Origin of the sequence: Lysinibacillus sp. PWR01 (assembly GCF_043359455.1) — a bacterium.
Lineage (GTDB): Bacteria > Bacillota > Bacilli > Bacillales_A > Planococcaceae > Lysinibacillus > Lysinibacillus fusiformis_F.
On sequence record NZ_JBHERJ010000005.1, the window covers coordinates 1 to 57671 of the forward strand.

A 57671-nucleotide genomic window follows, 5' to 3' on the forward strand; every position below is an offset into this window, starting at 1 on the left:
AAAGTACTGTTCTCATTTTTGGAGAACAGTACTTTTTAATTAGGCAGCTCTTACTTTCTTCATCATGTGCACAATGATTGTGATGGAAAAAGCAATCACTAAAAAAAGGAAGAATAAATAATGTGGAATATGAATATTGAAAACACTCACTAACATTTTCAAGCCGATGACACCTATAATAATGAAGGCCGTTGCTTCAAGCTCTGGAATTTTTTCGATGATGATTAAAAAAACACCTGCAATGGTCCTCATCATTAATATCCCTAGCATCCCTCCAATTAAAAGCACCCATACTTGATCTGATACCGCAAAGGCAGCGAAGATGGAGTCAATTGAAAAAGCAATATCCATGAGCTCAACAGAAATGACCGTTGCCCAAAAGGTGCCAAAAAGACGCACCATCCATCCCGACCTCTTTACCTCCTTCACACTATCCTCATTCCCTATTTGGAGGAAATGAGCCACACAGAGCCACCCCAAATATAAAGCACCTAATACTTTAATAAACCAAAATTCTACAAGATAAACACCTATGCCAATAAATAAAAATCTAAAAAAATAGGCACCTAGCATACCGTACATTAATGCCCTTTTTCGTTGTTTATCTGGTAAATGTTTCACTAGTACCGCTAATACCAGTGCATTATCTGCCGACAGCAATCCTTCTATAATAATTAATGAGGATATTAGTCCCCAGGATACAGGGTCCATTAATACTTCTTGCCACATCGCCCAATCGAAAAATTTCCAATATGTAGATAAAATCCCTTGAATGATGTCCACTACTTACCCTCCTACTTGTCCTAACCTAATCTAGTATATGCTTGGCCATTATTGTTATGAGAGTTTTATTTTTTGGATTTGATTCAACAGAGTTTAAATGATTTTCTTCACTTAAAATGTACTATTTCGAGGTCTGACACATCGCTTTTTTTACAAAAAAATAGGCTATATCAAGATAAAACGCTTACATCTCCAAATAGACACGGAAAATTTAGAATTTACTAAAAATTACTCCCAAAAAGCAAATAAAGTGTGCTATCATAGATAAATGTTTTAAACGTATAACGGAGGATGAATACTATGGAAGTTGCTGATACTAGAACCGTGCAAGTGGAGAATGTCCTGATTGCACATCATTTTTTAAAAGATGTAGTTGTGCACACACCACTACAAAAAAACGATTATTTATCCGAGAAATACGGAGCTAATATTTATATTAAACGCGAAGATTTACAGCATGTACGCTCATTCAAGCTTCGTGGTGCCTATTATAAAATTAAAAAAATCGAGGATGAAGCACGCAATGCTGGGGTTGTCTGTGCAAGTGCAGGCAATCATGCACAAGGTGTAGCTTATGCCTGTGCCCAATTAAAAATTCAAGCAAGCATTTTTATGCCTCAAACAACGCCGAAGCAAAAAATAGACCAAGTGCGTATGTTCGGACGTGAATATGTGGAAATTATTTTGGCAGGAGATACATTCGATGATTCTGCTGAAAGCGCCTTGAGCTATTGTGAAGAGCATAGTAAAATCTTCATTCATCCATTTGATGATCTCGATGTCATTGCCGGTCAAGGAACGGTAGCGGTAGAAATTATGAATGATATGGAGGAGCCAATCGACTACGTATTCGGTAGTATTGGTGGTGGCGGCTTAATGTCAGGCGTGTCTGCCTACATTAAAAACCTCTCTCCTTCTAGCAAAATTATTGGTGTGGAGCCTGCAGGTGCTGGTAGTATGAAGGCTGCCTTTGCTGAAGGTGGCACAGTTGCTCTTGATTGGATTGATAAATTCGTTGATGGTGCTGCTGTAAAATGCGTCGGTCACCACACTTACGATGTTTGTCGTCGCTATTTAGATGATATTGTTCTTGTACCTGAAGGCAAGGTATGTACGACCATTCTAGATTTATATAATAAACATGCGATTATTGCCGAGCCTGCTGGAGCATTATCAGTGGCAGCTCTTGATTTTTATAAAGAAGAAATTAAAGGTAAGTCAGTCGTTGTCATCATCAGTGGTGGTAATAATGACATTGGACGGATGCAGGAGATTAAAGAAAAGTCACTTATTCATGAAGGCTTACTTTACTATTTCATCGTCAGCTTCCCTCAGCGTGCAGGAGCATTACGTCAATTCCTCACTAGTGTACTTGGACCAAACGATGACATTACTACCTTTGAATATACGAAGAAAAACAATAAGGAAAGTGGCCCTGCACTCGTCGGTATTGAGCTAGGTGATCGTGCTGAATATGAAGGACTACTTGCCCGAATGGATGAATTCGGCTTCAAGTACAAAGAAGTAAACAACGACATTCAACTATTTGGTTTACTCGTTTAACATAAAGAGTCTCACTTCTCTGCAAGTGAGGCTTTTTTATTGTGATAAAGTTTATCAAACGTTTTATCGCCCTAAACAAAAAACGCCCATACAAGTGTATGAGCGTTTCATCATTAACCTAAAAGAGCACGGTCTGAATTCATTTTTTCCCCACGAATGCGTTCAAACTCAGCCATTAAATCAGGGATTGTTAATTCATGTTTGCGATCTTCACCAACTTCTAAAATGATTTGGCCTTTATCCATCATAATAAGACGATTGCCTAAATCTAATGCTTGTTGCATATTGTGCGTTACCATTAATGTCGTTAAATTATCTTTTTCCACTAAGTACTTCGTAATACGAGTAATTAATTCTGCACGTGATGGATCAAGTGCAGCCGTATGCTCATCCAGCAATAAAATAGATGGCTTTGTGAAGGTAGCCATTAAGAGCGACAAAGCTTGACGTTCCCCACCTGAAAGTAAGCCTACTTTTGCAGAAAGGCGATTCTCAAGATTCAAACCAAGCATCTCTAGTGATTCTTTAAAAAATTCACGACGCTTTTTATCCACACCATTACGTAGCCCTCTATGCTTATTGCGAGAGTATGCTAGAGCTAGATTTTCTTCAATTGTCATCGTAGGTGCCGTTCCCGCCATTGGGTCCTGGAAGACACGACCAATGTATTGAGAGCGTTTATATTCAGGCAAACTTGTCACATTATTACCATCAATTAACACTGTCCCGAAATCAGGTGTTAAAGCACCTGAAATCATATTCATCATCGTTGATTTACCTGCACCATTACTACCAATGATTGTCACAAAATCACCAGGCTTTAAGTGTAGGTTAATCTCTGCAAGTGCAATTTTCTCATCTGGTGTTCCCTCATTAAATACCTTATTAATACCATGTAATTTAAGCAAGGCCTTTTCCTCCCTTCTCTACTGTTTTTACTTACGAAAGTTCTGCAGCACGCTTGGCTTTACGTTTACGTTCCTTACTCTTATTGATAATTTGCGGTAAAATCAGCGCCAAAATAACGATGATAGCCGTAATTAATTTCATGTCTCCTGAATCAAGAAAATCTACACGTAATGCTAATGCTAATATAATACGATAAATGATGGCTCCTGCAATGACGGCAAAAGTTGTACGAATAATGGTTTTAGTCCCAAAAATAGCTTCACCAATAATAACGGATGCAAGACCGATCACAATCATACCAATCCCCATACTTACATCTGAAAACTTCGAGTATTGTGCGATTAAAGCTCCAGAAAATGCGACAAGTGCATTGGAAAGTCCTAGCCCCAAAATGATAAGTGTATCTGTATTTGCTGAGAAGCTGCGAATCATTCGTTTATTATCACCAGTTGCTCGGATAGCTAGCCCGACCTCTGTCTTTAAGAACCAGTCTGCTATTAACTTAATTAAAATCGTGATGATTAATACGACAATCAGCACACTCCATGTACCTGGTACATGCTGAAAGCCCATGCCTTTTAATAGGTTATTAAGAGCAGCATCGATCCCTAAATTGCTCCAAAAAGCTTGAAACTTTGAAAAGATTGTTTCAGAGTTTAATAGTGGAATATTCGGGCGACCTATCGTATTTTCTGCAGTTAACCCCATGATGCGTAGATTAATCGAGTATAAAGCAATCATCATTAAAATCCCTGATAATAGTGGATTAATCTTTCCTTTCGTGTGAAGAATTCCTGTCATACATCCAGCAATAAATCCAGCAACAATTGCCACTAAAGTCGCTAAGATTGGGTGGTAGCCAAGCAAAACCATTGTTGCTGCCGTTGCCGCCCCTGTTACAAAGCTTCCATCAACCGTTAAATCCGGAAAATCTAACACCCGAAATGTTAAATATACACCAAGTGCCATAATTGCATAGATGATTCCTTGCTCCACTGCGCCAAATAATGCTAAAAACATCGTTGAATCATCTCCTAAATCTCTTAATTATTTATATCGCTTGTAAAATGAAGATAAAGCGGGGATAGTTCTCCCCCGCTTCGTTTTACTTTTCTAGAATTTCTGCACCCCAAGAATCTTTCATTTCGATTCCTAAATCATCCGCTACTTTTTTATTGATTAATAGTTTCAGATTTTGAGGATATTGTGCCGGTGTATCAGCAGGTGTTGCTTCACCTTTTAAAATTTTCACAGCCATTTGACCTGCTTCATAACCGATATCGAAATATTCAAATCCATAAGCAGCTAAACCACCACGTGCCACAGAATCTAATTCTCCTACGATTAATGGTAATTTATTCGTATTGGCAACATCAATTACCGATTCTAAAGCAGAAACTACTGTGTTATCAGTAATAATATAGAAAGCATCTACTTTACCAATTAGAGATTCTGTCGCTTGCTTTACATCTGCTGAAGTGGATGCTGATGCTTCTACCACCGTTAAACCTTGTTCATCCATAACCTTTTTCACTTCTGAAACTTGTGCAACTGAGTTTTGCTCACCCGCATTGTAGACCATCCCTACTTTTTTCGCACCAAGGTCTTTTAAGAATGCTACTGTTTTAGAAATCGTTTCAGGATGTAGATCAATTGTGCCTGTAATATTTTTCCCTGGCTTCTCCATTGAGTCGATTAACTGTGCACCAACAGCATCTGTAACCGATGTAAAAATAATTGGAATATCACTTGTTGCTGTTGCAGCTGCTTGTGCAGAAGGTGTAGAGTTAGCAAAAATTAAATCTACGTTTGCACTCACTAGATTGTTAGCAATCGTTGTGTTAAGGCTGTTATCTCCTTGCGCAATTTGTGGATCGTATTCAACTTTTAAGCCAGCATCTTCAATTGCTTTTTTAAAGCCTTCCGTTGCTGCGTTTAACGATGGATGCTCAACTATTTGAGTAATCCCGATTTTATATGTTTTATCGTCTGCATTTCCGCTCTCACTTGCATTGTTTGTTTCATTTCCTTTTGAATCTGTTGTACTAGAGCCACCACTACCACAAGCAGCAAGTAGTAACACTAATCCAAAAAGAAGGAATGATAGCTTCTTCACATTGCTTTTCACAAATAATCCCCCCGATTATGTTCTCAAATATCTACCGCACTTTATCCAAACAAAGTGTGAATGTATCGCTATATTATCGTTATTATCGAGCTCAGTCAACAACATTATGAATGTTCTGACTTTTAAAAGTGACAAAATATTTTAGTTTTTCATTCAATTTGGCGCTTTAAACCGCTAAACTACGCTGTTTTAGTTATTCTATTTCTTTTTTCAACATAGTAAAAAATATTTATGACAATTTTGCGACGATAGGACACTATAGACAAAGTCTGACATTTGACTTCTACTAGATATGTATAATAAAATATTTACTTGTGTGAAAGCACCGTGGTTCGTAACCATCCCACGAAAAAAAACTAAGGAGAAATGAATATGAAAATAAAATTTTTAGCAGCAAGTGGTATCATTGCGGCTCTCTATATTGCTGTGACCATGCTTGTTGCACCATTTGGTTTTACGGAGGTACAGTTCCGAGTATCCGAGATGTTTAACCATTTAGTAGCATTTAATCCACGCTTTGCCGTAGGGATTATTATTGGTGTATTGATCTCTAATCTATTTTCACCACTTGGCATTTACGATTTAGTGTTTGGTGTAGGTCATTCAATGATTACACTTGGCCTGTTTATTTTAATCTGTAAATTTGTCAAAAATATATGGGCACGTTTAATTATTAATACATTGCTATTTACATGCACCATGTTTATCATTGCCTTTGAACTGAACTTAGCCTTAGAGCTGCCATTCTTTTGGACTTGGCTAACAGTAGCAGCGGGTGAATTTGTTGTATTAGCTGTCGGTGCGCCGATTATGTATGCATTAAACAAACGCCTTCACTTTAATAATTTGATTTAACTGACGGGTCTTTTTAGATTCGTCTTTTTTCTTGACACTATTCTGAAAATATTCTACAATTCTTTCTAATAAATGCAAGGAAGAAGAGTAGTAGCAAGCATTGTTACTTCAAGAGAGCTGGTGGGCGGTGTGAACCAGTAGTACAGACTTGTGAATGGACTTCAGAGCAGCCTTATCAAATGTAAGGCCGATTTGCTCCCCGTTACCGGAGCAGGAAAGCGCGCAAAAATTGCGAATAAAGGTGGCACCACGGTTACTCGTCCTTTTTATGAGGGATTGGAGTGGCTTTTTTTTATGGGAAAATTAGCATAGAGGAGTCGAGTAAAGATGAGTACAGTAGTAGAGAAAAAGGGATATTTCGGTGAATTTGGTGGAAGCTTTGTTCCAAAGGAGCTTCAAAATGTTTTAAATATACTAGATGAGAATTTTCAAAAGTATAAAGAGGATGATGACTTTAAGCAAGAATTAGATTACTATTTCCGTGAATATGTTGGTCGTAAATCCCCACTTTATTTTGCAGAAAATTTAACAAAGCAATTGGGTGGTGCAAAAATTTATTTAAAACGTGAAGACCTTAACCATACAGGCTCACATAAAATCAATAATGTACTAGGACAGATCTTACTAGCCAAACGTATGGGAGCAAACCGCGTGATTGCCGAAACAGGTGCGGGTCAACATGGTGTAGCAACAGCTACAGCTTGTGCCATGTTTGGAATGGATTGCACGATTTATATGGGCTTGGAGGATACAAAGCGTCAGGCATTGAACGTATTTCGCATGGAGCTTCTTGGCGCGAAAGTCGTAGCGGTTGATAAAGGGCAGGGTCGCCTAAAGGATGCAGTTGATGAAGCATTTGCTGACTTAGTAGAAAACTATGAAACTACGTTCTATTTATTAGGTTCAGCAGTTGGTCCACATCCCTTCCCTACAATGGTTAAACATTTTCAATCCGTGATTAGCCGCGAAAGTCGTGAACAGATTTTAGAGAAAGAAGGAAAGCTTCCAACAGCGGTTCTTGCCTGTGTCGGCGGTGGTAGTAATGCCATTGGGGCATTTGCTGACTATATTGCAGACGAAGATGTTCGCCTTATTGGAATAGAGCCGGATCAAGCTGCTACCTTAAACGAAGGAACACCAGGTGAGCTACACGGCTTCAAATGCTTAGTGCTGCAGGACGCAGACGGTAATCCGCTCCCAACCTATTCAATAGCAGCTGGTTTAGATTATCCCGGTGCTGGACCTGAGCATAGCCATTTGAAAACAATTGGTCGTGCTGAGTATGTGACCGTGACCAATGAAGAAGTTTTAGAAGCATTCCAAGTACTTTCCAAGGTTGAAGGTATTATTCCTGCTCTTGAAAGCTCACATGCAGTCGCACATGCTCTAAAATTAGCACCAACTTTATTACCTGAGGAAAGCATTATTATTAATATCTCTGGTCGTGGTGATAAAGACGTTGAACAAGTTTTCCACATGTTAACTAAATAACTCAACAAAAGAGCGACTTCCGTTTAGAGAAATCGCTCTTTTAACTATACCAACGATCTAGGATAAAAATCTGCTACATTATCTCGCAGCTTTGCTTTCAGAAATTTTCCAACAGATGTCTTTGGAATTTCCTCTAAAAATACGACTGCATCTGGTACCCACCATTTGGCAAATTGATTTTCTAAAAAGGCAAGAAGCTCTTGTTCAGTTACTGATTGCCCCTCTTTCAATACCACACAAGCTAATGGACGCTCCTGCCATTTAGCATGAGGCATGGCAATGACAGCCGCTTCTAAAACCGCATCATGCGTCATCAGTGCATTTTCCAAATCAACAGAGGAAATCCATTCGCCACCTGATTTAATAAGATCCTTCGTACGGTCAGTAATTTTAATAAAGCCATCCTCTGTTCGTACTGCAATATCACCAGTATATAACCAGCCATCTCGATAGGCATCTGCTGTTCGTTCATCCCGATAGTATTCGTTAGAAATCCATGGACCTCTTAAACGCAATTCCCCCATTGTGTTGCCATCCCAAGGTACTTCACCCTTCTCATTAATGATACTAGATTCGATACCTGCCATCGTCATCCCTTGCATCGCTCGAGCTTCAATACGTTTTTCAATCGGCCAATCATCCATCCATGACATATAGTTGGAAAGTGCCACGATTGGTGTAGTTTCTGTCATGCCGTACACAACAATATAAGGAATTCCGTATTTTTCCTCAAATGTCCGAATGAGTCGGGTTGGTGAAGCCGAGCCACCACAACATATCGCTCTTAAAGAACTAATATCTCGCTCTTTCTTTTCCTGCTCCTGTAATGCGCCTATCCAAATTGTTGGTACACCAGCGGTTAATGTAACCTTTTCTTGTTCGATTAAATCCATTATTAACGCTGATGTAAATTGCGGACCTGGTAGAACTTGTGTAGCACCCACATTGACACTAGCAAAAGGTAACCCCCATGCATTTGCATGAAACATTGGCACAATTGGCATCACGACATCTCTTTCTGCAATCCCCATAGAATCAGACATACTCAGCATGTTGCTGTGTAATACTAACCCCCGATGTGAATAGACAACTCCTTTTGGATTCCCTGTCGTGGCACTTGTATAGCACATACCAGCAGGTGCTTCTTCATCAATATCCTCTGGAAATTGAAATTCTTCATCAGCAGTAGCTAATAACTCCTCATAAGATAAAACATTTTGTAATGTGGTCTTTGGCAAAGCTGTATCATCCGTCATAACAATATAGTGTTTCACTGTCTTTAGTTTTGGCGCAATATTTTCAATGATCGGTAATAAATCTACATCGACCATTAAAATCTCATCTTCTGCATGATTAATAATATAGATCAAATGCTCTTCTGATAAACGAATATTTACCATGTGTAAGATTGCCCCTGAGCAAGGTACAGCAAAGTAGGCTTCTAAATGCCGATGCTGGTTCCACGCAAAGGAGCCAACTTTCGTTCCTCTTGTCATCCCAAGCCTCGTAAGAGCATCTGCTAAACGACGCGTTCTTTTTGCCCACTGTCCATATGTTAAACGGTGTATTTTGTGTGGGCTTGTCCGTGAAATAATTGATTTTCTTGCAAAATAGCTCTCTGCTCGTTTGAAAAAACTAGTTAAAACTAATGGTGCTTGCATCATAAAACCCATCATCCCTTCATTTGTGAATTTTCCCCTTGTGAAATCGTCACAGCATCAATTTAACTGAATACTATTAATATTCCGAATATTATTATATTTTAATTCCATAATTTAATCTATATATTCCAATAATTTTCTTTTATATACATATAAAAAACGGATGAAGTCTAGTTCTTCACCCGTTGCTTATCTATTATGAAATTGCTTTTTTATGCAGTTTAATTTTCAATTTCTCTAACATATCTACCGTCATTTTAGCTAAATCATACTCTGCTTTGAAGCCCCACTCTTTTTGAGCCGCTTCAATATTTAAAGAGTTTGGCCAGCTATCTGCAATGGCTTGACGAACTGGATCTACCTGATAGCTCATTGTGAAATTTGGTAAGTGTTTCTTGATTTCGGCCGCGATTTGCGAAGGTTCAAAGCTCATAGCAGTAATATTAAAAGCATTGCGATGAACGAGCTTACTACCGTCCGCTTCCATTAAATCTACGATAGCTTGTAGAGCATCTGGCATGTACATCATATCCATGAACGTTCCTTCTTGAATATACGATGTATACTTGCCTTGTTCGATGGCTTCATAGAAAATTTCTACTGCATAATCTGTTGTACCACCACCTGGAGGTGTTACATAAGAAATTAATCCTGGGAAGCGTACTCCACGTGTATCAACACCAAAACGATTGAAATAATAATCGCATAATAACTCACCCGCTACTTTATTTACACCATACATGGTTGTTGGTCGTTGCAAAGTATCCTGTGGTGTATCTTCCTTAGGTGTAGACGGACCAAACGCACCAATTGAGCTTGGCGTGAAAAATTGCATATTTAGCTCACGTGAAACTTCCAATGCATTCATTAATCCGCCCATATTTAAATTCCACGCTAACAATGGATTTCTTTCTGCTGTTGCTGATAATAATGCTGCTAAATGCATCATTGTATCTGCACCGAAGTCCTTTGCTAAATCATGCATTCTTTGTCCATCTGTCACGTCCAATATTTCAAATGGGCCCTTAGTATGTTCAAGCTTTCTAATGTCTGTAGCAAGTATATTGTCCTCTCCATAAATACCACGAAGTTTTTCTACAAGCTCAGAACCAATTTGACCAAGTGCTCCAGTAACAATAATCTTTTTCATTTCCCAAAACCTCCACATGTGAACAATTGTACTTTCAGAAAGTACAAAAATATATTGATAAACATTGATTTAATAACACTTTCAATGAAATTCATTATAATGTGTTCGTTTTGAAAATACAACAATTATATTAATAATATTCCTTACAAGGAACATACAATCCCTTATTCACAGTATATGAGGACATAAAAAATATTGTGCTACAAAAATATATAAAACACAATTGTACATCTCAAAAATACACAGCATTTACACTTTCTTAAACTAGTTTTGTAACCATGCAAAAAAAGAATCTTCTTTGCTATTTTTTGCAAAGAAGACCCTTTTTAAATATTATTCTTTAATATTAAATTATATCGAAAAACGTTTGACAGCTATTTGCAAAACTTTTGATACTTTGCGCAATTCTTTAATATAATTATGGAACTGTTGCTGAGCTGTTAATTGATCAGCTGTTAATGCAGCTACATGCTTAGTAGACACGGCATTCGTATCGGATAAAGCTGTCAACATAACCGCATCCTGACTTACCGTCTTTGTATGATTGGCAATCTCTTGAACCGTAGCAGATACTTCCATAATATACGGCTTTATAGTATGTACTTTTTCTAAGATTTGATCAAAACTTGATGCCGTTTGTCCTGTGACAGCAACACCTTTTTCAGTCGCCACTAAAACGCCTTCCATCATTTGTACCGCATAGCTCGAATCTAAATGGATGTTCTGTACAATGGATGTAATCGTTTGTGTTGATTGAACGGTTTGCTCTGCAAGCTTACGTACCTCATTAGCCACTACTGCAAAACCTTTCCCATGCTCTCCTGCTCTTGCAGCTTCAATAGATGCGTTTAACGCTAGTAAATTAGTTTGTGCTGTTATTCTTTCTATTACTTCAATCATTTGGTCAATCGATGCTGCACGCTCAACTAGATTAAAAATTGCTGTATTAGATCTTTCAACCGCCTGCTTAATTGCTTGCATTTGCGTTAAATTAGCCTGTACAATTTCTGTTCCACTTTCTGCATCTCTGGCTGTTTTTTGTGCAAAACTTTCTACAACCTGAATCTTTTCTAAAATAACCTGTACATCATTTAAAACTTCCTCTAAGGAAGCCGTATTCGAAGCTAATTTATTAGAAGAAGCGGTCGTTGACTCGGAAATAGATTGTACATCCTTTGCTATTTTTAATGTCGTTGTTGATGAATGCTCAGAGGATTTCTGCAATTTCCCTGTCATTTCTTCTACTTCATAGGCACTGTCAGTAACAGTATGGAGTAGGCGTTTCACTTCAGTTACCATTTGATTGTAGGACAGGACTACTTCACCAAGCTCATCATGAGCCACGTAACTTGCGTTGGCAGTGAAATCACCCTGTTCTGCACGTTTTAATAATGACTTTAGTTGACGTGTTGGCACATTGACTGCCTTCGTTGCGATAAATCCGATAAGGATTACAAGCAAGACAACCGCTAAGCATACACCGCCTAGTAACCAGTAGCCAAATTGCACATCTTTTTGATAAGCCTGCTGTTGGTCTTTTGCTCTTTGAACTAAATAATTTTGCGTATCCTCTAATAATGTATGACTTTCCTGACTAATTGGTAAAAAAGTTTGCAAATAAAACTGATCTAGCTCACCATGGTTCAATTGCTTAAAGTCCTCAATGGCTTCTTCCTGCTTCTTCAGCAATGACTTATACTTCTTAATTTGATGACTCATCTTTTTATCAATTTCTTGGCTATCTAGATGCTCTAAAGGCTGTGCCATGTTTTGTAAAATGGCTGCCATTTCTTTATCGTCACCCTTCGAATCTACTATAAAATCTAATCGACGCTGTGATTCTTCTAGCTCATTTAGCCATCCAATTGGGACAAGTCCCTGTGTGTAACTCTCACTTGCATGCCACGACATTTTCCTTAAATAATCTACACTAAATACACCTAGCAATACATTCGATAATACACAAACAATCATGAGTACAAGTAACTTGTCCTTCACCTTAACGAAACGGAAAAAATGCATGATCCTTGGCTCCTCCTCCAACTCTTACCAATAATGATAGTATAGAGATATAAAGCCAGTGTTATGTTTTTGTAAATTTTGATCGATATATTAAGAATTTATACCCACCCTTTAGTTCTATTTAGGTAATTTAACTTGCAAATCTATTCATACTATTGCTTCTTATTCGTACTACTTTTTGAATAAACATTTGCAACCTTCCATACATTGCCAACGTTGATAATAGAGAATGGGGGTGTTACATTTGACGCAATTCAAGAAGTTAGACTGGAATTTAGTAATAAGTCTTCTTTTACTCGGTGGTATTAGTTGCCTTTTTGTCCATTCGAGTAGTGTAAATTTCGAACAATATTCAAGCTCTTTTATTATCAAGCAATTTTTATTTTATCTCATAGGATTAACCATCATGTTTGGGATATCCTTACTTGATATTGAACAGTTGAAGAGAATCGGATGGCCATTTTACTTCCTAATCGTTGCTTTAACGGCTGGGCTTATTGTTGCACCAGAGAGCATTGCCCGGACAATCAATCAAGCAAAATCATGGTATCAAATCCCTTTTTTAGGTTCCCTCCAACCATCGGAATTTTTAAAGTTCGCTTTTTTAATAGTTGTGAGTAAGGTCATTATTGCTCATCAAGAGAAAAATGTCCGCCCCTCTTATCTAGCGGATTTTTGGCTACTTATAAAAATTGGGCTCATTGTCCTTCCTCCTTCACTTCTTGTTTATAGGCAACCCGATACAGGTATGGTCATGTTGTATATGGCAATGATTTTACCGATGATTTTCTTTTCAGGTATTCATAGAAAGCTTCTTGTCGTTTTTACAGCTGTCCCTTTAGTTATCATCAGTACGATTGTCGTGCTCTATGTCAGTTTTAATGAATTTTTTACAGAGAAGGTTTTAGGTGCTCTATCAGGACATCAGATTTCAAGAATTTATGGATGGCTTCAGCCTTATGAATATACAGATTCTTCTTTTCAAGTACGTCAAGGCTTTATGGCCATCGGATCAGGAGAGTTTGTAGGCAAGGGCTATCTACATAACAATGTCTATGTACCAGAAAAGCATACCGATTTTATATTCTCTACTATTGCAGAAGAGTTAGGTTTTGTCGGAGGAGCATTTGTGATCACTCTATTATTTTTTGTTATCTATCGTATTGTTCTTATTACGGTAGTAGCGCGAGATCCCTTTATGACTTTAATGGGGGCAGGTATTTCAAGCTTACTAGCCTTCCAAATTACTCAAAATATTGGCATGACCATTGGGCTTTTACCAGTCACAGGTGTCACCCTACCCTTTTTAAGCTATGGGGGAAGTTCGTTATTATCCAACTTTATGCTTATTGGAATCGTCATGATCATACATAAATCTTACAAGGGATATATGTTTAAAGTAGGGGACTAACAAAATGCAAGTAGAGGATGGTACATACCATTCTCCACTTGCTAGATTAAAGGGGGATTAATTCGTTAAAAATGCCTTCATACTTGTATTATATTGATCGATAAATAGCTTAGCTTCATTACTAGGTAATTTTAATGCAGCTAAAGCAGCACCACCCACTGGTAAACTATAAGCACCCATGAAGTCATACTGATTACTATTCTTTTTATCAATAGCGACTAATTTTTCAATAAATAGCCTCAACTCATTAAAAACGCCACCAGCTAGCACTACTTTGACACGGTTATCTGCAAACGGATTTTTTTTGTAACAAGCGTCTATACTTTGATATAAAACATGGCACACTTGATCAATAATTGTATTGGCTTCTCCATCACCACGTTTAGCGCATTCGATTGCTACCTTACTTAAAGGAGATATTGTATCACGCGGATGACCTTCACCATATACCACTTCAATTATCTGCGGAACGGATTGTAACTGAAAATAGTCTAATACTGCTGCTGTTAGGAGCGTTTCAGGACCTCTTTTATCAAATGCTTTAAACACCGCTTTTAATGTGCGAATGCCAATATCATAGCCACTGCCCTCATCATCAAAAATATAACCCCACCCTGCTGTACGCTCAATCCTTTCAGATGAATCTATACTGAGTGTAATCGCACCCGTACCAGAAATCTGTACGATGCCAGGCTGACCCAATGTTCCCGCATACAGCGCGTTCAACCCATCATTCGATAGAGATAGTTGACAGTCTTTCGGTAAAAGCGAGGTTAATAATGCATGGGTAATTTTCTCATTATTATTTTCTGTTACACCAGACAGTCCCGCATGGCACTTTGTAATGTGTTGAAATTCGTGAGGTTGTTGTCTTTTTAAATCATTTATTAATTCTGTTATCGTCTCTGTAAATTGCTCGAAGCTCATAGATGTGGGATTACTTTTGCCCGTTTCTGCTAGCGCCATAATTTGCCCACGACAAGTTGAGATTGTCGCAATTGTTTTCGTTCCACCACCGTCTATTGCCAAAACATACAAGTACCTTCACCTCTATACAATTTTAATTGTAGAAACAATTTCCCCGACCTCAACCCCTGCGTCATTACGCACAAATGAAGGAGACAATGCTTTAATACGCTCAATTGTTTCTTGATTTGTATACTGAATTTGTTCCAATACAGAAGCAATTACATTGGGCCACGGACTTTCTGAGCCATTCATAATTTTCAAGGCAAAACTTAGCCCTTCATTTCTTAGAGCAAAACAGTATACGCCCTGTGCTCCGCCCTTCGCCACAATATTAGGGTCCTTTAATAATGCCGTACAAATAAAGTTTTGCGCTGCAATGATATGATTCTCTTGATTCATTACTGCTGTAAGCTTTATTACTGCTTCACGAATCAGTTGATCATCAATCAATTCTGGTCGTGCTAGCTTTAAATAAGCAATTGCCATATTTTTTAGCGGGATCGCAAAGACAGGCGCACCACAGCCATCAATCCCTGTACCAATACTCTCCACATCATATTCACTTAAATAAGCAATGTATTTTTTTATCATCTGCTGCAATGGATGTTCTGGCTGGCAATATTGCTTGACATCATAGCCATTTGCTAGACAGGCAGTTAAGAATCCTAAATGCTTGCCCGCGCAATTATGAAATAGTTTTCTCTTTTCATATCCCTGTTGAATATATTGTGTTTTAGGTTCCTCATTTAATGGATAGGATGCTGCACATATTAAATCATTTTCATTAATAGGGAGTTTTTCCAGCAAAGAGACTAATGCCTCTTGATGATAAATTTCGCCTCTTTGTGAAGCCAGAAATAATGCACTTTCATTAGAAGTAATCCCGTATTTTTCTATAAAATCAGTCATAAAAATGGGAATGGCTTGAAATGGTTTTGCTGCAGAACGAAAATACACAGGCTCATAATCTTGACCTACAGAGACGAATTCTTCCTTCGTTAGATTCACAGCACTCATTTGTCCATAATGCACATTTTCCATTAATCCTGAACGATACTCCTTTAAAAATTCTGAGTAAGCCACGAATCAACCAACCTTTCTTTAAACAGACAGCAACTGCTTTTGTGCTTGTAATGCCGCTCCTTTAACAACCCCTTCTTTTAATTGATTTGAAAACTGCAAATCAAAGTAGGGTTGTAATTCCTTCCATATATACTGTTTACACTTTTCACTAAGTAGTTTTTGAAATGTCACATTGTGCTCAATAATTTCTCCACTGACGATAACAGCCTCTGGTTCGTATAAACAAACTAGATTATTGATGGCAATAGCTAGAAAAGTAGCTACATCTTGTTGAATATCGATCGCCCATTGCTCGCCTTGATCAACACACTGCAAAATCTCTTCTATTGATTGAATATTAAGATTTTTAGGTGTTCTTTTTAACAGCGTAACTTCAGAAACATACATCGATAAGCATCCTCTTTTACCACAGTGACACATTTCACCAAAGGGATTAATCGTTATATGACTTATTTCTCCAGCTTTATTTTGAATGCCACGATACACTTCTCCATTTAATAATATGGATGCTCCTATTCCCGTTCCAATTCCGACTAAAATACAATTTGAATATAGTGGCGTATAGATATCACCAATTTCAGCAATGATTTGCATTTTTAATTCATTATCTACGATGACTTCACAACCAAAAACACCATTTAAATCTTCTCTTATATGGCAGTTTTCCCACTTCAATTGCTCAGAGGAAACGATTATCCCTTCCTCGTTATTGATTACTCCTGGAATTCCTATCCCGATGCCTAGTAATTTATCCTGAGCAATCTGATATTCTGTCATGATATTTTCTATAGATCGTTTTAGTAGATGTATGGCTTCTTCGTATTGATGCTTGATGCTACATTTGACTTCCTGAAAGGCAATAAGCTTCCCCAAGAAATCTAGTATACCTATTCGAATAGTAAAACAGTCAATTTCTATCCCAATCGTATATAATGCATCTTCGCGCATATGGATTAACGTAGGACGTCTACCAATGGCTGTTTCTTCCGATACCCCTTCAAGAATAAAGCCTTCTGCTTCTAGCTCTTGCACAATACGAGTAATGGTCGTAGGGCTCATTTTTGTATATTTTGATAATTGAATTCTTGAAATTGGCGCCATCTGCCTTATTGCGTCAAGCACAATATATTTATTTTGTCTTCGCATTTGTACTTGATCTTGCTTTTTCAAATTAGATTCAACCCCTATTTAAACTTTTCTATGAATTGTACAGCTTCTTTGATGTCTTTTTCGGGATTTGATCTCACTTCTCGTTCAATAGTTAAATAGCCATTGTATCCGATTTCTTGTAAAGCTGAAAAGTAAAGCTCGAAATTGACATCTCCATGACCTAATGGAAGTTCTCTGAAAAACTCTCCATTTTCCACCATTTCTTCTATTTTATCATGAGATGTTCCAGAATCGTATCCTAAGTACCCGTACACATCTTTAGGATTCGTTGGCTGCAGTTGAATACCATCCTTTACATGTGTATGTACAATATACTTCTTTAATCGTTTGACTCCAGCTACAGGATCATCTTTTGTTACCATCACCATATTGGCAGGGTCAAAATTAACCGATACACCATTCGTTGTAAGCTTATCTAGAAATCCTTTTAATGTTTTACTCGTTTCTGGCCCTGTTTCAATTGCAAAATAAGCATCTAATGATGTAGCATATTGCCCTAATTCTTCGCAAGCTTCCAGCATTGTTTGATAGATTGGATCATTTTCATCTTCAGGAATAATACCAATATGGGTTGTAACGATGGATGTTCCCAGGTCCTTGGCTAATTGCAGTATTTCTTTTGATTTTTTTATTTTCCAGGCATTTTCTGTTTTGTCTTGAAAGCCATGCCCACCTAAATCTCCACATAATGCGGAAATCTCTAAACCTAACTCTGAAATGTACTGCTTCAATTCTGCTCTTTGGGCAGTATTTAAATTATCTGGGTCCAACTCACCTGAAACGGCATACATCTGTACCCCTTGTGCACCAACTTCTTTCGCCTTTAATAAACCTTCACGAATAGGCAATCGAAAGCTGTCTACTATCACGCCAATTTTATTGTCCAATTTCACCATCTTAATAAACAACTTCCTTTCCTTCAGTTGCAGAAATATAAATGCCTTCTAAGATTTTCATAATTTCTACCCCATCCTCTACAGGTGCAACAGAATCATAATGATGGAGGCAACAATCAACAAATGAATTGATTTCATTTTGAAAGGCTGTCGCAAAATCAAATGTTAAATCGTTAATTTGAGGATGAATATTTAAAATCGTATCATGCTCTTCACTTACAATTTTTAATTCAGGCTCTAGCTCTGCTCCACCATTCGTGCCATAAAGCTTAATACTTATTTCATCTTTAATGGCATGTAGTGTATAGGAAACGTCTACCATTAGCGACGCCCCATTCTCGAATGTAATGAGAGCATTTGCTAAGTCTTCTACTGTATTTTTAGTAGCATCATAGTCTGCAGCCTTGTAAAAGGATAAATTTTCAATATGGTTTCGATTTCCTAATTGATTATAGGTATGACCTGCTATCCGCTTCACCTTTGGTCTACCCATTAAATACCAGCAAATATCAATCACATGTACGCCTAGATCAATTAAAGGCCCGCCACCAGACTTATCTATTTCTGCAAACCAGCCGCCTGGATTCCCTAATCTTCTTAGACAGGAAGCTTTGGCATAATAAATATCGCCCAGTTTGTTATCGTCGATGAATCTTTTCAGTACTTTAGTATTTGTTGCAAACCGTCTTACATAGCCCACTTGAAATACTTTCTGATGCTTTTCTGCAATCTGTTGGATATTTAAAGCCTCTGCATAAGTCATAGATAGCGGCTTTTCTATTAGAACATGTAAGTCATTTTCCAAAGCAAGAATGGCCAATTCTGCATGCGTATTATTCCATGTACAAATACTTACAGCATCCACATTTTTGTCTGCGAATAACTCTTCTTTCGAAGAAAAAACATGCGTTGCTCCAAATTGTGCTGCTTTTGCTTTGCCTCGTTCGATGGAAGCATCATACACGCCATATAATTCAACAAATGGATTATTCTTATAGGAACCTAAGTGATAATCTGAAATAGAACCTGTGCCAATTACACAAACCTTTAACTTGTTCATGTGCTTTCCCCCTTTAGAGCTTGCATTCGTCCCATAAACGACGTACATTATCCATTCCTATTTTTGAACCAACTTGACAATCTTCCATCCCTTCAAACTCCACTGTAAGATAGCCATCATATCCACTGCCTTTTACGAGCTTAATAATTTCGCGAATATTTATATCGCCATGTCCGACAATAGCTCCTCTGATGTAATTGTTATGAACTGTACGGAACCATTCGCCCTCACCAGGATTTTCATAATAAGGACGAATATAAAAATCTTTGAAATGCACTGTAGCAGCATAAGGAATGTTTTTCATAACACCAATTAAAGGTTCTTCATCAATACATAAAAAATTCCCGATATCTAAAGTTGTTTTAAAGTTGTCTCTGTTTACCGCATGAATTAATTGTTGTACACGATCACTTGTTTGAACATTAAAGCCATGATTTTCAATCGTTGTTGTAATATTAAATTGCTTCGCGTAATCTGCAATCAACTGACAGCCTCTCACCATTTCTTCAAAGTGCTCATTGTAATAATGAATGGTTGTTTGCTCCTTTGGTAAAGTAAAGAGAGTAACATCATGGCGCATAATGTTAATGCCCATATGATGTACTACATCAACATGTTTCTTTAAGCGTTCAACTTCTTCTAGAAAAGCTTCCTCCGTATCCTGAATAAAGTTAGCTGGTAACGAATAGGCCGATAGCTCTAATCCTAGCTCTGCTGCTTTTTCTTTAATTTGTGTTGCAAGTTCATAGTTATCTACAACAGTAAATTCATAGGGCACTAATTCTACATGCTGCCCTCCGTTGTCTGCTACCCATTGCAAAACATCCAGAACATTCATTTCCCCCTGTCTCATTTTTTTGACCATACTATATGTGCTTAACCCTATTTTCATTTATATACACCCTCTCGATTAGTTGACAAAGTGACATGCGACACTTTGCTCTTCGTTAATTTTTTTCATTTCCGGAATAGCTTGCTTACATATATCTGATGCAAAGGGGCACCTTGTGTGGAAGGTACAACCACTTGGCGGATTTTTAGGATTCGGAATATCACCAGTTAAAACGATCTTCTTTTTTCGTAATGTTGGATCTGCTATCGGCACGGAAGCAATAAGCGCCTGTGTATAAGGATGCTTTGGTTCATTAAATATGGTTTCTTTCCGCCCGATTTCTACAATCGAACCTAAATACATGACACCTATATAATGGCTAATATGTTCTACAACACTTAAATCGTGAGAAATAAAGAGATAAGATATTTTATATTCTTGCTGCAATTGCTTTAATAGATTCAATATTTGCGATTGTATAGATACATCCAACGCAGACACAGGCTCATCAGCAATAATTAATTTTGGTTTTGTTATTAAAGCACGTGCAATGCCTAAACGCTGTCTTTGTCCACCACTGAACTCATGCGCATAGCGATCGGCATGTTCAGCATTTAATCCAACGACTTCCAGCATTTCAAGCACTAGTTTTTCACGCTCAGCTTTCGAAAGTTTTGTATGAATTTCTAAAGGCTCACCAACAAGCTCCTTTACCTTCATTCTCGGATTCAATGAGGCATATGGGTCTTGAAAAATCATTTGAACATTTTGCCTTAAATGCTTTAATTCAGATTGCTTTGCAGTTGCAACTTCTTTCCCATCCACAACGATACTTCCATTTGTTGGTGCTATTAATCTAGTGATTAACCGGCCAGTAGTTGATTTGCCACAACCACTTTCCCCAACTAAACTAAATGTCGTACCTTCTTCTATTTCAAAGGAAACATCTATGACAGCATTAACATATTGCTTTTTTTGAAATAACCCACCCGCTATTTGAAAGCTTTTTTTTAAGTTTTCCACTTTTAAAATACTGTTAGGCATTTACTTCCACATCCTTTTTCGCATATAGCCAGCAGCTACATTGCCGTGTAGCTGAAATTTTCACTGTCGGTGGACTCTCCTGATGGCATATAGACATCGCTTGATTACATCGTGGAGCAAATTTACAACCATTCGGCATATTTTGCGGGGATGGCACTTGACCATTGATAGAATCTAATACTTCTTTGTTATCACCAATTTTCGGTACAGATGCAATTAAACCTTTTGTATAGGGATGCTTTGGGCTAGCAAATAACTCAAAGACATCTGCTTCCTCTACAACCTGCCCTGCATACATTACAACTACCCTATCGCACATTTCAGCAACAACACCTAAATCATGTGTGATTAATAAAATAGCTGTCTCATTTTCTTCCTTTAGCTTTTTCATTAGCTCTAAAATTTGAGCTTGTATCGTGACATCAAGCGCAGTGGTTGGTTCGTCAGCAATGAGTAAATTAGGATGGCAGGCCATAGCCATGGCAATCATTACTCGCTGACGCATTCCTCCTGATAGCTGATGTGGATATTCATAAATGATTTCCTCGGCTCTTCCTATGCCCACACTTTTTAACATTTGGATTGCATGATGCTTACTTTCGTTCTTCGGCAGCTTCAAATGCATCTCAATTGCTTCCATTAATTGCTTGCCTATTTTTAAGACAGGATTTAAAGAAGTCATAGGTTCTTGAAAAATCATGGCCATTTGCTTGCCACGAATCTTCCGAATTTCTGATTCGGGCATTTTCGTCAAGTCATCTCCATTAAAATGTATAGAGCCATTGACGATTTTGCCTGTAGTGCCATGGAATAATTGCATGATGGATAGTGATGTTAAGCTTTTTCCACTACCCGATTCTCCCACTAAGCCTAATATCTCTCCTTTACGGATGGAAAAATTGACACCTCTTAAAATCTTGATTTCCTTTTTATCACGCGTAAAGGACGTTTCTAAGTCACTTACTCGCAATACATGTTCTGGCATAGGCATTCTCCTTAATTATTTTTTATTTTTGGATCTAATACATCTCGTAATCCATCACCTATTAAGTTAAATGCTAGTACGGTTAAAAATATTGCAATGCCTGGCATGATGACTACGTGTGAAGATGTCCCTAAATAGTCACGCCCACTACTTAGCATTACTCCCCACTCAGGCATTTCAGGGCTTGCACCTAAGCCTAAAAAACTTAAACCAGAAGCTGCTAAAATGGCTGTTCCTATACGCATTGTGACAAAAATGATTAATTCACTAATGGTTTCAGGGAAAATATGTTTCCACAGCACTCTAACATGCGAAGCTCCCATTGATTGTGCTGCCTCTACGTATACATTCTCTTTCGCATTCAATGTAGCACCTCTGACTAAACGTGCAAAAGATGGCACACTAAAGATCATCACAGCAATGATGACATTATTAATACCAGGACCCAATAAGGCTACAATGGCAATCGCTAACAATAAATCAGGGAATGAAAACAGTACATCACAGCTACGCATGATGATTTTGTCAATCCACCCACCAAAGTAACCGCTAATTAAACCTAAAATAGTTCCTAGTATTAAGCCTAAAAATACGGCACTAAAACTCACCATCAAGGATATTTTTGCGCCTACTATCAAACGACTAAAAATGTCTCGACCATACTCGTCCGTTCCTGCCAAATGACTTGCACTTGGTCCCTCTAATAAAGCATCATAATTGGGTTCAAAAGGATCATACGGTGCGATATAAGGTCCAATAAAAGCGACTACAATTAACAATCCTATAAAGATACTTGCTACCAAAGCAGCCTTTTGTTTTTTAAAAGACTTCCAAAATTCTTTAAGAGGAGAGTATTTTTTATGTGTATTTTGCACTTGGCTATTTTGCACAGTAGTTGGTGAAGTCATTTTGTTCCCTCCCTTAAGAATTTAATTGGATTTTTGGATTTAACACGGTATAAAGGACATCAACAATTAAATTAACTAAAATAAATTCAAATGCAAATAACAGCAGTGCAGACTGAATGACGGGATAATCTCGAAATGCGATCGAATCGATTAGAAGTCGTCCCATTCCTGGAAAACTAAAAACTGTCTCCACTACCACCGATCCTCCTAAGAGAAATCCAAATTGTAAACCTGCTACAGTTACCACAGAAATCAAGGAATTTCTTAAAGCATGGGTCACAATAACAGAGTGTTCTTTCAGTCCTTTTGCTCTCCCTGTTCTTATAAAATCTGCTTGTAACGTTTCAAGCATGGAAGAACGAGTAAATCGAGCGATCATTGACATAATGCCAGCTCCTAAGGTCAAGGAGGGTAAAATATAACTAGAAAAGCCGTCTAATCCACCTGTCGGAAATAACCCTAGCTGCACTGAAAATAATTGAATCAATAATAAGCCCAGCCAAAATCCTGGAATCGAAATGCCAGAAACAGCCGTTACCATTCCAAAATAATCAGGCCATTTGTTTTTATTGATGGCAGAAAGAACACCAATCACCAAACCCATTAATGTAGCCCAAAACATGGAAAGGAAAGTAAGATGAAGAGAAGGCATAAACCTTGTTTTAAACATATCAATGACAGGTAGTCCTGTTGTTAAAGATGTGCCAAGCTCACCCGTCATAAGATTTTTCATATAATCCACGTATTGTTTAAGAATGGGTTTATCTAAACCCAACTCATGCCGTACATTTTCAACATCTTCTAGCGTGGCATCTTTACCAGCTACTAATCGTGCAGGGTCACCTGGTATGAAATGAATGAATAAGAATGTTAATATGGAAATGACAATTAATATCGGTATCATTTCAACGGTTCTTCTTGCTATATATTTCCACACGCCGCCTTCCTCCTTTCTATTTTGTAGAAAAGGAATTGACTAGCACCAATTCCTTTTATTGTGTTTTACTCCACTTTTGCATTTTTCACATCTAGTCCACCTGTCGGGTTTACTAGTACACCGCTGACATTTGAACGTACACCATATACAACCTCATCTACCCCTAAGAAAATCCAAGGTGTATCTTGATAAACGATTTCCTGTAATTTTTCATATAGTTCAGCTTGGCGATCTACATCTGAAATGGAGTTAGCTTCATCCATTAATTGATCTGCCTCCGTATTATGATAGTAAGCTGTATTTGCACCATTTGGTGGGAATGATACGCTATGGAAAAGAGGCTTTGTCGCATTCGTTATATCCGAAGCATAGGCTGACCAACTCACATACCACATTTGTAATTTCGCATCATCTGGTGTTTGTGCACCATAGATTTCGTCTGATAAAGTGCCTTCTTCCATTGATTTAATTTCTACTTTTACACCGATTTGACCTAACTGTTGTTGAATAAACTGCATGCCTTTCATCGTATCCGAGTTTGTGTTCCCCCAGATTTCAATATCGAAGCCATCAGGATAGCCTGCCTCAGCTAACAATTCCTTTGCCTTTTCAATATTGTGTTCATACATTTTTTGTTGCTTATAATAAACGGTTTTGGAAGGAATAATGGAGTCTAATGGTACACCCAGCCCTGCATTCACCACTTTTAAATAAGCATCCTTGTCCACCGCATAGTTAAAGGCTTGTCGAACTTTAATATCATCCAAAGGTTTTTTATAAGTATTTAAGGAAACATAGTGTGCAATTGTAGAAGGAACCTTATTAACTTCTACATCTTTACTATTAGAAAGCTCATCAATATTTTGAGCTGGCACTGGATAGATAACCTGTGCATCACCCGCTTTTAGCATCGCTACGCGAGATCCGTTTTCTGGCACTGGTTTATAGGTGATTTTAGCAACACGTTCTCCACCATCCCAATAGCCATCAAAGTTTTCAATTGTTAAATGGTCTCCTTGTACCCATTCAACAAATTTATAAGGACCTGTACCAACAGGTTTTTTAGGTATATCTGCTGAATTTTCTTTAATCATTTTTGGACTAATCATTTTGGCAACTCCGAATCGAGTAATCATTGGTCCATATGGTTCTTTTAAAGTAACTTTAATTTCATAGTCGCCTAGAATTTCAACATTGCTGATTAAGCTAAAGCCACGTGAATATAAGCGTAAGCTTTCATCATTCATGATTCGTTCAATATTGGCCTTTACAGCCTCAGCATTAAACTGTTCCCCGTCATGGAAGGTAACCCCTTCTTTAAGTTTGAACGTATAGACAAGAGCGTCTTCACTAATTGAATAATCATCTGCTAAAACCTTAATAATTTGTCCATCTGCATCGAAGCCTAGCAAACCTTCTAGCATTGTCTCCTGTACAGAACTCGAATTAGTATCCCCTGTGTTATGCGGATCCATTGAAATAAAATTTTCATTTACAGCGATGACAAGTTCATTTTTAGAACTAGCTGTACCTGATTCTGTAGTAGACTTATCCCCAGTATTTGATGCGTTAGAATTGTCTTTCTCTGCGCATGCTGCTAAAAGCAACGTACATAGAATTACAAAAACCAATTTTTTAACATAATTCATCTCATCTACTCCCTTTGTAAAAATATATAAAAATATTTCTTATAATTTAATTTAAGAAATATAATTACCAAAAAACATTTATTTTCTCCACTGCTGAAAATAAGTAGGTAAAAAATTAACTATATTTTCTTATGATTAGACAATTCAATTCAGGCAAGACATCGCTTCCTGAACTATCACAATTGCTTTTAATCAGAAAGTATAGTTCAAATTACAAGATGTATTTATTCCACTGCTGAAAATAAGTAATTAAAAAAATATACCCTATCAGGACATTTCTTAAAATTTTTATCAGAAAATTAATTATTTTTTAACAACTATAAACTATGAAATCTAATATTTCCAGTATTATTTTAATAAATTTCTGAATTTTATAATTATTTTTATTGAGCTATAATAATTATCCCTATAGCTCATTTATGCTCCAAAGTACTACAATAAAAGCTCTAAAAGCCTTTATTACGCGGCTTTTAGAACTTATATGAATAGTCACTATAGCGTATTTAAACTATTCACAACCACATTTAATATGCGGTCAAGATCTTCTTGTGCAATATTAAGTGGTGGTGATAACGTTAAGACATTATTAAACCCTGCTACGGTAGCTCCATTTTTCCCAATGATGACCCCTTGCCCTTTACATGCTGCAATGACAGCATTCACTTTCTCCACTGGTAAAGGTTCTTTCGAAACTTTATCTACCACTAATTCAATTCCAATCAATAAACCTTTGCCTCGTACATCCCCTACATTTGGGTGATGCTGTAATTCTTGTTGCAATGTTTCAAGTGTTGCAGCACCAATTTCCTTAGAACGGTCAAATAACGCCTCTTGCTCAAGAATCTCAATATTTTTTAATGCGACTGCACATGCCACTGGTGAGCCACCAAATGTATTTACATGGCGGAAATAGCCGTATGCATCTGAGCCTGTAAATGCCTCATAGATTTCTCGCTTTACCGCTGTAGCTGATAGTGGTAAATAAGCACTTGTAATTCCTTTCGCCATCGTAATAATATCAGGCTTCACACCATAATTCATAAATCCAAAGGGCTTACCTGTTCGACCAAAACCACAAATAACCTCATCCACAATCATTAAAGCGCCGTGTTTTTTACATACTTCCTCAATACCTTTTAAATAGTTTTCTGGAGGCATAATGACACCACCACCTGTAATAATAGGCTCTAAAATCATCGCTGCAATCGTGTCGCTCAGTTCCCATGTCATGGTTTTATCTACAGCCTTTACACTTGCTAAATCTAATGGCGCGCTCGTATCACTTTCATGTTCACGATATTGATCAGGTGGTGCAACATGGATAAAACCTGGTGACAGTGGCTCATATTTATATTTACGTTCTGCCTGCCCTGTTGCCGCTAATGCCCCAAAGGAGTTACCATGATACGCACGGTAACGAGAGACAACTTTATAGCGAGAACTTTGCCCTTTTTGCTGATGATATTGTCGCGCTATTTTAAATGCTGTTTCATTTGCCTCTGACCCACTATTAGAGAAGAAAATAACGTAATCGCCACCAAGCATTTCATTTAGCTTTTCAGCTAATTCTACTGCAGGCAAATGTCCCTGAGATAAAGGTGCATATGCATTTTTCATCATTTGTTCATGCGCTGCATCCGCTAATTCTTTACGACCATAACCAACGTTGACACACCATAGCCCAGCCATCGCATCAATATATTCTACACCATCTGTATCAATGATTCTTGCACCATCAGATTTCTCCACCACATACGTAGCCTGCGGATTATAAGGTTTCATGGAATGCCATACATATTGCTCATCCTTTGCTAATACATCACTTTTAAGATTGATCTGCGTCATCGCCAAACACCCCTTACTATTATTTTTCTTACATTAGTTTTTCGCATCGTCATTACTTGGGAACGCAAAGGAGCTTGCTGTATCCTCTGTCTCATCAGGCCAACGTTCAGAAATCGTTTTTGCCTTTGTAAAGAATCTCGCCTGATCGGGGCCAAACATATGCCCTTCACCAAACTTAGATCGTTTCCATCCACCAAAGTTGTGATAGCCAACTGGGATTGGGATTGGCACATTAACCCCTACCATGCCCACTTCTATTTCTTCTTGGAATTTACGTGCCGCCGCTCCACTGCTTGTAAACATTGTGACACCATTACCAAGCTCATGATCATTTATTAAATCGATAGCCTTTTGTAGAGAGTCCACCCCCACTACAATACGTGCTGGACCAAAGACCTCCTCTTTGAAGATCGTCATTTCTGGTGTGACATGATTAAGTAAAGTAGGACCAAGATAAAAACCATTAGACTTTTCACATACTTTTGGATTTCTTCCGTCGATGACAAGATTTGCCCCTTCACTGACTGCCCCATCGATATAGCGTATAATTGTATCCTTGGACTGTTTAGTGATGACTGGACCAAAATCGACGTCTTGCTCTGTATAAGGCCCAACCTTTAGTTGAGAAATTTTATTTTTCAATATTTCCGTAAAACGTTGCTCCGTATCCTTACCTACAACAAGTGCACCGGAAATAGCCATACAGCGCTGAGATGCTGCGCCATATGCTGCTCCTAAAAAGGCATTTGCGGTTTGTTCTAAATTGGCGTCTGGCATAACAATCATGAAATTCTTTCCACCACCAAATGCTGCCACACGTTTATTATGCTTTGTCCCAGTTTGGTAAATATATTCAGCAACAGGCGTGGAACCAACAAATGAGATAGCTTGAATCTCTTTGTTTTCTAACAATTCATCCACTGCCTCTTTGTCACCATTGATAACTGTCCAAATACCATCTGGCAGACCCGCTTCTTTCCATAATTGGCTCAAGTATAATGCTGAAATAGGTACACGTTCAGATGGCTTTAGAATAACGGCATTCCCCACTGCAACAGCCATACTTGTAATTGCGAGAGGTACCATAACAGGGAAATTGAATGGTGCGATCGTAGCCACTACGCCAAGTGGCGACTTGGCAGAAAAGGCATTAATATTACCACCCACATTAACGGAGTACTCCCCTTTTAGCATTTGTGGGGCACTGATCGCCATATCCACTGATTCAATCCCCCGAACAATTTCACCCTTCGCGTCTTCCTTTGTTTTCCCACTTTCCTGGCAAATCACAGCGATAAGCTCTTCCTGCTTTTCTACTAACAGCTGACGGAATCGATGTAATACTTCTACCCGCTTACCAATGGATGTTTTTTTCCATGCTGGAAAGACTTCTTTTGCAAGCCGAATAGCATGCTTTACCTCGTCTCTAGAAGCAAGCGGTACTCTTGCAATGACCTCACCTGTTGATGGATTATATACTTCTGAGAATCTGTTACTTGTACCTGCTACCTCTTCTCCTTTGATAAAATGTGTTAGCGTTTTCATTTCTTGCTGAACTGTCATAATGGATCACTCCTTCATCGTCTTATTGTTCAAAATCAAACTCGTCTTTTGTGAAAAGGGAACTTGATTCATCGGCTTGTTTAATCACCTTTTTCTTTTGAGTAAGCATATAGAAAATCATCACAATGGCCACAATAACGCATGTAAATAAAATTTGTGAGCGCATTGACTCTATAAAGAACATCGCAATGAGTAATGCTGTTGTTGCTAGTATTGTGAAATACGTTAAATACGGGAATAGCCACATCTTCACCTTTAATAGCTCTGGATTTTCTTGTTCAATCTTTCGTCGCATTCTTAATTGTGAAAAGGCAATGATTAAATAAAGAATTAACGTAATAGCACTACAAGAACTTAATAAAAACATAAATACTTTATCTGGCGAAACATAATTCATTATGACCGCAATATACGAGAAAAATGTTGCGGCAAGTATGGCATTGACAGGTGCACCATTTTTGTTTAATTTTAAAAACGCTTTTGGTGCTTCTCCTTTTTCCGCTAAAGAAAACACCATTCGTGATGTAGCATAAAGTGCTGAATTTAGGCACGATAATACTGCAGTTAAAACAACAAAATTCATAATTTGTGCAGCAGCAGGAATACCAATATAGTCAAGTACCGCTACATAAGGACTTGTTAAAATATCTGAGGAATGCCAAGGTAATAGCGTCACAACAACTGCTATAGAACCCACATAGAAAATTAAAATACGCCAAGTAATAGAATTGGTAGCTTTCGTAACAGCTGCTAAAGGTTCATCCGATTCACCAGCAGCAATGGCCACGATCTCTGTCCCCATAAAAGAAAAAATAACTATGACGACACCCATTAGAACAGCGCCAAAACCGTTTGGTAAAAAACCACCCTGCTCAACTAAGTTGGTCATACCTACAGCATTAAAGTTGGGGGCGATACCAAAAATAATAAATGCACCGAGACCAAGAAAAACGACTATACTTGCAACCTTAATAAGAGAGAACCAATACTCAAACTCACCAAAAGCTTTGACAGAAAGAACATTTGTTAAAGTAAGTGCTACGGTTAATAACAGACTTACTAGCCATAAAGGAATCCCGTCATACCAATATTGAATAATGGCTGCTGCCGCTGTTGCCTCTAAAGCAATCGCAATCACCCAGAAAAACCAGTACAGCCATCCAATCATAAAACCTGCCCACGGACCAATGGCTTCATGTGCATAGTGTGCAAATGACCCACTCGTTGGATTGACAGCCGCCATCTCACCTAGCATACGCATAACTAATACAACGATAATTCCTGCAAATATATACGATAAAATTGCCCCTGGGCCAGCTAAGTTAATGACCGAGCCACTTCCCATAAATAGACCAGCACCGATTACTCCGGCAATCGCAATCATCGTCATATGCCGCTTTTTTAATCCTCTTTGCAAATGCGTTTGTTGCCCCATATCTGTCACCTCTTTTAGTAAATTGCTTGATCGCTTACAAAAATCTTACATCTTTCATAACGTTGAAGTAATAGACAAACTGTAAAATTCTATACTTTTGTTTTATACATAATGTAAAATAGACTAAATATTCTTAAAATAATTTAAAAACGATTTTCTAAGATAATTTGTAGCACTAAGCAGAAATAATCAAAATTAATCTGAAGATAAGTATGTCAAAAGGAGGGGCAAAATTGAGCCCATTTCAACTAAAAGTACTAGATGTTTTGAACAATAAATATTTTCAAAAGGCAGAGGTAGTAGCAGGACATGAGGGATTAACAAGAATCATCAAATGGGCACATGTTCTAGAAATCATACATGTTGATAATTTTTTAGTTGGTGAAGAGTTAGTATTAACAACGGGGATAAGTCTCCAACATAGCATTGAGGACTTTACTGCATTTATAGAAGCCATCATTCAAAAAAATTGTGCCGCTCTTTGTATTGAATATGGCTCCTCTATTCAAGCAGTTCCTGAAGCAATATTGGCACTAGCTAACCGTCATCAGTTTCCTATTATCGTTTTTCATGAAGCGGTTCCTTTTGTTCGTATTACACAGGATTTACATAGCCAAATTATCAATCAGCAATATTTATTGATCTCTTCGCTAGAATCTTACTCACAAGCTTTGAACAAAAATGCAGTCTTAGGACAAAACACAGAGGATATTTTACAAAATATGTATAATGAGTTAAAAACACAAATCATGTTTTCCATTAAGGGACGGGCGCCTATCTTTTTTCCGAATATGGCACACAAAAAGCGTCAGCAATTACTAGCATTGCACAAGTCTACTCAACAATTTAAACATGAGCCTATTTTTATTTTTGATCAACATTATGCTGATTTAACACTTTATCGGGAAGATGGGCTTTTCTCAGAGTTTGAATTATTAATATTGGATCGTACAGCAACAGCGTTAGCACAGCTTTTAATGCGAGAGTTTTATATTGAGGAAAAAAAGAATATTGAGGATGCTTCGATTTTAGCCGATTGGATTGATCAAAAACTGTCTAAGGAGGAAATCTATAAATTTATCGTTACACATTACGCTAACTACACACAATCTAGTGGGGCTGTCTTTATTTTAGCCTCTCCTCATACTTTGACAAAGGCACAAGAGGATATTGTCTATAGTAAGCTTTATTATCGTAATCTCTTTGAGCAGCATGGCTTTATTCCGTTTTTGTTTGAAAGAAAGAGCTATGTTATTTTTATTTTACTTCATACAAAAGATAGTAAAGCCACTCGTGATATGTTAAATAACCTGTTTTCCTCCTTACCCAAAACTGAATTTTATAAAAAGCAGCAAACACAGGGCTATCAGATAGCCGTTGGGAAAGTGGTTTGTGATGTTGATGAAATTCCTAAAAGCTATCAAACTGCCCTAGAAACCTTATATATTTGTCGAAAGGTACAAACGTCCTCGTTCTTTTATGATGATCTGCATTTATATCATTTAATCTATAAATTACAAATGCAAGTGAATTTACAGGAAGTGATATACGACTATTTACAGCCCGTTATTGAATACGATGAAAAATACAATAGCAAGCTCCTCGAAACATTACAGGTGTATTTACAAACAAATGGCTCTAAACAGCAAACAGCGAACCAATTGTTTATTGTGCGTCAAACACTCTATCACCGCTTAAAAAAGCTTGAAAGTTTACTAGGTAAAAATTTTATGAAGGGGCATAACCGCATTACACTTGAATTTATGCTACTAGCCAATTCATTGATCGAGGATAAGAGCTAGAAAAAAAGTTGGCACGCTCAAAAGGGGATCTCCCCTCCTATGCGTGCCCCTTTATTACCCTTTCACAACTACATCCTGATACAGTCCAGGTCTGCGATCATCGTAAACAGGGATTCTTCCACGTACTTCATCGACAATAGAAAAGTCTACATCGATCACCGCTACTTCCTCGTCCTCAGCACCAACCCAAAGTACTTCTCCCCAAGGCTGAATAATCATAGATTGCCCATTAAAATTTTCTACCTTTTTCGAAATACGATTAACCGCTATGACAAAGCATTGATTTTCAATTGCACGAGCCTGCAGCAATGTTTTCCAATGGTCAATCCTTGGAGTTGGCCACTGCGCTGGTACAAATAATACCTTTGCTCCTTGTAATGCATGGGCACGTAACCATTCTGGGAAGCGAATATCATAGCAAATAACACCAGCAGCTTCAATGTCACCTAGAGCAAAACGATTCATTTCATTCCCTGCCTCTAAGTAAAGATGCTCGTCCATTAAACGAAAAAGATGTGCCTTGCTATATTCCCCTACAAGCTCTCCATTACGATCAAAGGTATACATCGTATTATAAAATTTGTCGCCTTTCTTTGTTGAAACAGAGCCACCAACAATATGTACATCTAGTTCCTTAGCTAGTTTAGCTAAAAAGGCTTTTGTCCGCTCCCCATCGCTATCCGCTAGCTCAGGCAGTTTTTCCAAAGCATAGCCTGTATTCCACATTTCAGGTAACACAATGATTTCTGCCCCTTGTTTTGCAGCTTCTCGAATCTTATCCTCAGCACGTGCAAAATTTTCTTCAACTTTGCCAAAGCCAACATTTAATTGAATACAACCGATTTTCATATCTATTCCTCCTCTAGACAATTAACAGAAAAAGTAATACTATTTGCTTCATATTCTTCAATAATAATTATTATATTCTGAAAAAGGTGATTATGCATGGAATTCTCTAAAAAACTACAGCAACTACCCACTCAATTTTTTGCAGCACTCGTTCAAAAAGTAAACACGGCCTTAGAAGAAGGACGTGATGTCATTAACCTTGGGCAAGGAAATCCCGACCAACCCACACCTCCTCACATCATTCAAGCATTACAGGAGGCGGCTGAAAACCCACAAAACCATAAATATTCACCATTTCGAGGTATTGCTGAATTACGCCAAGCAGCTGCCGACTTTTATCAACGTGAATATCATGTGGAACTAAATCCTGACACGGAGGTAGCGATTCTTGGTGGGACAAAAATCGGTCTAGTTGAACTACCTTTAGCTGTGTTAAACCCTGGCGACACGATGCTCTTACCAGACCCTGGCTATCCAGATTACTTATCAGGTGTCGTATTAGGAGATGTTAATTTTGAAGTGATGCCACTTTTTGCTGAAAATGATTTCTTACCTGATTATGATGCATTATCTGATGAAGTGAAAGAAAAGGCAAAGCTACTTTACCTAAATTACCCGAACAATCCTACAGGTGGTACAGCAACACTTGCGTTTTTTGAAGAAACTATTCGTTTTGCGAAGGAACACAATATTATCGTATCACATGATTTTGCTTATGGAGCAATAGGATTTGACGGTAATAAACCAATTAGCTTCCTACAAGCAGAGGGTGCAAAAGAAGTTGGGATTGAAATGTATACCCTATCAAAAACCTATAATATGGCAGGTTGGCGTATAGGCTTCGCCGTTGGGAATGCCGAGATTATTGCTGCTATTAATCTTATTCAGGATCATCTGTTTTGTAGTCAATTCCCTGCTATTCAACAAGCAGCAACAGTAGCACTGACAGCTTCCCAACAATGTGCGGATGAACTACGAGCTACTTATGAGCGTCGCCGAAATGTACTCATTGAAGAAGCTCAAAGAATCGGCTGGCATGTTACGGCTCCAAAAGGCTCCTTCTTCGCATGGCTCCCTGTACCACTAGGCTATACAAGCGAACAATTTGCCGATCTATTGCTTGAAAAAGCTGATATTGCTGTGGCAGCTGGCAATGGTTTCGGTCAATATGGCGAAGGCTACGTCCGTATCGGTTTGCTGGTAAGCGAGGAACGTTTACGTGAAGCAATCCATAGAATCGAGCAGTTACAATTATTTAACAAATGACAATATCATCAATAGATTATTTGTGAAAGGTGAAAAGGCCTTCCACCCCAATCCATAAAAGTGTTATCGTCTTAACAAAGGTTGTACAAATAAAATGAAGGTGTACACTACTCATTTTTATTGAGGGTTGTTGTGACTAATCATCTCTCCACATTGAAAATAAGAGCCTATCCTCTCTCTAATCATACAAATAATGAGTTATTTTGTTCACTACTACTAGTATGAAAGAGGGAAAGACATTTTTACAGAATGGTTGATTGGAGTGGAGCCAGCGTCACTCTTAGGGGGATTTAGCGTCACAGAGGAGACCCTGGAGCGAACGGAAGTGAGTGAAGCGGCTCATCGGACGCCCCCTGGAAAGGACGCTGGCGGAACGGAAATCAACCCCTCACCTTGCTAAAAGGTCTATTTCTGCTAGTGACATGATCTTTTTTCCACAACATGTGTCCTGTAGCTAACTCTAGCTACAGGATCATTATTTTTCAATTTTCCTTGGCTGCCCTAAACCATTTTCTAATGGATAAAATTGAACATGACCTGTTTCATCATCCAATTTTCGAATATGTTGAATACCTTGTACCTCAGCGAGTACTAGGTCAGCAGTAATAACAGGATTTCCCCCTTTTATTAAATGCCCACCTGACACAACACCCCATTGATCACTCATAGAACCATGGAAATGTGTTTCATATCCCCCATCACGCTTACACACCACACCAGAGCCTTGAATAAATTCAAGTGGTCCATCTTTTTCAACCACATCACTAAAACGAACTTGAATCTGAGCTGTTGCATCTGGCACTAAATATACAAAGCTACTTTTTTGAAAGCTACCAATACAGCTAACAATCGTTGCTGACTCAATATGATTCTCTTCACAGAGCGCCTCAATTCCCTCAATGATATCTGTCCCTGTTAGAAGACGAGCACTAATAACCCTACCAAATGAACCTATACCATAATTAACTCTCACAGACATTGTTATCCCTCTTTCACGTCGAAATATTATAATTATATAAAAATTTTAAAAATTAATTATTGACTTACTATACCCTATAAATTATATTAGTTCTATCGGAATTACAAAAAAATATTATAAATCTCTTATCAAGAGTAGCTGAGGGACTGGCCCTATGAAGCTCGGCAACCTCCTTTTTAAAGGAAGGTGCTAAATCCTGCAAACGATCTTCGTTTGATAGATAAGAGAGGACATCTTTTCATGAGCCTCTCTTAGTTTGTAAGAGAGTTTTTTTATTTTCAAAAAACCGATAAAAACAATCTTGGAGGTAGTTTTCATGAAAAAGAAAAATAAATTTTTAGTAGGTTTAGCAAGTTTAACATTAGTAGCAGCTCTAGCAGGTTGTGGCTCTAAAGAAGATAGTAAAGGCCAAGCTGAGGCAATTGATGGAAAGAAAATCGTCGTAGGTGTCACTTCTGGTCCACACGAGCAAATTGCAGAAGTAGCAGCTAAAGTAGCAAAAGAAAAAGGGCTAGAAGTAGAGCTAAAATCATTTTCTGACTATGTTTTACCTAATACTTCCTTAGCTGAAGGTGATCTTGATGCGAACAGCTATCAACACGAACCTTTCCTCGATACATTTAATAAAGATCATGATACAGATTTAGTCCCAGTGGGCAAAACGATTTTGAATCCAATGGGTATCTACTCTGAAAAATATAAATCCTTTGATGACATTCCGGATGGTGCAACATTTGGCCTACCAAATGACCCAACGAATGGAGCACGTGCCCTCTTTGTTTTACAAGAAGCTGGCTATATTAAGCTAAAAGATGGCGCAGACTTAACAGCCTCGATCCGTGATGTAGAAGAAAACAAAAAGAATTTAAAATTCATTGAATTAGAGGCAGCTCAAATTCCTAAACAGCTTAGTGAAGTAGATGTAGCAGCTATTAATACAAACTTCGCATTAGAAGCTGGCATTAACCCTAAAGACGACTCTATTTTATTGGAATCTACTGACTCTCCATACGTGAACTACATTGTCGTACGCGCTGAAAATGAAAATGACCCAACAATTAAAAAGTTCGTTGAGGCTTACCAATCTGATGAAGTACGTCAATTCATCGAAGAAGAATTCAAAGGTTCAGTAATCCCTAGCTGGTAATACATTCAGGAAGCTTCTATAAGCCGAAGAATCTGCCGAAATTCCTCTATGGGAAGACGAGCAGATTCTTGCTTTTTAGAAGGTTGAGAAAGGAGCAAACAATCGCATGATTCAATTACAAAATATCTCAAAAGAATTCAAGTCGAAAAAAGGCATCATTAAAGCTGTGGATGGGATCAATCTTCATGTAAAAAAGGGACAAATTCATGGTGTGATCGGCTATAGTGGTGCTGGTAAAAGTACACTCATTCGTTGTGTTAATCTACTAGAACGTCCTACAGCAGGAAAAGTAGTGATAGACAATGTAGACATTACAACCCTTTCTCTTCATGAATTACGTCAAACACGCCAAAAAATCGGGATGATTTTCCAGCACTTTAATCTATTAAAAACAGCAACAGTTTACAATAATATTGCCGTTCCCTTAAAGCTACTAGGCTATAAAGAGACGGAAGTAAAAAACCGTGTAGCTAAATATGCTGAAATTGTAGGCTTAACAGATAAACTAGATAGTTACCCAAATCAACTTTCAGGTGGTCAAAAACAACGTGTGGCTATTGCACGTGCCTTGGCACAGGAGCCAGAGATTTTACTTAGTGACGAAGCAACAAGTGCACTTGACCCTGAGACAACAGAAGCCATTCTTGAATTGTTGTTAAAAATTAACCGTGAATTAGGCATTACGATTCTGCTCATTACACATGAAATGAATGTGATTCAAAAAATTTGCGATGAGGTTTCTGTTCTAGAATCAGGGAAAGTTGTGGAATTTGGCACAGCTATTGAACTTTTTGCAAAACCGAAGCACCCTACAACGCGAAAGTTTTTAAATACAATTTCACAACGTAACTTATCCCCTTCTCTTATTGAGCAATTAAATGTTTCAGGTAGTGTCATCCGTTTAACATTCCTTGGTGAAAGCACTGGTAAGCCATTATTAGCAGAAGTCACTAAGGTATACGATGTGCAACCAAATATTTTAACGGCTAATATTATTGAATTAAAAAACGGCATTGTCGGCAATATTGTGGTGCATCTACATGGCGAGACGCAGATTGTCCAAAAGGCGCTAACTTATTTTTCGGAAAATGGCGTGGCAGTGGAAGAATTAGGAGGTGCGTTCAATGAGTAGTATCCAAAGTTTCTTTACAGATTGGTCAGATGTTATTGGCAAAGCAATTATCGAAACATTTCAAATGGTCGGAATTTCATTGTTGTTCTCCATTCTAATTGGTATTCCATTAGGGCTATTAATCGTTTTAACACGACCAGGACAATCCTTTGAAAATAAATTTTTCTATCAGTTTTTTAATCTATTCATCAATATTGTCCGCTCTGTGCCATTTATCATTTTATTATTCTTCATCTTACCTTTTACCAAGTTAATTGTTGGTACAACAATTGGTGTTAAAGGTGTAATCGTTCCGTTAGTTGTTTACACAGCTCCTTATATTGCACGATTGATGGAATCTGCGCTTTTAGAAGTGGATTCAGGAGTGGTAGAAGCTTACACAGCCATGGGTATTAAACGTCGTCATATTATTTGGCATGTACTATTACGTGAAGCTCGTCCATCGATTATTTTAGGCTTAACGATTGCCACAATTGGATTAATTGGTGCAACGGCAATGGCAGGAATGGTTGGTGCTGGCGGATTAGGTGACCTTGCCTATCGTTATGGTCATTTACGCTATGAGGTTGATGTGATGTATGCAACTGTCTTTATCTTAATCATCCTTGTGCAAAGCATTCAATCTATCGGCAACCGCTTCGCTGCGAAATTGAAAAAAGATTAAGAGGAGAATGAAGATGACAAAGGAAATTTATGTAGAGAAAAATGGCTATATTGCAACGTTAGTATTAAATCGCCCTGATAAACGAAATTCGTTTTCAAAGGCAATGTTTCAAGCTATAGTAGACCATCTTGAACAGCTACGTGTAGATTCTTCTATCAAGCTCTTGATTGTCCGCGGTGTCAATGAAGTAGCCTTTTCATCTGGTGCTGATATTAGCGAGTTTTTAGATATTCGTTATGCTGCAGACAATGCCAAAGCCTATAATGATTTGGCTTTAAAGGCAATCGATGCCCTCTATAAATTTCCGCATCCTACAATTGCTATGATTCAGGGCTTAGCAATTGGCGGTGGCTTAGAGTTAGCAAATGCTTGTGATTTTAGAATAGCAACACCTAAGAGTAAGCTGGGTATCACCGCTGCAAACATTGGTATTGTCTATAATTTAGAAAGCACGAAACGTCTCATCAATATTGTTGGTGTCGCTAAGGCAAAGGAAATTTTATACACAGCCAACATTTTTACAGCTGAAGAAGGCAAAAATATTGGTTTAATCACGGCCCTACATGAGCCAGAGAATATTGAAGATGCCACACTGCAATTCGCTGAACATCTATTAAGTAAATCATCCATTGCAAACGCAGGCATCAAAAAAATTATCCAGGCGATTGTAGATGGTGAAAATGAAGAAAGCGATGAGCTGGCACAGTTAGTTTTGGATTCATTTAGTTCAGACGATTATAACGAAGGTATTCAAGCCTTTTTAAATAAAAGAAAGCCTATTTTCAATAAATAAGTGAGGTAGTAACGATGACAAACACAACTGATGGTGATCTACTCTTAAAAAATATCACTGCACAAGCCCCCTTCCCCATTTGCTTTGCAGATTTAGAAAAGGCCGTAGCGGAAAAAATCGAAGCTGGACCTTTTGGCTACATCCGTTCTGGTGCTGGTGGTGAACAAACACTGCGCAATAATCGTGCAGCTTTTGAGAAGTATTCCATTGTTCCCCGCTTTTTAAATGATGTGTCAAACGTTGATACATCAATTCATTTGTTTGGTAAAACATATCCAACTCCTTTGCTCTTTGCTCCTGTTGGCATGAACGGAATGGTTCACGATGAAGGTGAGCTTGCCGTTGCACGTGCCGCCCAGAATTTAAATATCCCTTATATTCAAAGCACTGTTTCCACTTATGCTCTTGAAGAAGTTGCTCAAGCTGCTCCTTCTGCAACAAAGTGGTTTCAATTATATTGGTCTACTAATGAAGAAATTGCTTTTAGTATGGCTGCACGTGCGGAGGCAGCGGGATTTGAAGCAATCGTTTTAACTGTCGATACCGTAATGCTTGGCTGGCGCGAAGAAGATGTCCGCAATCAATTTTCACCATTGAAGCTAGGCTATGCACGAGGCAATTATATGAATGATCCTGTTTTTACTGCCACTTTACCTGATGATTCATTTGAGTCCTATGTACAAGGTGTCTTGCAAAATGTCTTCCACCCAACACTTAATTGGGCGCATGTACGAGAATTAAAAAAGCGTACAAACCTTCCTATACTATTGAAGGGAATATTACATCCTGAAGATGCGAAGCTAGCTATCGATAATGGTATTGATGGCATTATTGTATCAAACCACGGTGGCCGTCAATTAGATGGCGTTATTGGTTCACTTGATGCCCTTCCTGCTATTGCAGAAGCTGTAAATGGACAAATTCCTATTATATTAGATAGTGGTGTATATCGTGGCATGGATGCCTTAAAAGCACTTGCTTTAGGAGCGGATGCCGTTGCAATTGGACGTCCTTTCGTCTATGGGCTAGCTCTTGAAGGACAACAAGGTGTCGAAAAGGTGATGACCAATCTTTATGATGAATTAAAGGTTTCCATCGCATTAGCAGGTGCCACCTCTGTCAAAGGATTACGCAACATCACATTAGTCAAACAGGATGGGACTGAGGTTAAATGAAACAAGCATTACAAGGATTAAAGGTTGTCGATTTATCACAAGTCTTAGCAGGCCCTTATTGCACTATGGTGTTAGCAGATATGGGTGCAGAAGTTATTAAAATTGAAAAATACCCAAATGGAGACGATACCCGTACAATGGGTCCTTTCGTTAATGAAGAAAGTCATATGTACATGATGGTTAATCGTAATAAAAAAGGTGTCTGCATCAATTTAAAAACTGCTGAGGGACTGGCTTTGTTTAAAGAACTGATTCAATCTGTCGATGTATTGGTTGAAAATTATCGACCAGGTGTCACGAAAAAGCTTGGTATTGATTATGACACATTAAAAACCATCAATCCTGGCCTTATTTACTGTTCTATTTCAGGCTATGGTCAAACAGGTCCTTATAGTCAAAAGGGTGGCTATGATATTATGGCACAGGGTCTGAGCGGCTTAATGCATATGACAGGTGAAGCAGATGGCCGACCTGTCAAAGTTGGCTTTGCGGTGAATGATATTGCTGCTGCTCAAACAGCCTTACAGTCCATTTTAATGGCCTATATTTATAAGCTTCGTAGTGGCGAAGGACAATATATTGATGTTTCCTTAGTGGAGTCAGGTCTTGCATGGACTGTTTGGGAGGCTGCTGCTTATTTCGGACAAGGTGAGCTACCTGAGCGAACAGGAACAGCCCATCGTGTGTCCGCGCCCTATCAAGGTTTCAAAACACAGGATGACTATATTCTAGTAGGTGCTGGCAATCAAAAGCTATGGGAGATTTTCGCGGCTAAGGTTGTCAATCGACCTGATTGGTTAGACAATCCCCTCTTTGCTACCAACTATTCACGTGCCCAACATGTGAAGGTGCTGGAGGCAGAAATTGAAAGCGAGCTAATCAAGCATAAGGCTACCTACTGGCTCGAACTTTTAGATAAACACGGCGTACCATCTAGCCCAATCTATTCCTACGATCAAACATTGAATGATCCACATATTCTAGAGCGTGGCATGGTACTGTCCTATGAGCACCCAACTGCTGGACCAATGCGAACACTAGGCTTCCCAGCCAAATTCTCGCAAACACCTGGACAGCTAACAAGTGCAGCTCCTACTTTAGGGCAACATAATGAGGAAATTTTACAGGCATTAAATATTTCGGATCCAGATATTCAACAGCTCAAGGCAGCCAAAATTATTGGCTCAAAATAAAGCGATTATCTAGTTTTAGATCGCTATCAGTTACATTTCAGCTTCTATCAGTCACTTTTTTGATTCTATCCTGCACTTTTTCATTTCTATCACGCAAAAAAGGCTTCCCCATCTATGAGGAAGCCTTTTTCTTATTGAATAACGCCTAATTCGCGACCAACCTTCTCGTAAATCGCAATTGCATTATCAAGCATTTCTTTTGTATGTGCCGCTGTTGGCATATTCCGAACGCGACCTGTACCCTTTGGAACTGTTGGGAAGACAATCGATTTTGCATAAACGCCTTCTTCAAATAAACGCTTTGAAAATTCCTGTGTCAACTTCTCATCCCCAATGATACATGGTGTAATTGGTGTCTCAGACGCACCAATATTAAAGCCAAGCTTCTCAAGTCCCGCTTTTAAATAGTTTCCATTATCCCACAGCTTATCGTGTAGCTCTGTTGAATCAATCAGCATTTGCACAGCTGCTGTAATAGCGGCAACATCACCTGGCGGTAACGCTGTTGAGAATAGGAATGGGCGTGAGCGAACTTTTAGCCAATCAATTAAATTTTTCTTACCTGCTACATAGCCACCTACTACACCAATGGCTTTTGATAATGTACCAATTTGGAAGTCAATTTCTTTTTCTAATCCAAAATGCTTCACAGTTCCTTTTCCTTTACCTGTTACACCTGAACCATGTGCATCATCCACATACGTTATTAAATCAAACTCTTTAGCAATTTCCACAATTTCAGGTAGTTTAGCAATATCACCATCCATTGAGAACACACCATCTGTGATAACCATGATTTTATTGTATAAGCCTGATTCCTTTGCCGCCTTTGCCTTAGCACGTAAATCATCCATATCGGAGTGATTAAATGCAATGATTTTCGCCTTTGATAAGCGACAGCCATCAATAATAGAGGCATGGTTCAATTGATCAGATAGAATGGCATCATTTTTATCCATTACAGCCGAAATAGCAGCCATATTACAATTAAAGCCAGATTGATAAGAAATAGCCGCTTCTGTTCCTTTAAATTCCGCAAGCTTTTCTTCTAATTTAACGTGCAAGTCAAGTGTGCCATTGATTGTACGAACAGCACCTGCTCCAACACCGTATTTATCAATTGTCTCTTTGGCAATACGCTTTAATTCTTCATTTGTTGCTAAACCAAGATAGTTGTTAGAGGATAAGTTAACAAGATTTTTGCCACGGACCTGAATAATCGGCCCATTTGCTCCCTCTACTGGATCGATTTCATTGTATAAGCCTTGTTCATGTAGGGCTTGTAGGTTTTCATCTAAAAATGCATTCAATACTTTAGACAAGCGTATCATCCTTTCCTAGGAAAACTGTTCTCGCTCCTAGTTTAGCACATGCAAGCCATTAGCTACATTACTTTGTTAATCTTTCGAATAGTGGCGCTGTTTTTTCTCGCCATAAAGAGGCAGATAGACAATGATCTAATAAACGCCGAACGGTATATTCAGCTTCTGCATATCGTTTGGAATGACCCATCGCATCCTGTATAGCTTCTTTGTATTGTACTCGGACTGCCTCAATCGCAGTCTCTGCTTCCTCTGAAAGCGCACAATGTTGCCCAATATCAAAAATCTTATCCCCTAACCTACCATCCTCTGGATCAAAGATATGGGGCTCTGTGCTATCAAAGATACAGAAATTGAGCTCTGGGATAATGACCATATCCACAGATCCCGCATCTAAGCCACACCAAATAATTTGTGCATCAAGCCCTCTTGCATTTGCCTCATCCGCTAAGCTTTTCATTAGTGAAGATTTACCTGTACCTGGCTTGCCTTTAATCATGAAGCGAGTCGTGATACTTTTGGTGATACTATCCACTGTATTTTCCGCACCTCTAGGAGTTAACGTTCCAAGTAAACGATGTGTCCGCATGCCCGTTTTATTCAAAACAATGGATTGGAACACTTCCGTCTTTAAATTTTCCACCTGTTCATTTAATGCCTGCCAGTTCATACAGCTTTGTGTGACAACCTCCCAGTCATCATGAAGCTTGATTGCTTGATCCAGTTTCGCTATGCATTTTTCACGCCAAGTTACCCGCTCCTGCATCGCCTCTGCAAGCTGTTCTCCAACCTTTTCAAGCTGTATGTCCTCTAAACAATCGTAGAAAGACATGACACGATGCTTTGTACCGAGTAAAGTTGGCTCGATATTCCACTCAGAAGCCCATACAAAAAGTCTGTTACAGCCTTTTACATAAACGGCTTCTACAACCTCTTCTAATAAAGCATGCTTAAACCACTCAACAGCAAAGCCCTGTTTCACATAAAAATATCCTAGTTCTTTTAACAGTTCTGAACCTTTAAAGGTAGCGGGCCCTTGCAAAAAATAAACGAGAGCCGCTTCTTCCATCATTTCTTTATATAAATTTTTCACACCTTGCCCAGTCAATGCGTGTCCAAAATAATACGTTACATTTCCGTTCAAATGTCGTTCCTCCTTTAGCTTCTGCCCTGCATTATATGAAGGAACGCTAAAAAAAATGAAAAGCTACTTCTATCCTTTACAGATCTAAGTAGCTTCATGATTTAATAAAATGGCTTCATGCCTTCAATATGCCCAATACATTTCATTAATATTTTACGACAATACGGTAATGAATATTGCACAATATAGCCTGAAGTTAAGGCGATTAATACTGTCCCTACTCCAACTGGTCCTCCTAGTAGCCAGCCAACAATGGTTACGAGTACTTCAATTCCCATTCTTGCTGTTTTAATAGATCCGCCAAACTTTTCGACAAGTATCATCATTAAGGTATCCCTTGGTCCTGCGCCCATATTCGGTGCGATATACATCCCACAGCCAAAGCTCAAAACAAATAAACCAATAATAAAATATGTAATTTGTAAGCCATATACATCCGTTGAGGGCAACATCCAGTTAAATACATCAATGAATGAGCCGATTAGTAGCATATTGAGCCAAGTGCCTATCTTTGGCCATTGACGCAACGCAATGGATGTTGAAGCAACTATAAAGAGTCCTGTTACAATAGACCAAGTACCAATACTTAAACCAAAATTTTGGAATAGACCCACATGTAAAACATCCCACGGGCTTGTCCCAACAATTTTTCCTTTTATCGACATCGTGATGCCAAGTGACATCACAATTAAGCCACCAATAAAAAAGGTCCAACGCCACCCCATTATTCTACGCATTCCTTATCCTTCTCTCTATGAATATATTGCTATTACTGTATCATACTTTCAACAAAAATTAAGCTATAGTGCTTGAACTAAACCGTTCATCTTACCACATAAAAAACTACCCATTTTCTCACTCATGGGTAGTTGTAATTGAGGCAAGTTGTGCCTTTGTTATAGTCTTCAGATCTTCTACTTGAACATGAATTTGCATACCAATTTTCCCAGCACTAACGATTATGCTTCCTTGATCTTGAGCAGATGCATCAATGACCGTTGGATATAACTTCTTCATCCCTACTGGTGAACATCCACCACGAACATAACCAGTATGGCCCAGTAGATCTTTTACCGCTAACATTTCAATTTTCTTTTCCCCAACTACCTTTGCAGCTGCTTTTAAGTCCAGCTCCTCGGCTACAGGAATGACAAATACAAATAACTTTTGTGCACTTGCTTTTGCTACTAATGTTTTAAATACCCGAGCAACTGGCTGACCAATTTTCTCAGCTACAGAAACACCATCAACTTGACCATCCCCGGTTTCGTATTCAATCACATCAAAATGAATTTTTTGTTGTTCTAATAATCGAATTGCATTCGTTTTCGCATGCTTTGCCTTTGCCATTTCAACAATCTCCTATCTACAGCATCAGGCTATCAAAGAGAACATAGAATCCTTGTCTGGGCGATAGCCATTTTTCGTCATTTGAACGTGAGCCGCATATCTTTCCGATGCCTGTTTGAATGCTCTTAACCTGAATGCAGTCTCATAGTTCTTACCGAAAATTGTATCTGCAAATGGGTCCAATTTCAATTCCTTCGAGAAACGTTCAGGAACCTTCACTTCAATAATGTCACGTACAAAAGATGGTTCGCCTTCGTTAGTGGTAACATCGTCAAAACTTGAATCATTTAACATATACTGTATTTGAGCATCAACGCTTTGTGCCACACGTAAATCTTGTGGAGAAGGCTCTGCTGATGACAATGCTGCATTACGTACCTGCTCTAAAATATGCAGTGTGTCATTTAGCTCTGAATCGGATATATCCGAGGAATCAGCGTTATCATTCATTCCTACTTTATAAGCTTGCTCATGGGCACGTACATTCTTTTCTGTTTGCTGCAAATCTTCCATAATGGCTTGCTGTTGAGGCGTTACTTCTTTCGACTCTACTTGTTGCTGTTCATATAAATCCTGGTCAGTACGTCCTAACAGTAGATTTTCCAGTTCAATCAATAATGGGTTTTTCTTTGGCTGGAAATACATCGCATTTTTTCTATATGCATCTCCCGCCTCTTTACGTTGCAATATCTTTTTACGATTATGCTGCGATGAAATTCTTTCTTGTTCCATTAAATTTGATATTTTCATAGTTTTCACCTCGCCCTTCTATCTTCATATGCTAATTAGATAATAGATATGAACATACTTACTTACACTCTATCTATACCATTTGAATAGTTTCTGTACACTCATTATCGGAATTTTCACTATTAAATTCAAGCACTAATTACTACTAACCTCCTAAAGAGATACTAACTATTTTCGAAATTAGGTATAAAGACTCTTATAAAGCCAATATTTTTCACATACATTTATTAACTCCATACTATTTTCAATAAAATTTATTACCATATACACTAATCAAACAGTGTTAATCGACGTAAAAAAACAGCCCCTCATTCTGGACTGTCTTTCTCATTTTTTGGGTCTAATCAATATACCTTTATAAGCTAAGTAACCAAGCCATGCACCAATTGTATTTAAAATTAAATCATCAATATCCGCAGAGCCGACGGTAAAAATAAATTGAACGGTTTCGACAGCAAGACTAGAAAAAAAGCCTAAACAAATAATGACCCACGCTTTTCGGAATTTCTTCGATAGTAATGGCAGTAAAAAGCCCATTGGCGTAAAAATTAATAAGTTGCCAAGTAAGTTAACGATTATAATTTCCCAATTAAAATATTGAGAGTAGTTTATATAACGGAGAATCGTTTCGAAGGGAATAAAATTAGTAGTTAATCGCCAACTACTATAATCAAACAATCCTAAGTCACCTATCGAGTAATCTCCTTTAAATAAAACGACGACTACATCTACTAAGCGATCAATAACCAATTTATAAAAAGCCATAAATGAATAGATACTAAATAAAATCCAACCTGCGATCTTTAGCGGCAAATAATATGTATCAATGACATCCCGATATGGTAATGGGAGCTTGGCATTATTCTGAACATCCGCTATGTTGTTTTTAGACAAGCTTAACACCCACTTCCCTTTATTCCTTCCCATATTTTAATATGCTCAACTATAGCTTGCAAGTAGCTGAAAAAAATTATCATCCAAAAAAGCTGTCTCCTAGCAGCAGAGACAGCCTTGCAATAAGTATGTTTAAACTGGGTTTACCCCATGCTTACGTTGTGAGAATAATAAGTATTTTGACATATAAAGTTCTAAGCGATTTTCTAGTACCTTACGTAGCTCATTAGGTTCAATCACATCATCAATGATAAGCTCTGAAGCTAAACGATACACATCAATTTCCTCTTGATATTCTTTACGTTTCTCGGCAATGAAGCTTGCTTGTTCTTCTTTTGGAAGTTCTGCAATTTTATTGGCATAGACGGCATTGACAGCAGCTTCTGGTCCCATTACGGCAATTTGTGCATTTGATAATGCAATACAGCAGTCTGGTTCAAACGCAGGGCCAGCCATCGCATATAATCCTGCACCATATGCTTTACGCACAATGACCGTTAGCTTAGGAACAGTTGCCTCACTCATGGCAAAAATCATTTTAGCACCATGACGGATGATTCCTGCTTTTTCTACCTGAGTACCAATCATAAAGCCTGGAACGTCTGCTAAGAATAACAGCGGTATATTGAATGCATCACAAAGGGAAATAAATTTCGCCGCTTTATCAGCAGAATCATGGAATAGCACGCCTCCCTTGACACGTGGTTGGTTAGCGATAATGCCAACTGATTGTCCATTAATTCGTGCAAGGCCTGTAATTAATTCGGGTGCAAATAATTTCTTGACCTCACAAAACGAATCTTCATCGATAATACGATCAATTAGCTTATACATATCAAATGGAACATTTTGGTTTTGAGGAATTAATTCTTCAATAGATTTATCAAATGTAGCCGGTGGTTTAGGTGCCTCTACCTTGCTGCGTTCTGCATAGTTATTCGGGAAGTAACCCAAATATTTACGCGCATAAGTAATGGCCTCCTGTTCTGTTTTAACAAGCACATCTCCACAACCAGAAACGGAACAGTGCATTTTTGCGCCACCCATTGTTTCTAAATCCACTTTCTCACCGATAACCATTTCGGCCATACGAGGAGATCCTAAATACATGGAAGCATTCCCTTCTACCATCACAACGATATCGCAAAATGCAGGGATATAGGCACCGCCTGCTGCGGAAGGACCGAATAATAAGCAAATTTGCGGAACTTTTCCTGACAGCTTGACTTGGTTGTAGAAAATGCGTCCTGCACCTCTACGTCCTGGGAACATTTCTAGCTGATCTGTAATACGTGCACCTGCTGAATCTACTAAATAGAGTAATGGACAATTCAACTTTTCAGCAGTTTCTTGAATGCGAATCATTTTTTCAACTGTGCGTTTTCCCCAAGAACCCGCTTTAATCGTTGAATCATTGGCTAGCACACAAACCGTGCGACCATGAATTTTACCAATACCAGTGACAACACCATCTGCTGGTAAATCCCCTGCTAAACAGTTCGCATAGAGCCCATCCTCTGATTGAAGACCATCATCAAGTAATAGTTCAAGACGCTCACGTACAAATAGCTTACCTTGCTGTGCATTTTTGTCATGATATTTTGGTAATCCACCTGCTAGTATTTTATCTTTCATTGTAGGTGGCGTATTTTCTGTCGAGATATTGCTCATGTTTATTTCCTCCCTTTGCCCAATCGATTACACCAAAATTGTTTCTTGGCGTTTTATTTCCCTGAATATTGTGGCGCTCGCTTCTCTTGGAAAGCAAGTAAGCCCTCTAATCGGTCTTCTGTTGGGATCAGTGCACTATATGCAAGTGATTCAATTTTTAACCCGGTAGCTAAATCTACCTCAACACCTTGATTGATCGCAACTTTGGCTTGCACTAAAGAGAGTGGTGCGTTTTTTGCCATTTCCAGTGCAAGCTGTTGTGCCTTCTCTAATACCTCATGTCCTTCATAAACATACTCGATAATGCCATAATGTTTAGCTTCTTCGGCATTCAGCCTACGTGCTGTATAAATTAATTCCTTTGCTTTGCCAAGACCAATTAGACGTGGAAGTCGTTGTGTTCCCCCAGCTCCTGGAATAATACCGAGCGATGTTTCTGTTAGACCTAGCTTTACATTTGTAGCCGCAATACGTAAATCACAAGCTAGTGCCAACTCCAAGCCTCCGCCAAAAGCTACGCCATTTAGGACAGCAATGACAGGCTGTGCAAGCGTTTCAACTTTTGCCACAGTGGCGCCAATCAGCTGCACAATCTGCTTCACTTGTCGATCGGACATTCCTTTACGTTCCTTTAAATCAGCACCTGCACAAAATGCCTTTTCGCCTGCACCTGTTAGAAGGACTACGCGCACTGCTGGATCTCCATTGATTTGATCAAGCGTGTCAGACAGCTCATGAAGTAATTGAACCGACATAGCGTTAGCAGCTTCTGGTCTTGAAAGAGTAATTAGTCCAATACTACCCTCTAGTAATTCAAAACGAACGAGTTGTGTCATCGTTGATTTGCACTCCTTTCATTGCGGACAATAGCCATTTGCTTCGATGCAACAGCTTTGCCTAATTTCTCTTCAATAAAGAGTGCCGCCTCTAGCACCTTTTGTCGATCTACTCCTGTTTCAATGCCCATCTCATCGAATAAATACAATAAATCTTCTGTGGCTACATTGCCTGAGGCACCCTTAGCATATGGACAACCCCCTAGCCCACCAAGCGCACTATCAAACTTAGAAATACCCATTTCTAAGGATTTCATAATATTAGCTAGTGCTGTTCCACGCGTATCATGAAAATGCATGGCAAATCTTTCAGCAGGATATCTTTTTAGTAATTCCTCTAAAAGAAATTCAACCTGCGTCGGTACACCAACACCAATTGTGTCGCCAAGCGATATTTCAGTCACACCCATCTCCAATAATTTTTCCGTTACTCGTAGTACCTTATCAGGATGGATATACCCCTCATAAGGACAACCAATAACCGTTGAGATATAGCCTCGAACATGTTTCTTTGCAGCCTTAGCTCCTACCACAACTTCCTCTAATATGGGAAATGTATCTTCTATCGTTTTATTAATATTACTTTGGTTATGACTTTCACTAGCAGACATAAAAATACTTACTTCATCTACTTCAGCCTGTAATGCACGTTCTAAGCCACGCATATTGGGTACAAGTGCTGCATAGGTAATATCCTTATGTCTTTTAATGGCTTGCAGAACCTCGACTGCATCTGCCAATTGAGGAATCCATTTCGGATGCACAAACGATGTCACTTCAATATAATTTAATCCTGTTTGACTTAATAAATTAACTAATTGCACTTTATCAGCTGTTGAAATATGCGTTTTTTCATTTTGTAAGCCATCACGGGGACCAACTTCTTTGATTATGACTTGCTTAGGTAGCTGCATAAAGAAGCCTCCTCTTATTCAATTTCTAAAATATCATCATCAACGTTAATGAAGTCTCCCTCATTGGCAATGATTTTCGTCACGACGCCATCCTCTTCTGCTGCAATTGGAATTTCCATTTTCATCGATTCTAAAATGGCTACATCTTGACCTGCTGTCACTTTCTCGCCCTCTGCTACTACGATTTTCCATACTGTTCCTGCCATGCTTGCTTTTACTGTTGCCATAATTATTCACTCCTAATTTTTTAATCATGCATTCGCCCTTCTATGGAAGCACGAATACATGAAAATTGTTATTTTGTTTCTGCTAATTGCGGTAAATAATATTGCTCTACAAATTTAGTCGTCGTATAGCCTTTTAAAAATTGCTCATGAGTGACGGTTTTTAACAACATCGGAATATTCGTTTGAATACCCTCGACTTTATACGCCTTTAGTGCTTGCGTTAATCTCTCACAGGCAATCGCTCTCGTTTCTCCCCACACCACCAATTTACTAATCATTGGATCATAGAATGGTGTGACCACTGAACCAGACTCTACACCACATTCATGTCGCACTCCTTCACCTGTCGGTAATTCAAGAGTCGTAATGGTACCTGGAGAAGGGAAGAATGTCGAAGGATTTTCAGCGTATATCCGCACTTCAATCGCATGCCCTTCTTTAGTCATACTTTCTCTAGTAAATGCAAGCGGTTGTTTTGCCGCAATTTTTAATTGCTCTTCTACTAAATCAAGCTTCGTAATTTCCTCTGTTACGGGATGCTCTACCTGTAATCTTGTATTCATCTCTAAGAAATAAAAGTTTTGATTTTCATCAACCAAATACTCAATTGTTCCAGCATTGACATAACCAATATGCTTCGCCGCCTTAACCGACACTTCTAGCATTTTTTCTCTTGTCTCTTGTGAAATAAACGGTGATGGTGCTTCTTCTACTACTTTTTGATTTCTTCGTTGAATAGAGCATTCACGTTCAAATAACGGAACAACATTGCCCTGATGATCTGCAATAATCTGCACTTCGACATGGTGAGGGTTAGCAATGAATCGCTCCATATACATCGTGCCATCACCAAAGAATGATTGTGCACGCTTTTGATTGCCCTCAAAAGCTTTGGCCAGTTCCTCGGCATTTTCAACTAGCTGCATACCGATACCGCCCCCGCCTGCTGATGCCTTTAACATAATGGGATAGCCTAAACGCTCCGCTATGTCAGTGGCTTCTTCCACATCTTTCACAGGCGCTTCTACACCCTCTACAATAGGCACGCCAGCAGCTTTCATTGTTTTACGTGCCTCTAGTTTACTGCCCATTGAAGCGATCACATCTGCACTTGGCCCGATAAACACTAAACCTACCTCTGTACAACGTTTCGCAAAATTTGCATTCTCTGATAGTAAACCATAGCCAGGATGAACAGCCTCTGCGCCACTTTCTAATGCAATTTCAAGAATGCGGTCGATGTTTAAATAGCTCTGTGCAACAGGTGGCTTCCCTACACAGAAAGCCTCATCTGCATCTTTCACATGTAGGCTTTCAGCATCTGCCTCTGAATAGATAGCAACCGTATGAATATTTAGGCGCTTGCATGTTCTGATCACACGTCTAGCAATCTCCCCACGATTTGCAATTAATACCTTGTTGAACATATCCACTGCCCCTCCTTACTTTACGGTCATAACAAAATCTTCTCGTAATTTATATTTTTGAACTTTTCCTGATGCAGTCATTGGATAGTTATCAATAAAGAAGATATGGCGAGGAATTTTATGTCTAGAAATTTTATCCCGACAATAATCTCGGATTTCTTCCTCTGTTGCCTGTTCTCCTTCTTTTAACACAATCCAAGCTGCCGCTTCCTCACCATAGACAGGGTCAGGGACACCTGCAACCTGAACATCTGAAATTTTAGGATGTGTATAAAGGAACTCCTCAATTTCACGAGGATATAGGTTTTCACCACCACGAATAATCATATCCTTCAAACGTCCTGTTACACGGATAAAACCGGCTTCATCCATTGTTGCTAAATCACCTGTGTGCAACCAACCATCCTCGTCAATCGCAAGATCTGTTTCTTCTTGGTTTTTATAGTAGCCCTTCATCACATGATAGCCCCTCGTACATAGCTCTCCCTGTTCATTCGTCGATGCTTCCTCCGTTGTACCAGGAACAACAATCTTTACTTCTAGGTTAGGTAATGCGCGGCCGACCGTCTCCACCTTCAACACTAACGGGTCCTCTGTTCTTGTTTGCGTAATAACTGGTGATGATTCTGTTTGACCATAGCAAATTGTAATATCTTTCATCCCCATCTTCTCAATGACCGCTTTCATGACCTCAATTGGACAGTTTGAGCCAGCCATGACTCCTGTGCGTAAAGTTGAAAGATTGAAAGATGAAAAATTCGGTAAATTCAGTTCACTAATGAACATCGTTGGCACGCCATGTAATGCAGTACATTTCTCTTGTTGAACGGTTTTGAGTACCTCTTCAGGTGAAAATTCCTGCACTGGTACCATCGTTCCACCACTCGTAGTAATGGCTAATGTCCCTATGACACAACCAAAGCAATGGAAAAATGGAACTGGGATACATAGACGATCCTCTGCAGTTAAACGCATACACTCAGCAATGTTGACAGCATTGTTGACTAAATTAAAATGCGTTAACATTACACCCTTAGGAAAGCCTGTTGTACCAGACGTATATTGAATATTAATGACATCATCATAGTGTAGAGAGTGCTCTCTTTGATCTAGCTGTTCCTCGGATACTTGCTTGGCAGCAGTTAAAACGTCTGACCAATTTAGTACGCCGGGGTATTTCGTTTCACCGATTAAAATAACATTTTTTAATAAAGGTAGTCGCTTTGATTGCAAATTACCTGGTTCACAATGTTCAAGCTCTGGACATAACTCTTGCAGTGTATTGATAAAAGAATGGTCTCGATAATTTTCAATTAAAAAAATCGTTTTAGCATCAGATTGCTTCAATAGATACTCCAACTCACTCGCACGGTAATTCGTATTTACCGTAACAATTGGAGCACCCATCTTCCCTGTACCAAATTGAAGCTGTACCCACTCAGGAACATTCGTCGTCCATACTGCGATATGATCTCCCTTTTCAATTCCAAGAGCCATTAAACCTCTCGCTACGTATCGTGCTTGACGATTTAGCTGCTCATAAGTCATGCGTAAATTTCTGTCAGCGTAGACCAATGCTTCATTCTGCGGGTACTTTTTTGATTGTTCATCTAGCAATTGACCAATTGTTTGATACACAAGTTCTGCCATGAAGATCCCCCTTATTTATGCTATTTAACTTAATTGATGATGATTAACAGCCAATTAGACGAGAAATAACGAGACGTTGAATTTCAGATGTTCCTTCACCGATTTCCATTAACTTAATGTCACGTAAATGGCGTTCTACATCGTATTCTTTCATATATCCAGAACCACCATGAATTTGGATTGCTTGATTACATGTACGGAAGCCCATTTCAGAAGCAAATAGTTTAGCCATCGCAGCTTCTTTGCCAAATGGCTTCTTTTGATCTTTTAACCATGCCGCTTTATGTACTAGCGTACGAGCAAGCTCTATTTCCATCGCCATATCAGCTAATTTAAATTGGATCGCCTGTAGCTTTGAAATAGGTGCACCAAATTGCTCACGTTCCTTCGCGAATTTTAGTGCCTTTTCATAGGCAGCCTGTGCAATTCCAACAGAAAGGGCAGCGATGGAAATACGCCCACCATCAAGTGTATTTAAAAACTGGCTAAAGCCACGTTTTTCATCCCCTAATAGATTTGTTCTTGGGACACGAACATTTTCTAACACAATCTCACATGTATTGGAGCCACGTACACCCATTTTGTCATAATTACAGTTGATTGTTACACCTGGTGTGTTTGTTGGCACAATAATAGAAGAAATAATCTTTTTACCATCTTCACGTTTACCCGTTACCGCAGTCACAATAATTTGTCGAGCATATCCTGCATTGGTAATCCAGCATTTTTCTCCGTTAATGATGTAGTCATCACCATCAATAACAGCTGTAGTACGTGTGCCACCAGCATCTGAACCTGCATTTGGCTCTGTTAAACCGAATGATCCTAATGTCTCACCCTTAGCTAATGGAACTAACCATTCTTGCTTTTGTTCCTCCGTACCGAAGTTATAAATTGGTGAGGCGCCTAAGCTAACAGCAGCTGCATAGCTTAACCCCGTGCCTCCACATGCTCGACCAATTTCCTCTACAGCTAAAGCATAGGACACCGTATCACCACCTGATCCACCATATTCTTCAGGAAACGGGATACCCAATAAGCCTAGTTCTGCCATCTTCTTAAAGCTCTCTATTCTCATTGTTGATGTCTCATCAACCTCACGAGCATACGGTTTAATCTCCTTCTCAGCAAAATCACGCACCATGTCTCGAATCATTTCTTGCTCTTTTGTTAATTCAAAATTCATCCCTAATCCCCCTAATGTCTAATTTGCCATAGTAGATGTAGCTCAAGAACGATTGCTTACAGTGAAATACCGACTAGTCGGTTTGTAAAAACAAATAATAAAACCAGTGTCTCCTACTGGCTACCCCTTTATTATAAATTGCTTCGCTTCTTCCATGGCTTGTTCTGTCACAATCGCACGTAATACCATATCGGTAAAAACATCTGTGATTTGCTCCATAGTTAATGGTCCTGATTGCTTAAACCATTTGTATGTCCAGTTAATCATCCCGACAATTGCCATAGTGACAATCGTACAAGGTAATTCAGTACGAAAAACCTTTGCTTCCTGACCCTCGGCTATCACTTTTTGTAAAATATCTCGATAGTGATCTCTCTTTTTATGGATGATGTCACTATATTCATCTGAGAGTGAACGACTTTCTTCATAAAAAATCGTAATATGTGCTTGATACATATCAAATACTTGTGTCAGTGTTTGCAGCATGGCACACAAACGTGTGATGGGTGTATCGTATTTGTCATATGCATCTTGCGATTGTTGAATAACATATGAAATAAAGACATCATGAATTTCATATAACAATTCATCTTTTGATTTAAAATTATGATAAAATCCACCCTTTGATGCTCCAATATATTCCACAATACGATCCACAGTTACATTGTGATAACCATCTTGCTGAAACAATTCAACTGAAGCGTCTACAATTCTTTGTTTTAACGTTTTCTTTACCATAGGCACCTATCATCCTTCATCTAGCTCTATACTCCATCACTCCTTATAATCAGGAAAAATCATTCAAATCCATAAAGTATTCTATTTTTTCCTAATTATAAAAATACTATGACAACATAAATATAGCATTCTCAAAATTTGGTGTCTAGCAACAAAATAGATTTTTCATAAAATTGCGAGCATAAAATTTACATGGAACAGAAATTAAAAACCTATAAACACATACATACCATATGAATTTTTTTTGCTCATCATGACAAATTTTCTTCCCTCCCATTTCTTTGTCTAACAAATCCATTTTCCATTGCAGTTAAACTGCGAACCCACTCAACCTATGCTATATTTAAAACCATGGAACTATGAAAGGGTGTTAACAATGGCAAAGAGCGTAGTAATCGCTGAAAAACCTTCTGTAGCACGTGATATCGCACGTGTACTGAAGTGTAATAAAAAAGGAAATGGTTTCCTTGAGGGAGATAAATACATTGTTACTTGGGCGCTTGGACATCTTGTGACACTGGCTGACCCTGAAAGCTATGATGTGAAATATAAAACATGGAATCTTGAAGATCTACCCATGTTACCTGAACGACTAAAATTAACTGTTATAAAGCAAACTGGAAAGCAATTTAATGCGGTCAAAAGTCAGCTTACACGTAATGATGTCAGTGAAGTCATCATTGCTACAGATGCTGGACGTGAAGGTGAATTAGTAGCACGCTGGATACTCGATAAAGTGAAAATTAAAAAGCCTCTAAAACGCTTATGGATTTCCTCTGTTACAGATAAGGCAATTAAAGATGGCTTTGCCAATCTAAAGCCTGGCAAAGCATATGATAATCTATATGCCTCTGCTGTAGCTCGCTCAGAGGCAGACTGGTATATCGGACTCAATGCTACTCGTGCTTTAACTACCCGCTTTAACGCACAGTTGAATTGTGGACGTATTTTATTGTATACTGTCAATACTATTGGCGAAATTTATTAATCTAGATTTAATCTAGGTTGTATAGGTTTCGCCATTTTTTTTATGGCGAAAATTATTTAATATTTAAATTTATTTCGTTTAGACATTAATTAATAACCTTAAAATTCTATAATTAATAAAATACGTAATACAGAAGAGTTATACTTAAAACTATTAACGTGGTTACATATTTTAAGTAAAAAAATTAGTTCTTATTATAATTTTGAATATAGGAGGGAATACAATGTCAAATACATTAATTTTGTCGGCAAATCAAAACATAAAATCGTTTAAAAAAAATATAAACAAAAATATACAAGCAAAGGATTTTCATAAAAATTGCCTAGAGTTTATTTCATGGACTAAGGAACATCCATATCAAAAAAAAATGTGGAGCTTCTCAAGATTTTAAGTTCAGCTATTGAAAATACTAATTATGAAGATTTGAAAGTATTAATTCATTGTGGGAAATTTAGTCGATATGTATTTGAACAAAACTATAAACAACTAGCTATTGAATTACCAATAGTATTAGATTGTGCGATTACAAATGATTGTATAGATGCAGGTAAAGAATTATGTGAGTTGATTATCTATTTAATGGAAGTCGTTACTACTCTTCCATCAGAATCTAAAATTATATTTCTGAGAGATGTTGTGTATTTTTCACGTCAAATTGATGATTGCGATATGGAGGTACGTACTTCGATAAAAATAGCGGAAATTTTTCAATCTAATAATGCATTTCAATCTGCATACCGTATTCTTTCTGAAGCAGAAACAAATGCTCGAGAGAGAGATAATTTAAATTTAGTGGCCAAATTACATGTAGCAGCTGGAGCAGTTAGTTATTCAGAACAAGATTTTGAATACGCCACCAAATATTTCTTTTCGGCAATTGGTTTATATAGTAGTTTAGGAATAGAGCCACCTATAGATGTACTTAGCAATTTTGCTACTTCATTAATGGATATAGGACAGTTAAAGCATGCAGCTGAGATTTATAATGACATACTTTCAAATAATATAGAAACCGAATTAATACAAGAAATTTATTTGAACTTAATGATATGTTATAGAGATTTAAATGAATGGGAAATGGTTCAAGATATTTTCGACAAAATTGACATTTCATATTTTTAAAGAGCTACCACTATTAAGACCGGAATTAAGTTTATCTAATAAATATAAAATGTTTGAAAGTGTATCTATAAGAAATATTGTAGAAGGTGTTGATTTAACTAAA

At 38.3% G+C, this 57671-nt stretch carries 52 protein-coding genes, 1 pseudogene, 2 riboswitches and 1 other annotated feature (1 of these 56 running past the window's edge); of the genes and pseudogenes, 16 read left to right on the forward strand and 37 right to left on the reverse strand.

Annotated features, from left to right (window positions below; genetic code table 11):
* Positions 1-39 precede the first annotated feature (39 nt).
* Positions 40-783, reverse strand: a complete 744-nt coding sequence (locus tag ACEVFT_RS00555; RefSeq protein WP_205446732.1) for a TerC family protein — start codon at positions 781-783, stop codon at positions 40-42.
* 300 nt (positions 784-1083) lie between these two features.
* Here ACEVFT_RS00555 and ilvA point away from each other — a divergent pair, with 300 nt between their 5' ends.
* Positions 1084-2346 carry a threonine ammonia-lyase IlvA gene (gene ilvA / locus ACEVFT_RS00560; protein WP_205446731.1) on the forward strand — a complete coding sequence of 421 codons (1263 nt, stop codon included), beginning with the start codon at positions 1084-1086 and terminating at the stop codon, positions 2344-2346.
* 113 nt (positions 2347-2459) lie between these two features.
* Here the strand turns inward: ilvA and ACEVFT_RS00565 are convergent, their stop codons facing one another.
* The 3 genes from ACEVFT_RS00565 to ACEVFT_RS00575 form a co-directional block, all read right to left on the reverse strand.
* On the reverse strand, positions 2460-3254 hold the full coding sequence (locus ACEVFT_RS00565) for an ABC transporter ATP-binding protein (RefSeq protein WP_036078189.1): 795 nt from the start codon (positions 3252-3254) through the stop codon (positions 2460-2462).
* Positions 3255-3285: 31 nt separating this feature from the next.
* The gene (locus ACEVFT_RS00570; protein ID WP_205446730.1) at positions 3286-4275 is read right to left on the reverse strand and encodes an ABC transporter permease; all 990 of its coding nucleotides are present in this window, start codon (positions 4273-4275) and stop codon (positions 3286-3288) included.
* An 85-nt stretch (positions 4276-4360) separates the two neighbouring features.
* Positions 4361-5383, reverse strand: a complete 1023-nt coding sequence (locus ACEVFT_RS00575; protein ID WP_393947562.1) for an ABC transporter substrate-binding protein — start codon at positions 5381-5383, stop codon at positions 4361-4363.
* A gap of 321 nt (positions 5384-5704) precedes the next feature.
* A riboswitch (PreQ1 riboswitch) is annotated at positions 5705-5749 on the forward strand.
* 6 nt (positions 5750-5755) lie between these two features.
* Here ACEVFT_RS00575 and ACEVFT_RS00580 point away from each other — a divergent pair.
* Both ACEVFT_RS00580 and trpB read left to right on the forward strand, forming a co-directional pair.
* A complete protein-coding gene (locus tag ACEVFT_RS00580) occupies positions 5756-6238 on the forward strand; it encodes a QueT transporter family protein (RefSeq protein ID WP_393947564.1) in 483 nt (160 codons plus the stop codon).
* Positions 6239-6306: 68 nt separating this feature from the next.
* Positions 6307-6506, forward strand: a binding site (T-box leader).
* A 59-nt stretch (positions 6507-6565) separates the two neighbouring features.
* The gene (gene trpB / locus ACEVFT_RS00585; RefSeq protein WP_393947565.1) at positions 6566-7729 is read left to right on the forward strand and encodes a tryptophan synthase subunit beta; all 1164 of its coding nucleotides are present in this window, start codon (positions 6566-6568) and stop codon (positions 7727-7729) included.
* A 44-nt stretch (positions 7730-7773) separates the two neighbouring features.
* Here trpB and ACEVFT_RS00590 read toward each other — a convergent pair whose 3' ends face one another.
* The 3 genes from ACEVFT_RS00590 to ACEVFT_RS00600 form a co-directional block, all read right to left on the reverse strand.
* Complete coding sequence (locus ACEVFT_RS00590; RefSeq protein ID WP_393947616.1) at positions 7774-9393, reverse strand: long-chain fatty acid--CoA ligase; 1620 nt, start codon at positions 9391-9393, stop codon at positions 7774-7776.
* Positions 9394-9586: 193 nt separating this feature from the next.
* Positions 9587-10540: an L-threonine 3-dehydrogenase gene (locus ACEVFT_RS00595; RefSeq protein ID WP_004225462.1), complete on the reverse strand. Its 954-nt coding sequence runs from the start codon at positions 10538-10540 to the stop codon at positions 9587-9589.
* A gap of 351 nt (positions 10541-10891) precedes the next feature.
* Complete coding sequence (locus ACEVFT_RS00600; RefSeq protein WP_393947567.1) at positions 10892-12562, reverse strand: methyl-accepting chemotaxis protein; 1671 nt, start codon at positions 12560-12562, stop codon at positions 10892-10894.
* 235 nt (positions 12563-12797) lie between these two features.
* On the opposite strand from ACEVFT_RS00600, the gene ACEVFT_RS00605 reads away from it, so the two are divergent.
* Positions 12798-13973, forward strand: coding sequence for an FtsW/RodA/SpoVE family cell cycle protein (locus tag ACEVFT_RS00605; RefSeq protein WP_393947568.1), 1176 nt, complete (start codon positions 12798-12800; stop codon positions 13971-13973).
* 57 nt (positions 13974-14030) lie between these two features.
* On the opposite strand, the gene ACEVFT_RS00610 is transcribed toward ACEVFT_RS00605, so the two are convergent.
* The 14 genes from ACEVFT_RS00610 to ACEVFT_RS00675 form a co-directional block, all read right to left on the reverse strand.
* Complete coding sequence (locus tag ACEVFT_RS00610) at positions 14031-15011, reverse strand: N-acetylglucosamine kinase (protein ID WP_205446722.1); 981 nt, start codon at positions 15009-15011, stop codon at positions 14031-14033.
* Positions 15012-15023: 12 nt separating this feature from the next.
* Positions 15024-16025: an asparaginase gene (locus ACEVFT_RS00615; protein WP_393947569.1), complete on the reverse strand. Its 1002-nt coding sequence runs from the start codon at positions 16023-16025 to the stop codon at positions 15024-15026.
* An 18-nt stretch (positions 16026-16043) separates the two neighbouring features.
* The gene (locus tag ACEVFT_RS00620; protein WP_349726553.1) at positions 16044-17195 is read right to left on the reverse strand and encodes an ROK family transcriptional regulator; all 1152 of its coding nucleotides are present in this window, start codon (positions 17193-17195) and stop codon (positions 16044-16046) included.
* 14 nt (positions 17196-17209) lie between these two features.
* Positions 17210-18091, reverse strand: a complete 882-nt coding sequence (locus ACEVFT_RS00625) for a sugar phosphate isomerase/epimerase family protein (RefSeq protein WP_393947570.1) — start codon at positions 18089-18091, stop codon at positions 17210-17212.
* Between the two features lies 1 nt (position 18092).
* Entirely contained in the window at positions 18093-19151 is a 1059-nt protein-coding gene (locus ACEVFT_RS00630) for a Gfo/Idh/MocA family protein (protein WP_393947571.1), read from the reverse strand.
* A 13-nt stretch (positions 19152-19164) separates the two neighbouring features.
* Complete coding sequence (locus ACEVFT_RS00635; RefSeq protein ID WP_205446718.1) at positions 19165-20043, reverse strand: sugar phosphate isomerase/epimerase family protein; 879 nt, start codon at positions 20041-20043, stop codon at positions 19165-19167.
* Between the two features lie 18 nt (positions 20044-20061).
* Complete coding sequence (locus tag ACEVFT_RS00640; RefSeq protein WP_205446717.1) at positions 20062-21027, reverse strand: ABC transporter ATP-binding protein; 966 nt, start codon at positions 21025-21027, stop codon at positions 20062-20064.
* Positions 21020-22012: an ABC transporter ATP-binding protein gene (locus ACEVFT_RS00645; RefSeq protein ID WP_205446716.1), complete on the reverse strand. Its 993-nt coding sequence runs from the start codon at positions 22010-22012 to the stop codon at positions 21020-21022. Before ACEVFT_RS00645 ends, ACEVFT_RS00640 begins: the two co-directional genes overlap by 8 nt.
* Before the next feature lie 11 nt (positions 22013-22023).
* Positions 22024-22920 (reverse strand): ABC transporter permease, encoded by an 897-nt coding sequence (locus tag ACEVFT_RS00650; RefSeq protein WP_393947574.1) that lies wholly within the window; start codon positions 22918-22920, stop codon positions 22024-22026.
* A 13-nt stretch (positions 22921-22933) separates the two neighbouring features.
* Positions 22934-23857 carry an ABC transporter permease gene (locus ACEVFT_RS00655; RefSeq protein WP_205446714.1) on the reverse strand — a complete coding sequence of 308 codons (924 nt, stop codon included), beginning with the start codon at positions 23855-23857 and terminating at the stop codon, positions 22934-22936.
* Positions 23858-23922: 65 nt separating this feature from the next.
* Positions 23923-25506, reverse strand: a complete 1584-nt coding sequence (locus ACEVFT_RS00660) for a glutathione ABC transporter substrate-binding protein (protein ID WP_393947576.1) — start codon at positions 25504-25506, stop codon at positions 23923-23925.
* Between the two features lie 492 nt (positions 25507-25998).
* On the reverse strand, positions 25999-27351 hold the full coding sequence (locus ACEVFT_RS00665) for an aspartate aminotransferase family protein (protein WP_342442384.1): 1353 nt from the start codon (positions 27349-27351) through the stop codon (positions 25999-26001).
* Positions 27352-27384: 33 nt separating this feature from the next.
* Positions 27385-28914, reverse strand: coding sequence for a CoA-acylating methylmalonate-semialdehyde dehydrogenase (locus ACEVFT_RS00670; protein WP_393947578.1), 1530 nt, complete (start codon positions 28912-28914; stop codon positions 27385-27387).
* Between the two features lie 22 nt (positions 28915-28936).
* The gene (locus tag ACEVFT_RS00675; RefSeq protein ID WP_342533826.1) at positions 28937-30349 is read right to left on the reverse strand and encodes an amino acid permease; all 1413 of its coding nucleotides are present in this window, start codon (positions 30347-30349) and stop codon (positions 28937-28939) included.
* A gap of 233 nt (positions 30350-30582) precedes the next feature.
* Between ACEVFT_RS00675 and ACEVFT_RS00680 the strand changes: the two genes are divergently transcribed.
* Positions 30583-32151 (forward strand): PucR family transcriptional regulator, encoded by a 1569-nt coding sequence (locus ACEVFT_RS00680; protein WP_393947580.1) that lies wholly within the window; start codon positions 30583-30585, stop codon positions 32149-32151.
* 54 nt (positions 32152-32205) lie between these two features.
* Here the strand turns inward: ACEVFT_RS00680 and ACEVFT_RS00685 are convergent, their stop codons facing one another.
* Complete coding sequence (locus ACEVFT_RS00685; RefSeq protein ID WP_393947585.1) at positions 32206-33000, reverse strand: carbon-nitrogen family hydrolase; 795 nt, start codon at positions 32998-33000, stop codon at positions 32206-32208.
* A gap of 96 nt (positions 33001-33096) precedes the next feature.
* Between ACEVFT_RS00685 and ACEVFT_RS00690 the strand changes: the two genes are divergently transcribed.
* Entirely contained in the window at positions 33097-34266 is a 1170-nt protein-coding gene (locus ACEVFT_RS00690; RefSeq protein WP_393947587.1) for a pyridoxal phosphate-dependent aminotransferase, read from the forward strand.
* A gap of 475 nt (positions 34267-34741) precedes the next feature.
* Here ACEVFT_RS00690 and ACEVFT_RS00695 read toward each other — a convergent pair whose 3' ends face one another.
* Complete coding sequence (locus tag ACEVFT_RS00695; protein ID WP_393947589.1) at positions 34742-35245, reverse strand: PPC domain-containing DNA-binding protein; 504 nt, start codon at positions 35243-35245, stop codon at positions 34742-34744.
* A gap of 122 nt (positions 35246-35367) precedes the next feature.
* Positions 35368-35472: riboswitch (SAM riboswitch) on the forward strand.
* Positions 35473-35561: 89 nt separating this feature from the next.
* Here ACEVFT_RS00695 and ACEVFT_RS00700 point away from each other — a divergent pair.
* The 6 genes from ACEVFT_RS00700 (at position 35562) to ACEVFT_RS00725 (ending at position 41349) form a co-directional block, all read left to right on the forward strand.
* Positions 35562-36392: a MetQ/NlpA family ABC transporter substrate-binding protein gene (locus ACEVFT_RS00700; protein ID WP_393947591.1), complete on the forward strand. Its 831-nt coding sequence runs from the start codon at positions 35562-35564 to the stop codon at positions 36390-36392.
* 106 nt (positions 36393-36498) lie between these two features.
* Positions 36499-37524, forward strand: coding sequence for a methionine ABC transporter ATP-binding protein (locus ACEVFT_RS00705; protein WP_205446705.1), 1026 nt, complete (start codon positions 36499-36501; stop codon positions 37522-37524).
* On the forward strand, positions 37517-38188 hold the full coding sequence (locus ACEVFT_RS00710; protein ID WP_004225517.1) for a methionine ABC transporter permease: 672 nt from the start codon (positions 37517-37519) through the stop codon (positions 38186-38188). Before ACEVFT_RS00705 ends, ACEVFT_RS00710 begins: the two co-directional genes overlap by 8 nt.
* A 13-nt stretch (positions 38189-38201) precedes the next feature.
* The gene (locus ACEVFT_RS00715; protein WP_393947593.1) at positions 38202-38981 is read left to right on the forward strand and encodes an enoyl-CoA hydratase/isomerase family protein; all 780 of its coding nucleotides are present in this window, start codon (positions 38202-38204) and stop codon (positions 38979-38981) included.
* A gap of 14 nt (positions 38982-38995) precedes the next feature.
* On the forward strand, positions 38996-40156 hold the full coding sequence (locus tag ACEVFT_RS00720) for an alpha-hydroxy acid oxidase (RefSeq protein ID WP_393947594.1): 1161 nt from the start codon (positions 38996-38998) through the stop codon (positions 40154-40156).
* Positions 40153-41349 (forward strand): CaiB/BaiF CoA transferase family protein, encoded by a 1197-nt coding sequence (locus ACEVFT_RS00725; RefSeq protein WP_393947596.1) that lies wholly within the window; start codon positions 40153-40155, stop codon positions 41347-41349. Before ACEVFT_RS00720 ends, ACEVFT_RS00725 begins: the two co-directional genes overlap by 4 nt.
* 131 nt (positions 41350-41480) lie before the next feature.
* Here the strand turns inward: ACEVFT_RS00725 and ACEVFT_RS00730 are convergent, their stop codons facing one another.
* The 14 genes from ACEVFT_RS00730 to ACEVFT_RS00795 form a co-directional block, all read right to left on the reverse strand.
* Positions 41481-42680 (reverse strand): glycine C-acetyltransferase, encoded by a 1200-nt coding sequence (locus ACEVFT_RS00730; RefSeq protein WP_342442374.1) that lies wholly within the window; start codon positions 42678-42680, stop codon positions 41481-41483.
* A 58-nt stretch (positions 42681-42738) separates the two neighbouring features.
* The gene (locus ACEVFT_RS00735; RefSeq protein WP_393947597.1) at positions 42739-43815 is read right to left on the reverse strand and encodes a nucleotide kinase; all 1077 of its coding nucleotides are present in this window, start codon (positions 43813-43815) and stop codon (positions 42739-42741) included.
* Between the two features lie 101 nt (positions 43816-43916).
* Positions 43917-44552, reverse strand: coding sequence for a YczE/YyaS/YitT family protein (locus ACEVFT_RS00740; protein WP_393947598.1), 636 nt, complete (start codon positions 44550-44552; stop codon positions 43917-43919).
* A gap of 118 nt (positions 44553-44670) precedes the next feature.
* A complete protein-coding gene (gene ybaK, locus ACEVFT_RS00745; RefSeq protein ID WP_342533815.1) occupies positions 44671-45165 on the reverse strand; it encodes a Cys-tRNA(Pro) deacylase in 495 nt (164 codons plus the stop codon).
* Positions 45166-45189: 24 nt separating this feature from the next.
* Complete coding sequence (locus ACEVFT_RS00750) at positions 45190-45897, reverse strand: hypothetical protein (RefSeq protein ID WP_393947602.1); 708 nt, start codon at positions 45895-45897, stop codon at positions 45190-45192.
* A 345-nt stretch (positions 45898-46242) separates the two neighbouring features.
* Complete coding sequence (locus ACEVFT_RS00755) at positions 46243-46809, reverse strand: VanZ family protein (RefSeq protein WP_393947604.1); 567 nt, start codon at positions 46807-46809, stop codon at positions 46243-46245.
* A 132-nt stretch (positions 46810-46941) separates the two neighbouring features.
* A complete protein-coding gene (locus ACEVFT_RS00760) occupies positions 46942-48480 on the reverse strand; it encodes an acyl-CoA carboxylase subunit beta (RefSeq protein ID WP_393947606.1) in 1539 nt (512 codons plus the stop codon).
* A gap of 53 nt (positions 48481-48533) precedes the next feature.
* A complete protein-coding gene (locus ACEVFT_RS00765; RefSeq protein WP_393947607.1) occupies positions 48534-49316 on the reverse strand; it encodes an enoyl-CoA hydratase in 783 nt (260 codons plus the stop codon).
* Positions 49313-50230 carry a hydroxymethylglutaryl-CoA lyase gene (locus tag ACEVFT_RS00770; RefSeq protein WP_393947608.1) on the reverse strand — a complete coding sequence of 306 codons (918 nt, stop codon included), beginning with the start codon at positions 50228-50230 and terminating at the stop codon, positions 49313-49315. The genes ACEVFT_RS00765 and ACEVFT_RS00770 overlap by 4 nt, the downstream gene beginning before the upstream one ends.
* 14 nt (positions 50231-50244) lie before the next feature.
* On the reverse strand, positions 50245-50457 hold the full coding sequence (locus tag ACEVFT_RS00775) for an acetyl-CoA carboxylase biotin carboxyl carrier protein subunit (protein WP_031418413.1): 213 nt from the start codon (positions 50455-50457) through the stop codon (positions 50245-50247).
* A 68-nt stretch (positions 50458-50525) separates the two neighbouring features.
* On the reverse strand, positions 50526-51884 hold the full coding sequence (locus ACEVFT_RS00780; protein WP_393947609.1) for an acetyl-CoA carboxylase biotin carboxylase subunit: 1359 nt from the start codon (positions 51882-51884) through the stop codon (positions 50526-50528).
* A 15-nt stretch (positions 51885-51899) separates the two neighbouring features.
* Positions 51900-53534 carry an AMP-binding protein gene (locus tag ACEVFT_RS00785; RefSeq protein ID WP_393947610.1) on the reverse strand — a complete coding sequence of 545 codons (1635 nt, stop codon included), beginning with the start codon at positions 53532-53534 and terminating at the stop codon, positions 51900-51902.
* A 43-nt stretch (positions 53535-53577) separates the two neighbouring features.
* Entirely contained in the window at positions 53578-54720 is a 1143-nt protein-coding gene (locus ACEVFT_RS00790) for an acyl-CoA dehydrogenase (protein ID WP_036078132.1), read from the reverse strand.
* Positions 54721-54840: 120 nt separating this feature from the next.
* The gene (locus ACEVFT_RS00795; protein ID WP_205446690.1) at positions 54841-55458 is read right to left on the reverse strand and encodes a TetR/AcrR family transcriptional regulator; all 618 of its coding nucleotides are present in this window, start codon (positions 55456-55458) and stop codon (positions 54841-54843) included.
* A gap of 376 nt (positions 55459-55834) precedes the next feature.
* Here ACEVFT_RS00795 and ACEVFT_RS00800 point away from each other — a divergent pair.
* From ACEVFT_RS00800 to ACEVFT_RS00815, 4 genes and pseudogenes are all read left to right on the forward strand, one after another.
* Positions 55835-56431: pseudogene (locus tag ACEVFT_RS00800) on the forward strand (toprim domain-containing protein); the annotation flags it as partial.
* 238 nt (positions 56432-56669) lie between these two features.
* Positions 56670-56837, forward strand: coding sequence for a hypothetical protein (locus ACEVFT_RS00805; RefSeq protein ID WP_393947612.1), 168 nt, complete (start codon positions 56670-56672; stop codon positions 56835-56837).
* Entirely contained in the window at positions 56816-57568 is a 753-nt protein-coding gene (locus tag ACEVFT_RS00810) for a tetratricopeptide repeat protein (RefSeq protein WP_393947613.1), read from the forward strand. Before ACEVFT_RS00805 ends, ACEVFT_RS00810 begins: the two co-directional genes overlap by 22 nt.
* Positions 57549-57671, forward strand: the start of a protein-coding gene (locus tag ACEVFT_RS00815) for a CHAT domain-containing protein (RefSeq protein ID WP_393947615.1). 462 nt of this gene lie beyond the right edge of the window; 123 of the gene's 585 nt are visible here — the first part of the coding sequence; its start codon is at positions 57549-57551; the stop codon falls past the right edge of the window. Before ACEVFT_RS00810 ends, ACEVFT_RS00815 begins: the two co-directional genes overlap by 20 nt.

Bases quoted from the DNA above. Each gene is read 5' to 3' on its own strand.
- ilvA (WP_205446731.1), top strand. From the start codon at position 1,084: ATGGAAGTTGCTGATACTAGAACCGTGCAAGTGGAGAATGTCCTGATT.
- ACEVFT_RS00570 (WP_205446730.1), bottom strand. From the start codon at position 4,275: ATGTTTTTAGCATTATTTGGCGCAGTGGAGCAAGGAATCATCTATGCA.
- ACEVFT_RS00580 (WP_393947564.1), top strand. From the start codon at position 5,756: ATGAAAATAAAATTTTTAGCAGCAAGTGGTATCATTGCGGCTCTCTAT.
- trpB (WP_393947565.1), top strand. From the start codon at position 6,566: ATGAGTACAGTAGTAGAGAAAAAGGGATATTTCGGTGAATTTGGTGGA.
- ACEVFT_RS00590 (WP_393947616.1), bottom strand. From the start codon at position 9,393: ATGATGCAAGCACCATTAGTTTTAACTAGTTTTTTCAAACGAGCAGAG.
- ACEVFT_RS00595 (WP_004225462.1), bottom strand. From the start codon at position 10,540: ATGAAAAAGATTATTGTTACTGGAGCACTTGGTCAAATTGGTTCTGAG.
- ACEVFT_RS00600 (WP_393947567.1), bottom strand. From the start codon at position 12,562: ATGCATTTTTTCCGTTTCGTTAAGGTGAAGGACAAGTTACTTGTACTC.
- ACEVFT_RS00625 (WP_393947570.1), bottom strand. From the start codon at position 18,091: ATGGTGAAATTGGACAATAAAATTGGCGTGATAGTAGACAGCTTTCGA.
- ACEVFT_RS00630 (WP_393947571.1), bottom strand. From the start codon at position 19,151: ATGAACAAGTTAAAGGTTTGTGTAATTGGCACAGGTTCTATTTCAGAT.
- ACEVFT_RS00635 (WP_205446718.1), bottom strand. From the start codon at position 20,043: ATGAAAATAGGGTTAAGCACATATAGTATGGTCAAAAAAATGAGACAG.
- ACEVFT_RS00640 (WP_205446717.1), bottom strand. From the start codon at position 21,027: ATGCCTAACAGTATTTTAAAAGTGGAAAACTTAAAAAAAAGCTTTCAA.
- ACEVFT_RS00645 (WP_205446716.1), bottom strand. From the start codon at position 22,012: ATGCCAGAACATGTATTGCGAGTAAGTGACTTAGAAACGTCCTTTACG.
- ACEVFT_RS00650 (WP_393947574.1), bottom strand. From the start codon at position 22,920: ATGACTTCACCAACTACTGTGCAAAATAGCCAAGTGCAAAATACACAT.
- ACEVFT_RS00660 (WP_393947576.1), bottom strand. From the start codon at position 25,506: ATGAATTATGTTAAAAAATTGGTTTTTGTAATTCTATGTACGTTGCTT.
- ACEVFT_RS00665 (WP_342442384.1), bottom strand. From the start codon at position 27,351: ATGACGCAGATCAATCTTAAAAGTGATGTATTAGCAAAGGATGAGCAA.
- ACEVFT_RS00670 (WP_393947578.1), bottom strand. From the start codon at position 28,914: ATGACAGTTCAGCAAGAAATGAAAACGCTAACACATTTTATCAAAGGA.
- ACEVFT_RS00675 (WP_342533826.1), bottom strand. From the start codon at position 30,349: ATGGGGCAACAAACGCATTTGCAAAGAGGATTAAAAAAGCGGCATATG.
- ACEVFT_RS00685 (WP_393947585.1), bottom strand. From the start codon at position 33,000: ATGAAAATCGGTTGTATTCAATTAAATGTTGGCTTTGGCAAAGTTGAA.
- ACEVFT_RS00690 (WP_393947587.1), top strand. From the start codon at position 33,097: ATGGAATTCTCTAAAAAACTACAGCAACTACCCACTCAATTTTTTGCA.
- ACEVFT_RS00695 (WP_393947589.1), bottom strand. From the start codon at position 35,245: ATGTCTGTGAGAGTTAATTATGGTATAGGTTCATTTGGTAGGGTTATT.
- ACEVFT_RS00700 (WP_393947591.1), top strand. From the start codon at position 35,562: ATGAAAAAGAAAAATAAATTTTTAGTAGGTTTAGCAAGTTTAACATTA.
- ACEVFT_RS00705 (WP_205446705.1), top strand. From the start codon at position 36,499: ATGATTCAATTACAAAATATCTCAAAAGAATTCAAGTCGAAAAAAGGC.
- ACEVFT_RS00710 (WP_004225517.1), top strand. From the start codon at position 37,517: ATGAGTAGTATCCAAAGTTTCTTTACAGATTGGTCAGATGTTATTGGC.
- ACEVFT_RS00715 (WP_393947593.1), top strand. From the start codon at position 38,202: ATGACAAAGGAAATTTATGTAGAGAAAAATGGCTATATTGCAACGTTA.
- ACEVFT_RS00720 (WP_393947594.1), top strand. From the start codon at position 38,996: ATGACAAACACAACTGATGGTGATCTACTCTTAAAAAATATCACTGCA.
- ACEVFT_RS00725 (WP_393947596.1), top strand. From the start codon at position 40,153: ATGAAACAAGCATTACAAGGATTAAAGGTTGTCGATTTATCACAAGTC.
- ACEVFT_RS00730 (WP_342442374.1), bottom strand. From the start codon at position 42,680: ATGATACGCTTGTCTAAAGTATTGAATGCATTTTTAGATGAAAACCTA.
- ACEVFT_RS00740 (WP_393947598.1), bottom strand. From the start codon at position 44,552: ATGCGTAGAATAATGGGGTGGCGTTGGACCTTTTTTATTGGTGGCTTA.
- ybaK (WP_342533815.1), bottom strand. From the start codon at position 45,165: ATGGCAAAGGCAAAGCATGCGAAAACGAATGCAATTCGATTATTAGAA.
- ACEVFT_RS00750 (WP_393947602.1), bottom strand. From the start codon at position 45,897: ATGGAACAAGAAAGAATTTCATCGCAGCATAATCGTAAAAAGATATTG.
- ACEVFT_RS00760 (WP_393947606.1), bottom strand. From the start codon at position 48,480: ATGAGCAATATCTCGACAGAAAATACGCCACCTACAATGAAAGATAAA.
- ACEVFT_RS00765 (WP_393947607.1), bottom strand. From the start codon at position 49,316: ATGACACAACTCGTTCGTTTTGAATTACTAGAGGGTAGTATTGGACTA.
- ACEVFT_RS00770 (WP_393947608.1), bottom strand. From the start codon at position 50,230: ATGCAGCTACCTAAGCAAGTCATAATCAAAGAAGTTGGTCCCCGTGAT.
- ACEVFT_RS00775 (WP_031418413.1), bottom strand. From the start codon at position 50,457: ATGGCAACAGTAAAAGCAAGCATGGCAGGAACAGTATGGAAAATCGTA.
- ACEVFT_RS00780 (WP_393947609.1), bottom strand. From the start codon at position 51,884: ATGTTCAACAAGGTATTAATTGCAAATCGTGGGGAGATTGCTAGACGT.
- ACEVFT_RS00785 (WP_393947610.1), bottom strand. From the start codon at position 53,534: ATGGCAGAACTTGTGTATCAAACAATTGGTCAATTGCTAGATGAACAA.
- ACEVFT_RS00790 (WP_036078132.1), bottom strand. From the start codon at position 54,720: ATGAATTTTGAATTAACAAAAGAGCAAGAAATGATTCGAGACATGGTG.
- ACEVFT_RS00795 (WP_205446690.1), bottom strand. From the start codon at position 55,458: ATGGTAAAGAAAACGTTAAAACAAAGAATTGTAGACGCTTCAGTTGAA.
- ACEVFT_RS00805 (WP_393947612.1), top strand. From the start codon at position 56,670: ATGTCAAATACATTAATTTTGTCGGCAAATCAAAACATAAAATCGTTT.